Here is a 57,671-nt window from a genome sequence, read left to right on the forward strand (position 1 = left end):
AAATTGGGGACCTTCCACTTTTCAATAAATCAATTTTTTCACTTGAAATATCGAAACAAGTGACTTCATGTCCAATATCAGACAAACAAACACCCGTCACTAGTCCAACATAACCTGTTCCAACGACTAAAATCTTCATTTTTAAATCCCCTCTTTGCCTTTTCTTAATAGTAGAATATCAAAGGCACTTTAGATCTATTTAAAGAAAAGCATAAAAATTTTATTAATATATGGATGGAATAAGGTTCTATATGTTTTACATTTATACAAACCTATAATCCCATAATGAGCATTTCATTGCCTTGGTACATAATGGGTACCCTCTATAAAGGGACATGAACAACAAATCTAGTGTACACCCAAAAACCAATTGTATAACAACTTATAAATTTATGAAACTAATGACTTCATATAATAATGAATTTGTAATTATTTTGTGAAATCTCTGGTGTTCTTTACTGCCATTTTATTAAGTGTGAGCGTGCACCAGATATGTACGTCTTTCCACCTGCGACTTATCTCCTGAATTTACAAATTATTAAATCATTTTACAAAATTCTACTAGATATATGTCAAAGTGTTATATAGAATAAAAAGTGGTTATAAAATACTATTTTAGGGGGATTTTTGCATGATGAAGAAAAGTTTATTCGTCATCTTATCTACTTTGCTTGTGTTAAGTGGGTTTGGCGGGCTATTTTATGGAAGCGCTTCAGCTGAAGAACCGACGACCAAGACCATTACCATCCTTCATACCAATGATTCACATTCAAAGGTGAAAGAAGGCACTTATGAAGGGATGGGATTTGCTAAAATGGCTACTCTCATTAAGCAGTATGAAGCTGAAAATGAGAATACACTGTTATTGGATGCTGGAGATACATTCCACGGTACACCTTTCGCAACACTTTCAAAAGGTGAGAGCATAGCAGAACTATTCAACGCACTCGGTTATGATGCTCTCGCTGCAGGAAACCACGACTTTAACTATGGATATGCCAGACTACTGGAACTGGCTGAAATGGTAAACTTCCCTATTATGTCAGCAAATGTACGTTACAAAGCTGATGATAAACTATTATTAAACCCTTATATCATCAAAGAAGTAGATGGAGTGAAACTTGGAATATTTGGTTTATCTACTCCTGAAACAACATATAAAACAAATCCTAAGAACGTAGAGGGGTTGAAATTCACCGACCCTGTTACAGAAGCTAAATCAATGGTTGATGAACTTCAATCACAAAATGTAGATGCAATCATCGCTCTAACTCATTTAGGAACGGATGCTTCAAGCACTGAAACTTCTATTAAAGTAGCTGAAAATGCTCCGGGAATTGATTTAATTGTTGATGGTCACAGCCACACAACAGATATGCAAGAATACGGTGTAGACACATTGATCGTAAGTGCCGGTGAATACACTGAAAATCTTGGTGTTGTTCAATTAACCTTTGAAGGAAATGAACTTGTAGACAAAGAGGCAGACCTTGTGACAAAAGAGGAAGCTAATGCTCAAGGTATTAAAGAAGATGCTGAAATAGGCGCATTGATTACAAGTATTGAGGACAAGAACAAAGAAGTTCTATCCGAAGTAGTGGGAACTACAGAAGTGAAACTTGATGGAGAACGCGCTCAAGTACGCGCTGGTGAGACGAACCTTGGAAACTTGATTACGGATGCCATGATGTCTGCAACGAATGCCGATGCAGCAATCACAAATGGTGGTGGAATCCGTGCCTCCATAGATCAAGGTGAAATAACAAAGGAAGATGTTGTGAATGTATTACCGTTTGGTAACTATGTTGTGACGAAGAAATTCACTGGAGCTACTATTAAAGCCGCTCTTGAGCACGGGACAAGCGATTATCCGAATGTGAAGGGTGCATTCCCTCATGTCTCGGGTATGACATATGAGTTAGATGTATTTGCCCCAGCCGGTGAACGTATAAAAAACCTTCATATCAATGGTGAACCGGTTGATATGGAAAAAGAATATTTAGTTGCTACAAATGACTTTATGGCTGTAGGCGGCGACGACTATACAATGTTCACAGATGGTCCGCTTGTGAATGAATTCTCTGCTTTAGATGAAATCCTGATTAATCATATTAAAGAAAACACTCCTGTCGATGCCAAGGTAGAAAATCGTTTTAATATCTACACTCCTTTCACTGATCTTGATTGGTCAAAAAAGAATGTAGAGTACCTATATGCAAGAGGAATTATCAAGGGCTTCACGGATACGGAATTTGCTCCATTCAGAAACGTTAATCGTGCGCAATTCGCTTCAATGCTGGTACGCGCATTTGATTTAGAAGCGACGGGTGATACACCATTTACCGATCTTGAAAATGTTAAAGATGAAACAAAACAAGAAATCGCTGCGGCTTATGAAGCCAAACTTGTCAAAGGGACAACCCCTACAACATTCGATCCATATAAAGCCATTACCCGTGCCCAAATGGCCCTTATGATGAAACGTGCATATGAGTGGAAAATGGAAGAAGCATATGAGTCAACAGGTGAAACTCCGTTTAAGGACCTGGGTTCATTAGAAGAAGAAGCTCAAACAGCCATTGAACTTGCTTATCATTTAGGCATTGTCGAAGGATACGGTGATATGTACAAGCCTTATACGTATGCCACACGTTCTCAAAGTGCAAAGGTTATTGCATTATTTTTACAAGAAATGAACTAAAGTCAAAAAGGAGAAGCCCATCGTAGATTTCCTTTTTACGATGGGCTTTTCCCCTGCTTATTCCTGGATTAATAGAAAAGCTTTTTTACAAATTCGAGACATTACGCCACTAACCTATTAATATCTGAATGCCATTATAAACTTGTTTGGAAAAACAAATAGTAGGAGCGATTCCCATGAAGAAACCATTAACCGGTAAGAAAAAAACACTTGCAGGGGCTGCACTCGCATTAGGTTTGATTGTCCCTCAGGCTGCACCTTCCATTACTTACGCCGAAGTCATGGACAAAGACATCGTTAAGCTTCGCATACTCGAAACAACCGACATCCACGTGAACCTTGTAAACTATGATTACTACCAGGATACAGCGACCGATAAATATGGCCTTGCCAAAACGGCTACCCTGATCAAGCAAGCCCGTTCCGAATCCAAGAACAACCTATTGTTCGATAATGGAGACCTGATCCAGGGAAATCCCCTAGGTGATTATGTGGCAAAAGAAGATCCGCTTCAAGATGGTGAAATCCACCCGGTTTATAAAGCAATGAATCTATTAAACTATGATGCCGGAAACATCGGGAATCATGAATTTAACTATGGCCTTGATTTCTTGGGTACTTCTCTTGGAGGCTCCAATTTCCCTTATGTAAATGCCAATGTATATGAGGATGATCAAGATGGAAATCCGGACAATGACAAAAACTACTTCAAACCATATGAAATCCTTGATCGGACTGTGGTCGATGAAGATGGTGAAGAGCACGCCATTAAAGTCGGAGTCATCGGATTCGTCCCTCCACAGATCATGCAGTGGGATAAAGCGAACCTTGAAGGCAATGTCATCGCAAAAGATATCATTGAAACAGCGAACAAATTCGTCCCACAAATGAAGGCGGAAGGTGCTGACGTCATCGTCGCCATCCCTCACTCCGGTATCGGGAATGTGACCCAGGAAGGCATGGAGGAAAACGCAACCTATGACCTTTCCAAAGTAGAAGGAATCAATGCGATTTTATTTGGTCATTCTCATGGGGTGTTCCCTTCTGAATCATATGCGGGAATCGAAGGCGTAGACGTGAAGAAAGGAACCATCAACGGCGTTGGATCGGTTATGCCGGGTTCTTGGGGAGATCATCTTGGACTGGTTGACCTTGAACTGGAATTGAAAGATGGGGAATGGCATGTGACGAATACACAGGCTTCCACTCGCTCCATTCTGAATGCAGACGGCACACCAGCTGTTGAAGCTGATCAGGCGATCCTTGACGCCGTGAAGGAAGAGCATGATGCAACGATTGAATGGGTGCGCAGTGCAGTAGGTGAGACGACATCTCCAATTAATAGTTACTTTGCTTTAGTGAGCGACGATCCATCCGTACAGATCGTAACGAACGCCCAGAAGTGGTATGTTGAAAAGTATATCAAAGGAACCGAATATGATGGCATCCCTGTATTGTCTGCAGGTGCTCCGTTTAAAGCAGGGACACGTTCTAACCCTGACTATTATACAGATATTCCTGCGGGTGAAATCGCGATTAAAAATGTATCTGACCTTTACCTCTATCCAAACACGCTTCAAGCCGTGCTGCTTACAGGTGCTGACGTAAAAGAGTGGCTTGAGATGTCTGCCGGTCAGTTCAATCAAATTGATCCTTCTAAATCAGAGGAACAAAACCTTGTGAACGGTGACTACCGTTCTTATAACTTTGATGTCATTGACGGTGTAACATATGAAATAGATGTTACTCAAGCACCGAAATACGATGCTGAAGGTAAGCTTGTGAACGAAAGCTCAAGCCGTATTAAGAACTTAATGTTTGACGGGAAACCAATCGACCCGGATCAATCATTTATCGTTGCGACCAATAACTACCGAGCCAGCGGTAAATTCCCTGGAGTGAAAAATTCTGAGATTATCATAAAATCTCCAGACGAAAACCGTAACGTAATCATTGATTATATTATGGAGAAAAAGACGATTGATCCTAAGGCTGATGGAAACTGGGCATTCGCTCCGGTGAAAGGGAACACGAATGTAGTTTTCGAAACCTCCTTGAAGGCTCAGGATTACATCAAGGATTCAAGTACGTATAAATTCCTTGGTAAACAAGATAGTGGATTCGGAAAATATTCAATTAAACTTAAACAAAGTGATGCAACAAATCCAGGGCAAGAGAAGAAATTCAATGACGTAGATGAGAATCATTGGGCAAGAGACTATATTTATGACCTGACTCAGAAAAATATCATCAAAGGGAAAACCGACACGATCTTTGCACCTCAAAGTAATGTTACCCGTGCACAATTCGCAGCGCTTATCGCTAGAACATTAGACTTACATGCGAGCAACACCAATCATTTTTCTGATGTCTCTGGTGACCTGACGCCAGAAATCAATGCCATTTTTGAAGCGGGAATTACTACAGGGGTATCAAAAGGGAAATTCGCTCCAAATCAACCCATTACCCGCCAACAAATGGCCGCAATGCTCATTCGTGCATACAATTACAAAACCGGCAAAGAATTTAAAGCTACCACTTCTGAAAACTACAGCGACAGCAAGAATATTGCACCTGTGTTTAAAGAAAATGTGAACGCTGCACATGAATTAGGATTTATGACCGGTCATGATGACGGTCGTTTCGGACCCCTGGAGAAGGCGTCCAGAGCACAAGCAGCTAAGACGATTTATATGTTGTTGAATAAATAAGGCTATTATGAAACTCCTTCCGTTTATGGAAGGAGTTTTCTTATTCTTAAACACTAAGTACGATGACAATGGTTTCTTCTTTATCAAATTATCCTAAACCATTTAACTTTCATGGGTTTTCGTCATATAATGGTTGGGTAGGCTTTATTAATAACAGGAAACTGGATATTTTTCTGAAAATATTTTATAGGACTGATATGAAATGTATAATAAAGAATTGGTATTTGAAAAATTACAGGATGTCATGGATGAGGATAACATTAAGCGTGATGAACTATTGAGAGATCATCTATATACAAAACTTGGCGGGAAAGCGGATTTCTTCCTTACACCCACCACCTATGAAGAGGTACAGAACATCGTTAAGCTCTCCAATGAAGTGGATGTTCCTTTTACTTTATTGGGGAACGGTTCCAACCTGATTGTGAAAGACGGGGGAATTCGAGGGATTGTCCTTCATTTAGTGAACTTCAAGGATATTAAAGCGAATGATCAGCTGATTGTTGCTCAGAGTGGAGCTGCCATCATTGATGTATCCAGAAGGGCTCTAGCAGAAAAACTATCCGGTTTGGAATTTGCCTGTGGTATTCCGGGTACTGTCGGCGGAGCGTTATTCATGAATGCCGGTGCCTACGGCGGTGAAATTAGTGACGTTTTGGATTATTGTCATGTCGTCGATCGTGAAGGGAATTTAGTAAAACGCACAGCTGCTGAGTTAGAGCTCGATTACCGTCACAGCAATATCTCAGAAAACGGCGATATCGTATTAGAAGCAACCTTCAGCTTAAAGCCTGGTAATTATGAAGAAATTAAAGATGTTATGGATGACTTAACATTCAAAAGAGAATCCAAGCAGCCTCTTGAATATCCTTCTTGCGGAAGTGTGTTCAAGAGACCCCCTGGATACTTTGCAGGGAAACTCATTCAGGACAGCGAGCTTCAAGGAACCAATTTCGGTGGTGCTGAAGTATCGACTAAGCACGCCGGGTTCATTGTCAATAAGGACGACGCCACCGCCAAGGATTACATTTCCTTGATCGAACATGTTCAAAAGACAGTGAAAGAGAAATTTGATGTCGAGTTGGAACGTGAAGTGCGGATTATTGGTGAGGATTTGGATTGAATATCAAAAGGAGACTCAACCTTTCACGAGTCTCCTTTTTTCAGTTTATTCTACTTCGAACTCTACTGCCAGCTTTTTCTGTATCCCGATGTGGGAAGCTGAGAATTCCTTAACCACTCTGTATTTGCCTTTTGAAAGACGAAAAGCTTCCAGGTTTATTTCTTGTTTATAATCCTCATTTTCATCTATTTCATAACCAATAGAGGTAAATGCCTGTCCATTATTTATATCTTTCCAGCCTAGAAACGATTTCTTTTGCAATTCATACTCTTCTCCAAATATAAGGGGTGTTGGTCCCCAATTTTCAATCAAGAGTGGCAGTGATTCTGTTGAATCTACTGTATGTTGATTCGTGCTTAGTTTTGCATTGATCTCTCGTTTAGGTGCATACAAAGGATATACAGTCTGACCGATCGTTTCGCCTCTGGGAGTAATCAATTCAATATTCAAGGTATAGAGAACCCCTTCTTTCTTCGGGACCTCAACGGGGTAAAATGAATCGTCAGGTGAATACCTTTCATTACTAACCTCTTTTACCTTTTTCCATCCCTTATCTCTCTCTACTAACTGAACGTTGATTGAATAATCTTTCGGAATGAATTTTTCAAGAATGATGATCGATGCATTTTCCCCTGGGGATACATTCCCCTCTGGTGTTTCCCGAATAATCGTCGCCAAACGATTGTATTTAACCTGATTGTAGACATACTCTGTGTGATCATACATAGCTTCCTTAGAAACATTCAAAAGAACAAAACCATCATTACCTTTTTTCCCTATATGACTGGGGTAATGAACACTTGACGCACCACTAATGTATACCGTGAACATAATGATAGCCAATATGAGAATCAGAATCATTTTCTTCATCCTGCACACCACCAGTGTCTTTTCTCCACTTTACCATAAAAATCCATAATACTATACAGGAGAATGAGTGCCTAACTAATAATTATAATTCCACAGCACCCTCCACTGCCCCTCTTCAAGAGCGACATAGCAGGTTTGACTGATGACCAATTCACCAAATTCACTTTGAAAATACATGTCAATTTTTGCTTTCCTTACATTTTTGAAGGTAAGGCCGTCCTCATTAAACGTGAACTTTTTCAGTTTCTCGACCTTCCCTACCTCTACTTCAAACTCGTCTACTCCCATATGGCCCATAAACACATGATTTTTCGTTTGAATATAGGTGGACTTTGGAAACAAACTTTTCATTTCAGGATGAAACAATTCCCATGCGTTTCCGAAGTCACCATCTTTTTCATAGTCATAGAACTGCTTAATGACTTCTTCAGGTGTTTCAGGTTCCTGGCTTTTCCCTATAACAATGAAAAGAGCCGCCACGATGAGGATAGTGACGATTGCTCCAACGAATAGAGGAACCGGACTTTTCCTTCTCATCCTTTCACCTCTCACTAGCCAGTCTATACTAAACCATATGATAGCCAAGGTTGATGTATGTGAGAAGTTTATTAAAATATGTTCACCACTATAAAGTGTGTTCCTCTGATCGTTGAATTAATTCTTCTTTCCTCTTTTTTATATAACTTATGTAGATATGCTCATCCTGCAGTTCAAAAATTAACACAGCTTTATCAAAATACGGTATTGCTTTATCATATTGCTTCATTAATTCAAAGTTATACCCAACATGGTAATGAATATGACCCAGCCCATACATATTCTCTTCATCGATACTCCAACGGATGGCTTCCATGCAACTTTTATTCGATTCTATATAGTCTCCTGTGCGTGTCTGAAGGCGGGCAAGATTATAAAGTAATCGCGTTTTAACCGCTTTGTCCTGAAGGTGATTACTTCCCGTAAGTCCTTTTTTCACTTTTTCATAATAGTTAAGTGCTCCATCATAATTTTCTTCAGAGAAATCTATATTCCCTATGCTTAACAGGATTTCCATTTCTCTTTCTGATAAGGCTTTCTTGGTATTATAGGTTAATTCAAGTGCCTCATTCAGAAGGGATCTTGCCCTTGTTTTATTATTCAACACTTCCTGGGTATGAATGGCTCTATGCCATAATAATAGCTGAATATTCGATTCACTTTGGATAAAGTTAGGATTCTTTTCTTCCACTTTCACAATCTCCATCATTTCTTGATAGTGATGCTTCACTCTTAATTTCCTGAGCTGCCTTTCTACTTCCTGCACGTAGTCCAGACGGGGAGTCGTCCCGATTTCAAAAAAGTAGTTTACATCCACCCCAAGCTTCTTAGAGATTTGGTAAAGGGAGGTTGCACTGGGATATATGTCTCCTTTTTCGATCCGGCTTATAAGTGCCTGAGTACATATGCCCTCTGCCAATTCTCCTTGAGTGATTCCCACTACCTGCCGTAACTCCTTTATTTTTTTACCGATGATCGAATAATCCACAAAACCAGCCTCCCAATGGTAGAATCCACGTACTCTATTCCTTTCGACTCATCTTTTCATTAAGTTCTTTTATCTTACCTTCAATAAAAGTGGACAATTTCGTATTAAATTGCATGTCAAAAAGCATGGCTGCTTTAACGAAATAAGGTAAAGCCTCCTGATATTTCTCTTCTAATTCCAGGTTATACCCAATGTGATAATTCAATTGAGCAAAGCCATAAAGATTTTCTTCTTCTATAAGCCACCGGATGCCTTCTTCACAACGCTTTGTGGATTCCTGGTACTTTCCAAGCCTAGTCAATACTCTTGCAATATTATAAAGAAGCCTTGTTTTAATAGACTTATCGTTCATTTGATCATTATATATCAAAGCATCATTCACATTCTGGTAAGTCTCTAATGCCTGAGCATAGTGACCACGACTGAATTCCAATATCCCTATACTGATCATAATGTTCATTTCACGTTCTGACATGGCTTTTTTTTGATTATATGTCAACGAGAGAGCCTTTTCTAATAGAATGAGAGCTTCTTCTTTGTTTTGGTCGACTTCATTCACATAAATCCCTTTATGCCAGTAGAGAAGTTGGAGATTTGTTTCATCCTTTAAGAATAGGGGATTCTTCTCTTCCGTTTTCACAATCTCAAGGATTTCGTCATATTTCAATTTCACTCTCAGCTTTTTTAGTTGCCGTTCAACTTCCTTCACATAATCCAGACGGGGCGTCATCCCAATCTCGAAAAAGTAATTCACATCGACACCGAGCTTCTTTGAGATTTGATATAGAGATGTAGCGCTGGGATAGATATCTCCCTTTTCTATACGACTGATCAAGGCTTGAGTACATATTCCGTCTGCCAGTTCACCCTGAGTCAAACCTACGACTTTTCTCAGTTCTTTAATTTTTTTACCTATAACTGAATAGTCCAAAAGCCCACCTCTCATTAATATTAATATATTTATATTCTATCAGAAAAGGAGCAATTTCTTTAGGTAAATCTTAATATCCCGCCTCTCAGGGATTCAGATCACAAATACATAGATAATAAATCTATGTTTAAATAAAATTAACGACAAATTACAATACCTTTTGATGGCACATCTCCTTGTGAGATGTGCTCCTTTTTTATTTTAGGAGGGATAAAGTTCATGAATGATTACATTTCATCCATGAGAAGTTTAATTGGTAACGAAACACTCCTTACTGTCGGGTGTGGGGCGATCATAGAGGACCATCACGGTCGAATCTTGTTGCAACAAAGATCAGGCAGCGACATTTGGGGGATACCAGGGGGTCTTATGGAACTGGGAGAGTATTTTGAACAAACGGTAATAAGAGAGGTCTCTGAAGAAACGAACCTGCATATAAGCAACCTCGAATTATTTGGAATGTACTCCGGTCCAAAAGGCTACGCTCAATATGAGAATGGAGATAAGGTATTCAGTGTGCAACTGATCTTCTATACAAAATCCTATAGTGGAACTCTCAAGATGAACCAGGAAAGTACGGAGCTCTCCTTTTTTACAAAGGACCGTTTACCCGTAAATATCAACCCCCATCAGGCCCCTTTTATTGAAGATTGGGTGAAACAAAAAAAGATTCCAATCATTAAATAAGTCCAGGGATTAACCATCCTTTCAAAATGGAAATATTAATATATTTATATAATGTAAGATTAAACAACTATAAGGACTCTAAATACCCTCTATTCACATCTCAAGAAACGAGAATCAAAATGCAGCGCCCTCACACTTATGCTTTAATATAAGTACGACAAGTTACAATACCTTTAGACGGCCCTCACCTACATTGGTGTGGGCTCTTTTTTTGAGGGACGGACCTCTATCAGATTTCATAGAGTTCCAACGGCAGTCCATCCGGATCTTCAAAAAACGTGAATTTTTTATTGGTATAAGGATCTATTCTTATTTCCTCTGTATTAACACCTTTTTGATTCAACGCCTCTATCGCACCCTCTATATTCTCCACTTCAAAGGCTAAATGGCGCAGTCCTTGTGCTTCGGGATAACTCGGACGGGCTGGGGCTTCAGGGAATGAGAACAGTTCAATGATATATTCACCATTCAAAGCGAGGTCGAGCTTATAAGAATCTCTTTCTTTTCTGTAAATTTCCTGCTTTATATCCAACCCCAGTTTGTTGACGTAAAAGTCTTTCGATTTGGTGTAATCTGAGCAAATGATGGCGATGTGGTGGATTTTTTTGAAGTTCATGTTGGACTTCCTCCTTTGTTGGTATAAAAAAAGAAGCAGCCATAAGACTGCCCCTTCCAATTTTTCCTTATTTCATCGCATCCGTCAACACAGGTACGATTTGCTTCTTACGGGAGACCACGCCTTTTAATAGAGCCGTGTTGTTTTGAAGTGTGACGTTGAACGCCTTTTCCACTTCAGCCGCTTTGCTTCCGAGAGCAAGTGCCGTAGAGTCGTTTTCAAGGATGTCTGTCACGACAAGAAGGAATAGATCCAGTCCTTTTTCCTTGATCATCGTTTCCATGGCCGCTTCGACTTCTGCCTGGCGTCCGAATACGTCATTCACATCGACTACGTTGATTTGAGCCACTTCCACTTTCGCGTTACCCATGGAGAATTCTTTCGCATCAAGTGTCACAAGCTCAGCGACTGATTTCGTGCTCATGTTGGCGCCTGCCTTCAGCATTTCCAGTCCGTATACTTGCGGGTCAACGCCTGCAATTTCAGCCAGTTCGTTTGCAGCTGCGACATCTTCGTCCGTGCATGTTGGTGATTTGAATAATAGGGAATCCGAGATGATCGCTGAAAGCATCAGTCCAGCCATTTCCTTCGTGACCTCTACTCCTTTTTCCTTGTAGATCTTGTTTAAGATCGTTGCCGTACAGCCAACCGGCTCAGCACGGTAGTACAGGGGATCTGCCGTTTCGAAGTTCGCGATGCGGTGGTGATCGATGACTTCAAGAACCCGTACGTCCTCAATGTCCTCGGCACTCTGCTGACGCTCATTGTGGTCAACCAGGATGACCGTCTCCGTCTCAGCCGCAACCTTTTCCACTAAGCGCGGTGCATCGACTTTAAAGTAATCAAGGGCATACTGTGTTTCACCGTTTACTGCACCTAGACGGACCGGCTCCACGTCCATCCCGATTTTTGATTTCAAATCTGCATAAACAAGTGCTGATGTGATCGTATCTGTGTCCGGGTTTTTGTGACCGAAAATTAGTGTTTTACTCATTGATCATTCTCCTAACTCTATGTAATGTGATTCGTTTGTTATCTCTCTTTACATTTTCTTATATTACCATATTTAAAAGCAAAACCGTATGTCCGGATAAGATTTTTTCCAGTGATTGTGGAGGTAATATTCCCAGATTCTGTACTTACCGACGTCTGCCGTTTATTTCACCCATTTTCCCCATCAATTCCTCACCGAAGACATCTTCATATTCATCATACAATTGTTCCAGTTTCTCAACAAAAAAAGAAGTTCCCTATCAACCTGCGGCTCATCAGTGCCGTTGTAGCCTTTCTCCTGATTTATCCAGGCTGGGTGACAGACATCATCGGTTTTGCCGTATTCGTCTTTGTTCTGTTTTGGAACTACCAGGGAAAGGGTAAACCGATGAACATGGAGATCAATATTCCCAATTAAATGAGGTGGATGGAAATGGATTTCGGATTAACAGATAAAGCAGTCATTGTAACCGCATCAAGTAAAGGTTTAGGAAAAGCCACGGCACTGGAATTGGCGAAAGAAGGAGCCCGGGTCCTTCTTTCCAGCAGAAATAAAGAAGAGCTTCAAAAGACCGCAAATGAAATCATTGATTTAACAGGGAATCAGCACATTCATTACACGAAATGTGATATGACGAAGCCTGAAGATATCCGCTCCCTCGTTGAAACAGCGGTATCGAAACTGGGTGGGGTGGATATTCTCGTCAATAATACTGGCGGCCCGCCGGCGGGAGGATTCCAGAAGTTCGAGGATGAGGATTGGCAGTATGCCTTTGAATTGAACCTCCTCAGTTATATCCGAACGATCAGGGAGGTCATCCCTCATATGAAAAGGAATAACGGCGGGCGGATCGTGAATATCGCCTCTTCTTCTACGAAGCAAGCGATCGACGGCCTGATTCTTTCCAACACGTTCAGGACCGGAATGGTTGGGTTATCCAAAAGCTTATCAAGGGAACTCGCCCAGGATCATATTCTCATCAACACGGTCGGTCCCGGAAGGATTGCTACGGACCGGGTGGCGGAGCTGGATCAACTAAACGCTGAGAAACGGAATATGACCGTGGACGAGCTGAGAAGTATGAGTGAGAAAGCGATTCCTATAGGACGGTATGGTGAGCCGGATGAGTTTGCCAAAGTGATCGCCTTCCTCGTTTCAGATGCCAATACCTATTTAACCGGACAATCATTGGTCGTGGATGGTGGAATGGTCACTGCATTATAGTAAGAAGAGGCTGGGACAAAAACACATTTGGCCCAGCCTCTTCTTCATTTATACGATGAGTTTCCCACTATTCTCCCCAGATCCAGCACGGATGATCATCTCGATCGTCTCGTCCGATATTTCCAGGTGTGCGATATCCGTCCCTGCAATCAGCTCTTGAGTATTGTGGTCCTCAAACGTCAATGCCCCTGCCAGGTACACCTTGAACACTTCAATCAAGCTGTTTAACTTCATCTCATCTTCATCCAATTCATATTGATCTGCATTCTCCACTACCGATAAGTTTTCAAATTGGAGGGCTTCTTTTAGCTTCTTGAGCAGTTCATTATTTTCCGGTGGATTGGGATTGGTAATATGATAGATTTTGTCCGGTCGGGCTTTAAGAGGAGCAAGACTTAGAATATCTGCAACGTAATCGACGGGAACCAGATTCGATGTTCCGTTCTTAGCAGCAACCAGTCTGTAGGTACGCTCTCCATTTCGTCTCTCTGTCTTACGCTTAAATACTGCGAGAGCACGCATGAATCCATACAATGTAAACTGTGAATCCGCTTCACCCGTCTTGGAGTCGCCCACAATGATGGCCGGCCGGAAGATGGATACGTCCATTTTGTCACGGTATGAATACACAAGATGTTCAGACTTCACTTTACTTTCTTCATATGGGTTATGAAACTCTCCGTCTGTCGGGTAAAGCTTCTCTACACCTTTCGTCATCTTTCCAACTGTGTAAGCCGTACTCACGTAGTAAAACTTCTTCACCCCAAGGTATTCAGCCAGTTCAAGAATATGCTTTGTGCCATCGTAGTTTGCGGCAAACAGCTCATCTCGCAGATCCAGGTCAAACTTCACAAGGGCTGCAAGATGATAGACAGCATATATTTTACCTGTCAACCACTCCAGGTCTTCCCCACTCAAACCGGCATGTGGGAAAGTGATGTCCCCCTGAAAAATATGAATCCTTCCTTGGTCGGCGGCTTGCAAAGAATCTCGCAACCTCTCAGCTTTTTCTACATTTCTCACTAAAATATAGACTTCATTTTGTTTATCTTTTAAAAGGTTCTTGATCAGTTTCCCACCAAGAAATCCTGTCGATCCTGTTAAAAACACGTTCACATTGATCACCCCTGTTGATTTTCAACCTCGTTGGTCATTCCGTTTATCATAGCACAGATTGAAAGCGTAATCGCAGTGGGATGAAAGATGGAACATGATGACAAAAAAGAGAGGGGCATCCGCCCCTCTCTCACTATTTCCAACTATCATAAAACTTCTTTGCCACTTGAACGGTATGGGTACTTCCCCCGGCATCCTGAACATCTTCAAGGAGCATGGCGAGAACCATGGAAGGGTCATTTTGATCATAGGAAACGAACACTCCATTTTCCTTCCCTTTCGTTCCCTGCTCCGATTTGATTTCTGCCGTACCGGTCTTACCGGCGATCGCTTTACCTTCAACACTCGCTTTTCCGGCGATGCCTTCTGTGACCACTTTTCGAAAATCCGTTTTCATCATGTCTGCCTGTTCTTTTGAAAGCAGGTCTTTCTTCCACACTTTTGGTTCTTCATCCTTCAGGAGTTTTGGTTCCATCATGGTGCCATCGTTGATGATCCCACCGTAGGCACTTACTATGTGAACGATACTCATCAACACTTCCCCTTGACCGAAAGCAGAATCGGCCAGCTGGACCTCTTTGGAGATTTCCCCGTCGTTTGAAACCTGTGATTGATAGATCGGGTAAGACATAGGGATCTCTTCGCCAAAGCCGAAATCCTTCAAGCCCGCAATAAACGTCTCAGCACCCATATCCAGCCCGACCCGTGCAAAATAGATGTTATCCGAGAATTTGAGGGCGCTTTCGAGATCCACTTTGCTCTCATTGTCAAAAACACGGACCACTTTATAATTCCCCCAAGATTTATCCTTTTGCCACTTCTTCCCCGGGATATCATAGATTTTCGAAGGATCCAGCTTACCGGATTTCAGACCGACGGATGCTGTGATGCCCTTCATTGTGGATCCCGGTGAATAGGCAAGCTGGAATCGGTTCCGGAGCGGCTTTTTCGGGTCGTCCGCCAACTTCTTATATTGTTCTGAAGACATCCCTAAAACGAATTCATTCGGATCATAGGCAGGGGTGCTCACAAGGGCGAGCGCTTCTCCCGTTTGTGGATTGATGGCGGCTGCCGTCCCTGCCTCATCCTTCATTTGTGCGTATATCTTCTTTTGCATCTCGGCAACAATGGTTAAGGTGATGTTCTTCCCGTCTTCAACCGGTTGCTCGGCTACGGTGAAGGTGTCTTCTGAATCTGGTTGCTTCAGATAAATACGCTGTCCGTCTTTGCCACGCAGCTGATCCTCATAGACTTCCTCTGCTCCGCTTAAACCCATTAAGGATTGAGCAGTATAGCCTTTGTCCTTCAGCTTCTCCAATTTCTCTGCTGTAAGCTTCCCGATATAACCGGTCAGATGGGCAGTGGCCTCTCCGTACGGGTATTCCCTTGCAGGCACCCGCTTGGAATAAAGGCCGTCCAGTTCAATTACCTCAAGTGCGAGAGGACGCTCTTTTAAGGCAATTTTTTTAATGGGGACAAAATAGTCAGGCTTCACCCAGCTTGCGTCCAACTTACTCTTTATTTGCTCTGGTGTTATATCCAGTAAGGATGACAGCTTGCTCAAGTCATTGTCATTGAACTCTTTCGGGACAATCCCAAGCTCAAAGGCTTCCCCGTTGACAGCAAGGGGCTGCTGATTCCGGTCGAGGATCTCCCCGCGTTTGGCAGAAATACTTTCCACTCCGACCTTATCCCCCTCTTCCATTTCCGGCAGGATGAACGAAGGATCCCAATCTACGTACCAGTTCTCATCGTCATCCTTCTTTTCTTTTGTCAACGTAACATCTTTTTTATACGAGACCTCACCGGCGAGAGTTTTAAACGAGATGGTCATGGGGAATTTGGCTTTTGTTTCTTTATCCCAGTCCACCTCTTTATCAGGCTTTTTGAAGGATACTTTTACATCCTTCACTTCCAGATCTTTATAGATGTCTTTATATCTTGTAACGAAATCTTCTTTTTTGTATGTATCTTTGGTTGAAGTGTTTGCGTAGTCTGAGAACATACTATCAAACTTCCCTTTATTCCAAAGATCCACGTATTCCTGCAGGCGATCATCCGGCTGGGCCTTTTCCTGACACCCTGCAAACATTAGGCTGAGAGCAACGAAGGTACAAAGCAGCATGATTTTTTTGATCATATGTAGTGACAACCCCTTATTTATTCTTATATTCATTGTTTCAAATCGTATCCAGATTTACAAATTTAATGTATTTATATTTTTTGTCTTAAAACCAATTTCCACCACCATTTCCTCACAATCCCCAGTATTTCTCATCCACAGATGATGCAATTTCGTAAAAATTTGTTATAATAGTACATCGTAAGAGTAATAAGGAACTGAATCCTAAGATTATATCTTGCAAATATATATCGATAGGTGGAAATAAACATGAAAGATTATCGAGTACTACTGTATTACAACTATGTTGACATCGAGAACCCGGAGGAAGTCACTGCCCAGCACAAACAAATGTGTGCTGATATCGGCCTTATGGGACGCATCCTGATTTCGTCTGAAGGAATCAACGGAACATGTTCCGGTACGATCGAGCAGACGGATGCTTATATGGAAGCGATGAGACAGGATCCTCACTTCAAGGACACTGTTTTCAAGATCGACGAAGCAGACGAGCATGCGTTCAAGAAATTAAAAGTGAAGCACCGTCCAGAGCTTGTGACACTTCGTCTTGAAGATGATGTGAATCCGAATGAGCTAACAGGTGAATACCTTGAGCCAAAGGATTTCTTTGAACAAATCCAGCAGGAAGATACAATCCTTCTTGATGCACGTAATGACTATGAATATGAACTTGGACACTTCAGAGGAGCCGTGAAGCCGGATATCAAAAACTTCCGAGATCTTCCGAACTGGGTCCGCGACAATAAAGATAAACTTGAAGGCAAGAAAATCATCACGTATTGTACGGGTGGTATCCGCTGTGAAAAATTCTCAGGCTGGTTAGTAAAAGAAGGTTTTGAGAATGTGGCACAACTGCACGGTGGAATCGCAACCTACGGTAAAGACCCAGAAGTAAAAGGTCAACTGTGGGACGGACAGCTTTATGTATTCGACGAGCGCATCGGTGTTCCTGTGAATCAGACCGAGCACGTTGTGGTAGGGAAAGATTTCTACACAGGGGAACCTTGTGAACGCTACGTAAACTGTGCACACCCGCCTTGTAACCGAAAGATCCTTTGCTCTGAGGAAAATGAGCATAAATATATGAGAAGCTGCTCACATGAGTGCCGCACGAGTCCTGAGAACCGCTATGTTATGGAGCATGGTTTGACGGAGGAAGAAGTGGCAGAGCGTTTGGCAGTGATTGAGAGTGAGAAGGAAAAAGCGACGATTTAATATTAACAAAAAGCACTGGCTCGATTGAGTCAGTGCTTTTTCATGTGTATTTAAGGTAAAAGATGTTTCCACTTCAATAGTTTCTCAAGCCAGCCAAATAAGAACTCATACTGACTCAAGTAGTCCCACACTTTATCTTTCCCAGGATGACTTTTCTTGATTTTAAGTTGCGCGAGCACTGGGTCATGATCACTTGCACGTCCATCCTCTTCACTGAAATCTGAATTGATATTAATCGTATCGATTTTGGCTTTTTTAGCTAAGTTGTTTGATACCAGAATATGATCGAGTACCTGGGCGTTCCCCTGGTAATTGTACGTGTAACGCTCTGCTGCAGGTAACTTATTCATCATATCCGTTAAGACGTCACCTTCAAGAGTCTTGATCGGAGCTGAAAACTCGAAGTCGTTCATGTCTCCAAGAACCACTACGTTGGCGCCCTTCATCTTGCTTTCCAACTCGTTCACAAAATCATTGATGATCGTAGCCTGTTTGATGCGCTGTGCTTCACTGCCAAGGACTACAGGATGCTCAGCACCAAATAATGCTCCATCTCCACCCTTGGAATTTAAGTGATTCGCTACAACGACTACTTTTTCTCCATTAAACTTGAATTCAGCCGCTAATGGTTTACGTGAATCTTCAAATGCTTCGTTTGTTGGATCAATCCGACCCGGATTATGAGTAAGGCCGTCTTTAGTGACTCCAACAGATGTAACGGCATCCCCTGCCTGCTTATCCGTTAATTCCACGCGATCGGGATTGTAAAGGAAACCGACGCGAATGTTTCCACCCGGCTGCCCGCCGTCCGTTTTATCTAATGGATCGATATTGGTAAATTTGTATGTCGGGCCACCTTTTTCTTCAATGGCTTTAATGACCGTTTGGAACGACTCACTTGCATCCGTGGTTCCATCATCTGTCGGGCCATTATTGTCCTGCACTTCGATCAGTCCAATAACGTCCGGTTTTTTCATATTTGAAACAATGGAATCCGCGATCTTTGCTACTTTATCGGCATCTGTGCCTGCATAGAAATTTTCAATGTTATAGGAAGCGACCGTCAATTCATTTTTCTTAGGCTTGATGGTTGTCACTTGTCGATCTGTTCCTCCATCGACGACAGATGGCAGCTCACCCGCCGGTCGGATCTTGAAATTACTATAATCATAGCTTACGTTTCCGGTGATGGACCCATCGAGGGTATCCCCCGTTTTCACATTGATGTCTTTTCCATCCACGTCAATCAGCATGCGCTCAGGATTATAATCCTCAGGAGAAATTAAGATTCCCCCTGCTCTTGTGCGAAGTTGATCTTCACTTGTGTTAACGATAACAGGCAACTCATCATATTTGACAGGACCTGTAACCGTAGCATCAGGAATTTCAATCAACATTCCCTCAAGGCTTTCATAGAAATCAAGACCGTCTGTTTCAGGATCGAATGAAGTCATTTCATCGTCTTCGATGATTTCTGTTGGAGGTGTACGGTCTTTTCCAATGACAATAGCCTCTGGCACAGTGTTATCTGAAGATACAACATTTACAGATGAAGCTGTAATCTGGGTTGTCAGAAGGTCTTTCGCATCGGAATACCCATCTTCTCTCCATTCTTTCACTTGCCCGGACACATTTACTTTGTCCCCTACTTTCACACTATTTCCTTTTGCATAGACGTAAATTCCTTCAGAAGTTGCGACATTATCATCAGGGTTTTCTTCTTGCAGGTAAAACGCATTGGAACCTGCTTTTGCTGTTACGATACCTTGTACATTGGAAACATTCATGCTTTCATAAGGAGAAGTGTGTGAATCTCCCTGAATATCATGAATGCTTAAACCGTCAGCTGATTTAAGAAGTTTATAGGTGAAAGATGAAACGTCACTCGTTTCCCCGTCTTTCGTCACGACTGCTTTAATAGTCGTATCCGAAGTCAGTTCAATTGGTGCTGTATATTCAGGGCTTGAAGCTGTAGGAGTGGTCCCATCCGTTGTGAAATGAATGGTTCCATCTGTCGTTGCCGTTTGTAAGGTAACTTTGGTCCCTTCAGTGACAGATCCCGCTCCAGGACTTGCTGTTACGGAAAAAGCTGTTTCAATGACGTCTGATGAATTACGTGGGACCAATTTGTACTCATCAAAATTATAATCTACAACCCCGCGCAGAATTTCGTATGTTTTACCAATTTCCAGAAGGGAGCTGTCGCTTGGTTTGATAACGAACTGTCCAGAGCTATCCGTTGCAGTGAAGTTGCCGTTGCTGTCTTTAGACTCCACAGTTACATCGGTGAATTCGACAAAGGTACCTTCGTGTGATTCCCCATTTTCAGCTGAAAGGTCTGTAGAGACTAAAGGTGCTGGAGCCGGTATTCCCTTGTCTTCCGTTGTGATTTCGACATTTGATGCCGATACTTCGATTTGCTGCATGCCATAATAGTCGGCCAATGTTCCTTCAGCAACCACTTCGTCACCTGGTTGAGCCATTAGGCCGTTTCCGCGGATGATAACACCTGCCGTTCCGTCCTGGATGAACAGATTTGTTTGTCCGCCTGCTTCAAAGGTAGCTGTAGCGGTACCTTGCACTTTTACGGTTGCGCCGGTAGCTGCTGTCCGTGCTTCAGCTATACTGGTAAGTTCGACTGGCGTTGGATCTGGAGTAGGAGTCTCCCCTGACAGATGGGCTCCAAGGTAATCGAACGTGTCTTTAGAATAAGAATTCCATTCTCCTGCAGAGTCAAAAACGTCCGTGACATCAGCATCACCTGCATTCACCGTGTCTTTACGAACAAGTGTGACATCCGCTGCGAAGTTAGCAGAAGATCCAACTTGTCCGATAGAATCGATTACATTGCCATCTTTCTTTAATGTAATGGGGTCATTTCCGTTAAAGTTTATTACAAAGTTATTCAGAATGTCTGCTTGTGCAAGAATGGCTGGGTCTGCGCCTTCATTTGCCAGTACCAAAACTTCCCCTGCACCTAATGTTCCAGACAAAGATAATGATTTTCCTGCTGTTTCCGCACCATTTGTATGTAATTCCAAGGAGTAGTTTGAAAGATCGATATTTGCACCTGTTCCGTTGTACAATTCGAGTGCTTTGTTGTAACTTGAACCTTCAATATATTCAGAAATGATCAGATCCTGAAAAACCTCGTCTGCAGCAGATACATGCTGAGAAACGGAAGGTGCAACAAGGCTCAAAGCCATGGTTGAGACAATGAACATGTTTAATGTCTTTCTGGTTACTTTCTTTTTATTCATAAATCTTCCTCCTGTTCATGAATAGTTTACCGGCCAGATGGCCAACACTTTCCATTTTACAACAAGAATTGTCAGAATAAGTGTAAATATTGAGTAAATTTCCTGTTTTTGAAAAGTTAATACTTTCCTCTCAGGACTATTTACCTTTATACTATTCTAGTAGTTATACGAAAGGGTTATTTTCAAAAAATTCTAACTTATATTCCGCTTTCTATGATACTATTGTAAATAATTATATAAACTACCATAATAAGTGTATAACTGACATTAGTATCCACCACTCTATGACAAAAAAGGAGAAGTATCGTGAAAAAAACGATTATTACTTTTACTGCTACTGCCATTCTGTCAACATCTTTTGTAGCTAATGCTTCTGCCAATACCCACAAGGTGGCCCCAGGAGACTCTCTATGGTCTATATCCAAAAAATATAATACTTCTGTTACCGACTTAAAGAAATTGAATAATTTAAACAAAGAGGTCATTTTCCCCAACCAGGTATTAAAGGTACAAAATTCGACTAGCAGTCCCTCTGCAAGCAAACAAGAATCTAGCCCACCGGTTAAAACCATTACTAATCAAACCTATACTGTGAAATCTGGAGACACTCTTGGCAAAATCGCATATGATCACTCAATAACCCTGACAGACCTCATGTCTTGGAATGGAATTGAATCTCATTTAATTTATCCAGGTCAAAAATTGATAATTTCAAAGACCACAAATCCACCAGTAGTAGTTGAGGCAAAACCAGAATCAACCTCTCCAAGTCATAGTACAGACTCAGCCTACACGGTAAAATCGGGGGATACGTTATCCGGTATAAGCTTGGCATATGGAACCTCCGTACAATCACTTAAAAATCTAAATGGACTCATGAGCGATATGATATATGTGGGGCAAAAATTAAAGGTTGTTGGAAGCCCCGCCAGTCCTCCTGCAAATCCTGTATCACCAAACGAACAAATAACATCTTCGTCAGGCGATGTAGTTAAGCTGGCAAAGTCATTCATAGGAACTCCTTATGTATGGGGAGGATCCACAGCGGATGGATTTGATTGCAGTGGATATATTTATTATGTATATAAACAGGTCGGGCAAGGGATTCAACGTTACTCAAGCGAGGGATACTATAATAGGTCATATTATGTGAATAAGCCTCAACCTGGTGATCTGGTTTTCTTCGAAAATACATATAAAAAAGGGATCTCTCACTTAGGTATTTATCTGGGGGATAATCAATTTATCCATGCCGGGGATAATGGTGTGGAAATCACAAGCTTAAGTAATTCGTACTGGAAGTCTAAATTTGATGGATTTAAACGTTTCTACTAATTAAAAAAGTTCATGGGAATTTCTCATGAACTTTTTTTAATTTCAATCAATGTTTTTATAATGATTCATCATTTCACATAAGAAAATGAACTTCATGTATCAGTTAGATAACACGAATTACATTAGCCTATAACGGGATGAGGACTCCCCAAAAGCCGTTATAGTAATACAATAAAAGCAGATTCCAATCGAGTCGTACAACACGTCTAGTAAGCATCCCGTTCTCATAAAAAAGACCTGAGCTATCTCTGTCACCAAGGCATATACTATGGCCATAAATAGAACCTTGTAGACTTTTTTCGTCGTCTTGTTAAGCAAAAAAGAAAATATAAAAAAGAAAATACCATGTCCTATTTTCTGCAACACATAAAGAGAAGAATGAAATGGATAACCTGTGAAATCGAAAAACTTACTAAAATCGGGGTGATCATTCCATTGAAAATATACTTGCCGATACAAAACCAAGTCCTGAACATTCTTTGTACACGTCAGAATAAAAATTAAAACCCCAAAAAGAAAAACCGCTAACACTCGCATAACTCCCTCACCTCATTTCTAAGCCTTACCATAATGATGAAGATATATAATAAGGGACGGACCTCTCAGTATTTCAATGAAAGCCCGTATCTATCAGGTTTTCCTGTTCTGAAGTTAACATAACTGAGGTCCGTCCCTCTTCCCTTTTCCCCTTCCACCCATTACACTGAAGGAAATAAGATGATAAAGGATGGTTGGATGAGTCGTTTTGTTGAGAGAGTAGAGCCTTATTTTTTGAGTGAGGATCCGTTTGTGCAGAGGTATGCAATTGAAATGTTGGAAGGTTCTTATTTGGTTGATGGTGATACATTTTTAACCGGGTTAAAGGCCCATGACCGTGGACAGGTTTCAGAATACTCTTCCCCTATACTTCCTTATTTAATGTACATGCCATTGAATGAAGAAGGGATGACGGAGGTAGTCAATCGGTTGAATAGCCTGGGTAAAAAAGATGCCGACGTACTCTTCTACATCCAATTAATAGCGAATGCCGATACCGATTTACTGATTTCATACAGAGATGAGGTAAAACCTTTTCTAGATGAAGGGCAACTGAATAAAATTGCCAAGCTTCCTGCTTTAAAAGATGAAGAATTATTCATGGAGCTTGCTGGCGTTATGCATTACCTGGATACGAATGAGTATGACCAGGTGTATTTTGACCACGGGAAAAGGATTGTTCAAGAGCTGGTCAAGAAAGGCGAAATTAGAAGCTGGGAGGTACAGATTGAGGAAGAAGGGCTGGTCGGCTTCAATGAGGTATACACAGTATATATGGCTGGGGAAATCCGCGAAGAGAGCGTGATCCCGCAATTGGTGGACCTTTTCAAAAACGAGGAAGCAGAAGATTTGCTGTTGGAGGAAGTGGCCAATGCCCTGGTGAAGATAGGGACAGATCAGGTTGTCGCTGAGGTTGAAAAAGTAGCTCTCTATGGGAACACCTATTTCTATACACTGGATGTATTAGGCAGAATAAAGAGTGCGGGGGCGGAACAGGCACTGTTACGATTATTTGATCAAACGGATGACCTTACGGCTAAAACACTTATAGCAGATTATTTATGTCAGCAGTTATCAGCTGAAGAGATTTCCAAAATCGAAGCACTCATCGAAGAAGGCTATGATGAAAACATGCTTTGTCTGGAAGAATCCCTTTACGTGAACTGCGTCATGAACGGAATCGATCACCCGAAGCTTTCACAGTGGAAGAGTCTTATCGAAGAAGTGGAAAAGCATTCATTGGATGAACAACCACTCCTCGTTACTCAACCCGTCCAAACAGGAGATAAAGTCGGACGCAACGACCCCTGTCCGTGCGGAAGCGGTAAGAAATATAAGAAGTGCTGTCTATAAGCGAGGGACGGACCTCCGCATTTTCATGCGGAAGCCCGTCCCTATCACGTTCTTCTATTCGATTTCGGTGAAATTGGAGGTCCGTCCCTCTACTCCATCCACTCCGGTTTGCCGAAGCCTTTGAATTCTTGGTCGATGGTTTTTTCGAATTGGTCTGCTTCGACGACGGCTTTGATGTCTTTGGCGAGTTGTGAGTCAACGTCTTTTGTGTTCATGACTACCCGGTTGCGGTATTGGTCTGGCATGTCCTCCAGCTGCAGGGCATCGAGAAGGTCCATGTCCGCTGCCAATGCATAGTTCCCAGGTACTGCTGATAGATCGACACTGTCGACAGCCCTTGGAAGCTGGGCCGCTTCGATCGGTTTGAACTGCAGGTTTTTCACGTTTTCATCAATGTCTTTTTCGGATACGGTCAATGGATCCGTGTCAGGTTTCAACGTGATCAGCTTGGCATCTTCCAGGATTTGAAATGCACGTGCCGCGTTGGTCGGATCATTCGGGATAGCGATGGCACTGCCTTCTTTAATATCTTTGATGGAATCAAACTTCTGTGAGTAGATCCCCATCGGCGCCGTCGGTACGACAATCACTTCAGATAGGTCCATGTTATGCTGTTTCGCGAATGTTTCCATGTAGATTTTGTGCTGGAACAGGTTCGCATCCAGGTCACCTTCTGAGAGTGCGTTGTTCGGCTGTATGTAATCACTGAATTCCTTCACTTCAACCGTATAGCCTTTTTCTTCAAGACCGGGCTTGATCGCTTTGGTCACCATGTCACTGTATGGACCGGATGTCGCTCCGATCGTTACTTCTTTTTTATCTTCCGAGCTTGCCTCTTCTCCGCCGCAGGCAGCAAGTAAGCTCACTGTTACCGCTAATGCTACACATAATATCCACTTTTTCACTTGTTGTTCCCCCTATTGTTGTTATCGTTTATCGACTAATCGTGCAAATATATCACCCGTATATTGGATGAGCTGTACCAGACAAATCAGGATGACAACGGTGGTGATCATCACCGTGTTATCGTATCTGTAATATCCGAATCGGATCGCCAGGTCACCGACTCCCCCGCCGCCGACGATGCCGGCCATGGCGGAATAGGCGACTAAACTGATGGTTGTAATCGTGATCGCCTGAATGACGGCAGGCCGTGCTTCCGGTAACAGCACGTCCTTGATGATCATCCATGGACTCGCTCCGACTGAAACCGAGGCTTCGATGACCCCTTTATCAATCTCCCTGAGAGACGTTTCTACCATTCTCGCAAAAAACGGAATGCCCGCTACCGAGAGTGATACCGATGCCGCCGTCGGTCCGATCGTCGTACCGGTCAATAGTTTAGTTAAGGGTAAGAGTGCGACTAATAGAATAATGAATGGAACCGAGCGGACCATGTTCACAATGAATCCAACCACTTTTTTAATCACACTATTTTGTAAAAATAAGCCCTTGTCTGTCACAAAGAGCAGAATCCCAAGGGGCAATCCCACCACAATCGCTACGGCCAGTGAAATCCCCACCATATACACCGTTTCAAAAAAGGCTTTATTCAATTCTGGCAATATAGAAGTCAATGAATCAGGCAGCATCCTCCAGCACCTCCAGGCTTTGCGTCTTGGCCGTGATATAACGGATTGCCGCTTCGATTTCGTCAGCTGATCCGATCAGCTCCATGATGAAGATCCCGAGTGGGACATCCTGAATATATTCGATCTTCCCGTGGAGGATATTCCCCTGCACCTTGTAGCGCTGAAACACCTCTGATACAACGCTCTCCTCGGCAATGGACCCCTTGAATTGAATCTTGATGAGCTTCCCTTTTCTCGATTCCACCAGATGCTGAGGCAGTTCGAATTGGAGAATCGTTTCGATGAACTGCTTCGTCAAAGGCTGTTTCGGTTCGGCAAACAGGTCATACACGGGACCTTCCTCCACGATCTTCCCGTCCTGCATCACGGCCATCCTGTCACAGATTTCCTTCACCACTTCCATTTCGTGGGTGATGAGGACGATGGTCAATCCCAGTTCCTTATTGATTTTTTTTAAAAGCCTCAGGATAGATTTCGTCGTATTTGGATCCAATGCCGACGTCGCTTCGTCGCAAAGTAATACCGATGGGTTGTTGGCAAGTGCCCTCGCAATCCCGACTCTCTGCTTCTGTCCCCCGCTGAGCTGGGCCGGATACGCATCCGCTTTGTCTGAAAGGCCGACCATTTCCAGGAGCTCGACGACCCTTGGTTTGATTTTCACTTTCGGTACATGTGCCGCTTTCAAAGCAAAGGCGAGATTATCAAACACCGTCTTCGATTTGATGAGGTGAAAATGCTGGAAGATCATGCTCGTTTTTTGCCGTGCAAGTCTTAATTGCTTGGATGTGAGCTTCGTGAAATCCTGTCCATCGATGATGATTTCCCCTGATGTCGGTGTTTCTAATAGATTCAGGCAGCGAATGAGTGAGCTCTTCCCCGCTCCGCTGTACCCGACGATCCCGAAGATCTCCCCTTTTTTGATGGTGACAGAGACGTTGTCGACACCGACCACCGTTTGCTTTTTTGTTTTGTACGTTTTTACCAGATTCCGAATCTCGATCAATGTGCACACCCCTTTTTCTCCAATAAAAAATGCCTCTTTCAACTGAAAGAAGCATCGCCTGTTTATCTCGACTTATCTCTCAGAATGAAATCATTCTGCAGGAATTAGCACCGTTCCATTACTGGAGGTTGCCGGACGTCATAGGGCCTGATCCCTCGGTCACTCTGGATAATTGAATGTATGTAATTTTCAAATATTTATCTTATAGAGGATAATACTGGGTATCGAAGGGGAAGTCAAGAGGTGATTTTAGTGGTATTTTTATGTAAGCGTTATCTTTGTTGTCCTGGCAACGAAAGATTTTTGTGTATATAAAAAAAACCGACCCCTCCCATACAGGAAAGGTCAGGCTCTTCCACTCATCTACCGTTTTTTCACCGAATCTCTCTCTATCAGCTCCGTTGTGAGCTTGTAATACGAATCGACCTCTTCCTTCAAGAGCATCTGAAAGATCAGGTGAACGGCAAGCGCACCCGCTTCATATTTCGGCTGCCTCATGGTCGTCAGGGGCGGGGACACGTATTCTGACAGCTGGATATCGTCAAAGCCAATGATGGAAATATCCCCTGGAACGGAAATGTTTTTTTCGTTCAGTGCCTGGAGGCCGCCGATGGCCATTTCATCGTTTGCATAGAAAATGGCCTGTGGGACATCCCGTTGGGCGATCAGCATTTTCGTCGCCTGATAGCCTCCTTCACGGGTGAAGCCCCCGGAGACTTTCCATTTGGATTTATAGTCGATGCCGTGTTTGTCCAGTGCCTCCCGGAAGCCCTGGAATCGAAGTTCGTTGTCATGGGAGTTGTAAGGTCCGCTGATAAACGCGATGTCACGGCTTCCCCTTTCAATCAAATGTTCTGTTGCCACGAACGCTCCGTGCACATTATCGACTTCGATCTGGGTGACGTAATCGCTTTTGATGCTCCTGTCGAGGACCACGATCGGAAAGCCTTCCCTTGCCGACTCCAGGATGGTCTCATCATTGATATTATGGGCAAGGATGATGACGCCATCAACCCTTTTTTCTTTTAAAAACTTCACGGCGGTGGACTGTGCCCCACCGATGGAACTGCAGGCAATCAAATCATATCCGTTCGTGGAGGTCACATCCTGTACGCCCTTGATCAGTTCGGAGTAATAAGGTCCTGATAGATCGCTCAGGATCAAGGCGATGGTATTCGTGCTTGTCCGCTTCAAATCGGAAGCAAGCCCGTTTTTTTGGTAATTCAATTGTTTGGCTGCCGCTAAAACTTTCTGTCGTGTTTCTTCACTGACTTTCTTACTGTTGTTTAATGCATAAGAAGCGGTCGAAACGGCGACTCCAGACAGTTTAGCCACATCTTTGATGGTTGCCATAAGTTCACATCCTATTGCTTCTATAAATGAAGGCATCCTTCTTGACTGATTTCTTCTGTTCATCATACATGAAAGCGCTTCAAGTATTGGGCTATTTTTCTAACAAATATACGATCGCCTCATAGGGACGAAGGGAGTTGATGTCTGACGGTCGTTCACTTGAATCCGAATAGTTGCTGATGAGGATTTCGGTATGAGAATCATCTGCTGCTTCAGGCAAATGGAATTCAGGATTCCCTCCGTAGAAGTTCGCCACTACCAACAAGGTTTGATCGTCCCATTTCCTCGAGTATGCCATGATTTCAGGATGATCCCCCAATAAAAGCTCATACTCTCCATAAACGAGAATATCCAGTCGTTTTCTGAGTGCAATGAGTTTTTTATAATGATAAAAGATGGAGTCCTGATCCTTCAATGCCTGTTCCGCGTTAATTTCGCTAAAGTTCGAGTTCACTTCAATCCAAGGATTTCCCTCGGTAAAACCTCCATGAATATCGTCATTCCATTGAAATGGTGTCCTGGCATTATCCCTGCCCTTCGTCCGGATCGATTTCATGATCTCATGCTCGGGCACGCCTTCCGTTTTCTTTTCTTGAAAATAGTTAATCGTTTCAATGTCACGGTATTGGGTGATATCGTCCCAGTTACTATTCGTCATCCCGATTTCTTCTCCTTGATAGACGAAAGGCGTCCCCTGCATCATGTGAAGAACGGTTGCAAGCATCTTGGCGGATTCTATGCGATATTTCTGGTCGTTCCCCCATCTGGAGACGATACGGGGCTGGTCGTGATTATTCCAGTATAAACTGTTCCACCCCTTCTGAAACAGGGATGTCTGCCACTTGCTCAATACTCTTTTCAATTCCGGGAAATCCAGCTCCTTAAGTGCCCACTTCCCTTCCCCTGCCCGCTCGTCCAGGGACATATGCTGGAAGGTGAACACCATATCAAGTTCATTCCTGCCTTTCCCCGTATATAACTGAGCCGTTTCCGGGGTTGCCGATGGCGTCTCACCGACCGTCACAGTCGGATATTGAGAAAGGACCTTTTCATGCATTTCCTGTAAATACTCATGGAGCTTCGGCCCGTCGGTCAGTACGTTCTCATCGACTTCTTTCCCGATCAGATCGATTACATCCATACGGAAACCGCTGACCCCTTTATCGAGCCAGTAGTTCATCATCTTGTACAATTGTTCCCGCACTTCAGGGTTATGAAGATTGAGATCAGGCTGTTTCTTACTGAATAGATGAAAGTAATACTCGCCAGTCTGTTCATCCCATTCCCATGCGGATCCGCTGAAGACGGATTGAATACCACTTGGAGGTCCGTCCTGACCCTCCCGCCAAATATAGTAATCCCGATAAGGGTTATCCTTTGATTTCCTGGACTCCCTGAACCACGGGTGCTCATCAGATGTATGGTTGATGACGAGGTCCATCATGATATGGATGTCCCGTTTCTTTGCTTCCTCGATTAATGTCTCCATGTCTTCCATGGTACCGAAATCAGGCATGATTTCATAATAATTGCTGATGTCGTAGCCGTTATCGTCATTCGGGGATTGATAGACCGGGCTCAGCCAAATGATGTCGATGCCGAGAAGTTCGAGATAATCGAGCTTTTCGATGATACCGGGAATGTCCCCGATCCCGTCCCCGTTGGTATCATTGAAGCTTCGGGGGTATATTTGATAAATTGTGGACTTATGCCACCATGCTTTTTCCATCGTATTTCACCTCTTTTTTAACGTATAACTAAAGAAATGTACCAGGTACAATCATTCCGCTTTGTACCTGGTACACGTCAATCATTTGATGCCTGACATCGTAAATCCTTCCACGATGTATTTCTGGAAGAAGGAGAAGATAATGATGATCGGCACAACCATGAAGGCGGCGCCGGCCATCTGCAGGCCGAAGTTGTTGGCATATTGACCCTGCAGTAGTGAAAGCCCGACCGATAAGGTGTAGAGGCTTTCATCATTGGCGATGATCAACGGCCATAGGAAGCTGTTCCACGCACCGATAAACGTAAGGATCCCCTGCACGGCGAAGATCGGCTTCGCAATGGGCACGATCAATCGGAAGAAAATATAGAATTCGCCTGCTCCGTCAAGTCTTGCTGCTTCGATTAGGTCAGTCGGGATCGTCGTCATGAACTGCCTGAATAGGAAGATACTGAAGGCAGCGGCCAGTCCCGGCAGTACAATCCCCGTCATCGTATTCGTCAGTCCCATTTCATTCAGGATCAAATAGACAGGGATCATCGTAACCTGTGCAGGAATCATCATCGTGGCAAGCACGATATAAAAGATTTTCTCCCTGCCTTTAAATTGATATTTCGCAAATCCATAGCCGGCCATGGCATTGAAAAATAGACCGACAAAGGAAAATAGCACAATGATGAGCGTGTTCCGTAAATAAACTCCGAAATTCATGCTTTCAAATAAATTCACGTAGTTTTCAAGCGTCGGATTTTCCGGTATCAAGCTTGGCGGTATTTGAAGCACTTCACTTTCAGGCTTGAACGAGCTTGAGATCATCCAAATGAATGGGACGGAAACAATGATTCCGCCGAGTGCCAGCAAGAGGATGATAACCAGCTTTTCTGCTTTACTTTTCGTCGTTTTGGTTTTCATATATTCAGCCCCGATACTGTATAGTTTCGTTCTTAATATTCTGTATCAGATTTTCTTAACTTAAATTGAAGAAGCGTGATGATAATGATGATGACAAACAGGATGAATGAGCCTGCGGCAGCATATCCAAATTCACTGAACTGGAATCCTCGTTGATAGATGAATAAGGCCATTGAAATCGTTCCATCAAGTGGTCCACCATTCGTCATGACGAATGGCTCCTCGAAGAATTGCAGCCATCCGATCAGCGTTGTGACCGTGACGAAGAAAGTGGCGTAGCGCAGTAACGGGATCGTCACATTCTTCAATACCTGCCATCTGTTCGCTCCATCCATTTCCGCTGCTTCGTAATAAGACTTTGGAATTCCCTGCAGAGCTGCAAGGAAAATGATCATATTAATCCCGATCCCTTTCCATACGGCTAACACAATCAACGATAGCTTGGCGATCGTTGGCTCTCCTAACCAAGGAATCTTCTCGACATCCAGTAAAGACAGTAAGTAGTTAAACAATCCGTATTCGGTATTGTATAAGAATCCCCAAATCACGGCAACGGCAATGATGTTCGTGATCGAAGGCATGTAGTATACCCCGCGGAATACGGTAAACAGCTTGCTTGTCCCATAATTCAGCAGCAGGGCGATCCCTAATGAGAAAACAATGACAAGAGGAACGCCAATGACCACATAAAACAATGTGTTGAAAATCGACTTATGGAACAATTCATCCGAAAGTAACGCAGAGTAGTTGTCCATGCCGATGAAGCTGACATTCGACCAGTCGGCAAGCCCTTTTAAATCAAGGTCTGTGAAACTGATCAAAAAAGCTACTATAATAGGAACAATACTGAAAACAGTTAAAATGATCACTGCAGGAGCAATAAACACATAAGGATGTTTATTTTTGCTCATGCTGCTTTTCCATCCATTGCTCATGATATCCCACCTATCTAAACCTGACGCAACATGATAAGAAATCATTCTAAAAATGGAGCTAAAGGCCGTTTGACCTGTAACTCCATTTTATTCTTATACAAGCATCCGTTTTGTATTAGTCTTGCTTATTTTTCTACGATCTCATTGGCTTTTTTGTTGAATTTCTCAAGCTCTTTGTCCACATCTGCTCCACCGACCGTGACTTTTTCAATGGTAGATAGGAACTCCTGTGCAATCACTTCGAATTCCTTGATTTGCGGAGATGCTTTAGTATCTTCCAGTTGTTTACCGAAGACAGACAGCATTGGATCTTCTTTTAACTTAGGCTCTTCCCATGCATCGACGCGTGAAGGAAGGGTATTAGATACATCCAACCATTCCATTTGCGTATCCACTTTATTCATATAAGAGATGAATTTCAGTGATTCATCCACATTCTCAGAATTATGGAAAACAGATAGATTGGATCCACCCATGCTTGATGTGTTCGTTTCTTTCTTAGGCATAACGGCTACAGCCCATTTGTCCTTCAAGTCAGGTGCCTGGTCGTTGATGATGTTGATCATCCAAGGGCCACTGAAGAACATTGGCTTCGCGCCCTCTTTGAATGCCTGTACGATATCGATTCCTTCTGTTGTAGGACTGATGCCTTCTTTAAAGAAGTCTGTGTAATACTCCATTGCTTCCTTGAATTCAGGAGAATCAAAGTTCATCTTATCTTTGCCTTCAAATTCGTACCCATTCTGCCATGCAAAGATGAATGGTGTAATCTGGTCATTGCGGTCGATATCCAATCCATACACATCGTCGCCCCGGTCGTTCAGCTTACCGGCCGCATCCTTCAGTTCATCCCAAGTAGCAGGAGCTTTGTCGTATCCGACTTCTTTCAATAGATCTGTGCGGTAGTACAGTACGCGTGTATCGATATACCAAGGAACACCGATGACTTTGTCGTCATACTTCATAGAAGTAACGGACCCTTCGAAGTAATTTTCAGGTTTGAATTCAGGATAGTCATCCAAGTATGGAGTCAGGTCAAGCAGTGCACCTGCATCTGCGAATTCCGGTACCCAAGTTGTCCCTAATTGAAGGACGTCCGGGCCATTTCCTGAAGCGACTGCCGTAAGCAGCTTATCATGAGCATTCCCCCAAGGGATCGCTTGGATCTTGACAGAAATATCTTTGTTTTCCTCTTCAAACTTCGAAGCCATTTCCTTCAGCTTCTTACCTTCTTCACCCATCGCCCACACGGTGATTTCTTTCTTACCATCCTTCGACTCACCATTGCCTCCGCAGGCTGTAAGAATCGTGGATAAAGCCAGAATACCGATTAGTAGTAAGGACCACATCTTCTTTTTCATTTCCCCATCTCCATTTCCATTTGTTTTGACACCTTTAAAAATGGTAAAGCGCATTGAATGAATTCTTCTGTTATGAAAAATCATCCAAGTTATTGAAACGTTTCGATGACTATATTATAATCAAACGTGAATACGCTTTCAACACTTTTTTAGAAATTACTTGTTTCAACCAAATTCCAGCTATATAAAGACCCTTATAACTAAAGTTAAATACTGATGTGTAGCATTAAAAGATAGTTTATGGATAAATATCGACGGGTTGACTATCCACTGAAACCCGCTTATAATTCAACTCAATTGTTAATCGAAACGTTTCACTAAAGGTAAAAAAATAAACGAATGAATCGTCATACGGAGGGTCTATCAATGAGGGAAAACAAGCTGCTTTCACTATTGAAGCAAATGACATTGGATGAAAAAATCGCCCAGCTTATGCAGTTGGCCACACCTTTTTTCAAAGGAGCGAAAGAACAGGGCCAAATCACCGGACCTATGGCTGAAATGGGAGTGACCGGGGAAGTTGTTCAAAACAGCGGTTCCGTCCTCGGAGCATCGGGAGCGAAAGAAATCATCAATATCCAGCGCACGCACATGGAAGAAAACCGGCTGGGAATCCCGTTATTATTCATGTCCGATATCGTCCATGGATTTAAGACGATTTTTCCTGTCCCACTCGCCATCGGGTGTTCCTGGGATCTGAAGTTAACCGAAAAGAGCGCGGAGATTGCAGCAAAGGAAGCTTCCGTTTCAGGTGTTCATGTCACGTTTGCTCCGATGGTCGATCTTGTCCGGGACCCTCGATGGGGAAGAGTGATGGAATCGACGGGGGAAGATCCATTCCTCAATAGTCAATTCGCACGTGCCTTCGTCCGTGGTTTCCAAGGGGAGGAATTGACGACGGAAGTCGAACGGGTGGCGGCGTGTGTGAAGCACTTTGCTGCTTACGGCGCACCTGAAGGCGGACGTGATTATAATACTGTCGATATGTCTGAAAGAGAGCTTCGTGAGAATTATCTGCCTGCCTACCAGGCTGCCCTTGAAGAAGGCAGTGAAATGGTGATGACCGCCTTTAACACCGTCTTCGGTATCCCGGCAACCGGAAACAAACGGTTGATGCGGGATCTTCTCCGGAAAGAGATGGGATTTGACGGCGTGCTTATTTCCGATTGGGGAGCCGTGAAGGAAATGATCCCCCACGGTGTCGCAGAGAACGAAAAGGAAGCAGCATTAAAGGCGATTACGGCCGGTCTGGATATTGAAATGATGACCACCGCTTATGTGAGCCACTTAAAAGAGCTTGTAGAGGAAAAAATGGTGGAAGAATCACTTATTGATGAAGCCGTTCTCCGAATCTTACAACTGAAACAAAAACTGGGACTGTTTGAAAATCCGTATCGCGGAGCAAACGTGGAGCGTGAAGCGGAAGTCGTCATGAGCGCAGAACATCGAAACGCCGCTCGGGAGCTCGCGGCCAAATCCTCCGTCCTATTGAAAAATGAACAAATCCTCCCTCTTCATAAGGAACAAAAAGTGGCCCTCATCGGCCCGTTTGCAGAGAGCGGGGACATATTGGGACCATGGTCGTGGCTTGGATCCAGAGATGAAGCCGTCACTGTGAAGGAAGGATTCCTTTCGAAAACGAGCTCCTTGACGGTCTCCAAAGGCTGTGACATCGAAAGCATCACTGACCTGCAAGTGGAAGAAGCGATGAAAGCCGCCAGTGACGCGGATGTGATCGTATTGGCATTAGGAGAAGATTCGGAAATGAGCGGTGAAGCCGGATGCAGAGCGAACATCCAGCTCCCTTCTGCTCAGTTACAACTTATCGGGCTTCTGAAATCATTGGATAAGCCGATGGTCGCTGTCCTGTTTAACGGACGCCCCCTTGACTTACACGGCGTTTTGGATGAAACCGACGCAGTGTTGGAAGCCTGGTATCCAGGTACGGAAGGAGGAAATGCCATAGCCGATTTGTTATATGGAGACGTGAATCCTTCAGGACGTTTAACCATGTCCTTCCCTTATCATGTGGGACAGGTGCCTGTTTATTATAACCATTTCAATACAGGCAGACCTCAAGGGGCACCCGATGCACAGGAACGGTATGTCTCGCAATACCTCGACATCCCGAACGACCCGATGCTGCCATTCGGGTTCGGCTTAAGCTACACCACTTTCACCTATTCCGGCATGACGTTATCCCGTGAAACGATGAGTGATACACAGTCCGTGGATGTTTCCATTCAGGTCACAAATGATGGGTCCGTTGCAGGGGAAGAAGTCGTACAGCTCTATATCCGCGATCACAGCGGAGAAGTGATTCGCCCAGTAAAGGAATTGAAAGCTTTCAAAAAAATCAGCCTGAAGCCGGGAGAAACGACAATCGTCACGTTTACGATTTCGGAAGAGCAATTAAGATATCATCATTCTGACCTTCAATATACGAGCGACCCAGGTAAGTTTACCGCTTTTATCGGAAGAAACAGCAAAGACGTCACGGAGAAAACATTCACACTGACAAAATAGAAGAATCGAGGCGAAAACGATGCATTCACATGTTCAAGTAACATCAGGGGATCTTCAATTTGAATTTTTAAAAACCGGTGACCTTTTCACCGTCACACATAAACAAAATATGATCAATCAGTTAATGACAAACCCGATCGACGGCTCACTCAATAATCTCTATCTGCGTATTCATGAGGCTGCAGGAATCCACTCCATCCCTCTGATCGGGGTGAAGTCATCAAGCAACGTTCAGTTCGCTGAATCACAGGTCAAATGGACGGGATCATATGAAACGATTTCCTATGAAGTCACATTCACCTTAACAGGTAAAGGCATATGGTTCTGGGATGTGAGGCTGGATGGGACGGATTCTGACGTGGACGTCATTTACGGACAGGACCTCGGTCTTGCAGACATTGGGGCCGTTCGTTCCAACGAAGCCTATATGTCACAGTACATCGACCATAAAGTGTTCCAGGATGAAAAGAAAGGCTACGTCCTTTGCTCCCGGCAAAACCAGCCCCAATCAAACGGATTCCCATATGTTCAACAGGGATCCCTAGGAAGGACAATCGGCTACTCCACTGACGGATTTCAATTTTATGGACTGACATATAAAGAGACGAACGAACCTGAAGCGTTAAAAAGTGCAACCCTTGCAAATGAAGTCTATCAATATGAGTTTGCTTATTCAGCGCTACAATCAGAAAAAATACCACTGAACGGGTCGACGCACATTGTTTTCTACGGCGCCTTCAAAGAAAATCATGAAACCGCCATTTCTTCACTGGAGTTTCAGGAAGAAATAGAAGCCGCTTGGCAAGAAGCGGAACAGGTTCATTCTGAATTCGCTCCATTAAAAGAGCAAGTACGTTTGAACCCGGAATTCGGTGATCCACTTCCTTCTCTATCCATGACCGAGGAAGAAGTCGGAGCCTATTTCCCTGCCAGACATAATGAAGAGCGCGAAGGAGATTCACTCCTCTCCTTCTTCACAGAAACCCATGAACATGTCGTATTGAAAGAAAAAGAATTGATGACGGAAAGACCCCATGGGCATATTCTGATGTCAGGCCAGAACCATCAACTGAAAGAAGATACCATCACCACCACTTCATTCATGTATGGATTATTCAATTCACAGCTCGTTGTCGGCAACACGTCCTTCAACAAGATGATGACGAATCAACGAAATCATCTGAACGTGATGAAAACGTCCGGTCAGCGAATTTACATCGAGTCGGGCGGATCGTATCGATTACTTGCCATGCCGTCCATGTTTGAACTTGGATTCAACTATGCCCGCTGGTACTATAAAACGGCTGATGATACGATCATCGTCACTAACTACACCGTCGTCGATTCACCGGAAATCACGCTTCATGTGGAATCAAAAAACAACCGTCACTACCGCTACCTTGTCACGAACCAGGTAACGATGAACAACCACGAATATGAAGTCGGGTTTCATGTGGAAGAAGAGGAAAATGGGTTGAAAATAACGGCAGACCGTCAATCTGAGAGCAGCGGGACTTTCCCGGGATTAAGCTATCGAATGAAAGTCGATGGTGCCTCCATCGAGGTCGGAAATGAAGAAAGAATCGCACAGAATGTCGAACAAAATTCCGCATCACTGATCGTGATGGATGTAAGTGAAACAGCCGTGTGGAAGATGACGATCCAAGGGTTGATCCACGGGGAAGAACGATCGTTTACAAAACGGGATATGCAAGGCGAAATCGAAACGTATCGCGCCTATTATCATCAGGTCATGAACGGATTCAAACTCTCATTAGGGGAGCAAGTACCCGCGGAATTGGAAAAAGTGAATGCACTCGCATGGTGGTACACCCATAATATGCTCGTGCATTATTCCGTCCCCCACGGACTGGAACAATACGGCGGAGCAGCTTGGGGAACCCGCGACGTATGCCAGGGGCCGACGGAATACTTCATGGCGACTCAAAATTATCAATCGGTCAAAGAAATCATTCAAACCGTCTACTCCCATCAGTATGAAGATGACGGAAACTGGCCGCAGTGGTTCATGTTTGACCGGTACTACAAATTCCAGCAGGACGACAGCCACGGGGATATCATCGTCTGGCCGCTGAAAGTCGTCGGCGACTACATTGCAGCTACGAACGATTACAGCATTCTGAACGAAAGAATCCCATATACAGAACGGAACGGATTTGGTTTTACTGAGGAAAAAGAAACACTGCTTCACCATATTCAAAAAGAAATCTCCTACATCAAGGAGAATTTCCTCCACGACACCTTCTTATCTTCCTATGGTGATGGAGATTGGGACGATACCTTGCAGCCTGCCAACGCTCAATTGAAGAAATACATGGCAAGCAGCTGGACCGTGGCCCTTACGTATCAGGTACTTGTGAAATTGGAAACGGTCCTTGAAGGTACATTCGAGGAGGAAGCACAGGAAATCGGTGCATTGGCACGTGGGATACAGAAGGATTTCAACACCTACATTCTAAAGGATGAGGTCATCCCTGGGTTTGTTTATATGGAAGAGCCGGGTAGCCCAGAGTTCATGGTCCACCCAACAGATACAAAGACCGGTATTCATTACCGCCTGCTGCCCATGAACCGGAGCATCATTTCAGAATTATTCACACCTGAGCAGGCAGACTCTCATTATCAGTTGGTCAAAGAGCATCTGTACTGTCCCGACGGCGTGCGCTTGATGAATCGTCCCGCCAAGTATGAAGGTGGAGTAAGTACACACTTTAAACGTGCCGAACAGGCTTCCAATTTCGGCCGTGAAATCGGACTTCAATACGTCCACGCTCATATCAGGTATGTAGAAGCCATGGCGAAGCTCGGGAAAACCGATGAAGTGTGGCAAGGATTACAAATCATCAACCCGATCGGTCTGAAAGACATCGTCCCGAACGCGGAAAGAAGACAAAGCAATGCATACTTCAGCAGCTCGGACGGTAAATTCGATACCCGTTATGAAGCACAGGAACGTTTCAACGAACTCCGTGACGGAAGCGTACCCGTGAAAGGCGGATGGAGAATCTACTCCAGCGGACCGGGAATCTATATGAACCAGCTGATTTCAAATTGTTTGGGTGTTCGTCAGGAAGGGGAAGATTTGATCATCGATCCCGTGCTGCCAGACCATCTAGTTGGATTGAGAATGGACTTCGAGATTATGAACAACCCTGTTACGTTTGTTTATCACCTTGGGAAATCTGATACAAAACGGATTGTGGTAAACGGAGAGGAAGTTCCTTTTGAACCAGTGACCAACCGTTATCGTCAAGGCGGGGTTAAATTGGAAAAGCAGGAGCTTAAAAAATGGCTTCATAAGGAATCCAATATCATTGAGCTATTCATCTAGTCACTAATAGAGCGAGGGGATTCTCCCCTCGCTCTTCTTATTTGTTATAACAAATCGTCACTCGTCAACACATCCAACTCCCTCAACCGCTGCTCACAATAAGAGGAATTCTCTTTCAAAAATGAATCAACATATGCCGGATGACACATAATCTCAAGCGTCTCCCCCTCACTCCGGCTGCCTAAAATCCGCTTCAATCCTTCCACAGACACCCCTTCGCCATAAAAATCCATGGAAAACCGATCGGTCAACCGATTCATTCCTTCAATATCATTTCCAAATGCATTCCTTACCGGCACTCCATACCTCTCTGACAATCTCTTCACTACGGGGATCAAAGGAGGAAAGCTATGGACATGATGATGACTATCCATATGGGAAAGGGGCAGGCCGAATGATAAAAATCGATCGATCTGGGTCTCCCATTCCAGTTCAACCTGATCCACATCGATTTCTTTTTCTTCGAAAATCCTGCTCGTATACCGAAAAAATCCACTTTCATCTATCAGCGAAGAAACACCACCGGATGCCGGTCTCCCACAGGTCAGCGTCAAATGAATGCCCACCTGTAACTCCGGATAAAGCCGGGCTAATTCCACGGCATGCTCCGTTCCTGGCATGTTCACAAGCATCGTCGCAGAGTTGACGATTCCAAAACGGTGACTATCCATTATCCCGTAATTCACCCCTCGACATAACCCAAAATCATCGGCATTGATGATGACGTTTCTCACAATCCCCCATCCCCTTTTCTCTTTTTCTCTAATAGGTTCTTTCGACAAGAAAACTCGCTTTATCTCCTCTAAATACGGCTTTGGAAAATTCAATGACGGAGCCGTCTTCAACATAAGCAGTGGTTTCGATCATAAAGCATGGTGTCCCCTCTGGTACCTCAAGCTTCTCGGCCACTCGTTCATCCGCTAAAAACAACTCGATCGTTTCGACGGTTTTTTTAATGGTCAACTCAAACTGTGTTTCCAGTAATTTATAAAGGGATTTCTCACACTCTTCTTTATCAAGTCCCGGTGTCTTGTACCAAGGAAGGTACGCCACCTCATATTGCAGGGGAAGACCGTCGGAATAACGGATCCTTTCCAATCGATTGACCGGGTCTCCATTTTTCAGCTCCAGTGCCTTTTCCACTGTGGATTCGGCTGGAATCACATTCAGGCTGATCACTTTGATCTTCGGCCTTTTCCCCTGTAATCGCAATTGTTCTGTATAGTTGTCGATCGTGGAGGAAAGGATTTGACTGACTTTTTGTTCAGCGACAAAGGTTCCCCTTCCCTGTTCCCGATACACGTAGCCTTCAAGGGTCAGCTGCTGGAGAGCCGTCCGGATTGTCGTCCGGCTGACATTGAACTTGTCACAAAATTCTGCCTCTGTCGGCAATTTTGTATTCGGCTCGTATTCTTTATTTTTAATCATTTCAATGATTTCTTCCTTCACATGTGAATGCAGGGCTTTCGGTTCTTGTGTCTCTTTCATTCTGTTTCTCCCTTCCACTTTCTTCCTACATTTGTTATAACACATTCACGTTCATTTCTCTATTCCTATTCATTTTATCATAATAACCAATTTGTTATTACAAATAAATAGATAATAGTCATAATCTTTAAATTTGTTACTACAATATATAGACGAGTATAAATTTGTATGATACATTATAAAAAATAGAAATCGCTTTCATGATGAAAGGAGCTCGACAGAATGTCACTAAAGGTTGTCATAATCGGAGGCGGTTCAAGCTATACCCCCGAAATCATCGAAGGATTCATCAAGAGACATCGTCATTTCCCAGTCTCTGCGATCACCCTGGTGGATATTGAAGCCGGAAAAGAAAAGCTTGAAATCGTTGGGCAATTTGCTCGTCGAATGATCAGGAAGTCAGGTGTATCCATTGAGTTGGAGTGGACTCTTGACCGTCAGGGAGCCCTTATCGATGCTGACTTTGTGACGACACAGATCAGGGTGGGAGGCCTCTCTGCCAGGGAAAAGGATGAACGGATTCCGTTAAGCCACGGAGTCATCGGTCAGGAAACCAATGGAGCAGGCGGGATTTTCAAAGTCCTCCGTACCATACCGGTCCTGATGGAAATTTGTCATGACATCCAGAAGGTTTGTCCCAACGCATGGCTCATTAATTTTACCAATCCAGCAGGCATCGTCACGGAAGCATTACTGAAATACAGCCCTCATAAAAAGGTCATCGGGGTATGCAATATCCCCTTCAACATGAAAAACAGCGTGGCTGAAATGATGAATTGCCCGGCTAATGACATACAAATCGAATTCGTCGGGATGAATCATTTTGTGTTTGGAAAAAGGGTTTGGATGAGTGGCAAGGAGGTCACCGGTCAGGTTTTACAAAAACTGATCCATCAAGAAGGAGATTATTCTCCCGCCAACATCGTCTCACTCGGGTGGTCAAAGGAATTTCTGCAAGCCCTCGGGATGCTTCCCAATCCTTATCACCAATACTACTTCCAAGGGGCAAAGGTATTGGAGAAGGATCTTCAAGCCTATCGCGAAAATGGTACACGGGCAGAGGTTGTTCGAAAAGTTGAAAAAGAACTTTTCATACAATATAGGAAAGAAGAGTTGAACGAAAAGCCAAAAGAACTGGAAAATCGGGGAGGTGCCTATTACAGTGATGCTGCCTGCAGCCTGATGGAGAGCATCCACAACAACACCGGCGACATCCAAACCGTTAACACGATGAACAACGGATCTATCCCGGACCTTCCAAACGACGCCGTGATCGAAGTGAACGCCGTCATTACGAGGGACGGACCTCAACCGCTGACGGTCGGACCGCTTCCTCCATCTATCAAAGGAATCATCCTGCAGATGAAAGCGTTCGAAGAGCTCGTCATCCGGGCTGCAAGATCCGGAGAGTACACCCATGTCTATCAGGCCATGGTGATGAATCCATTAGTACAGAACGAAGGGGTAGCAAGACAGCTGGTCGATGAATTATTGGAAGCTCACAAAGAGTTTCTGCCGCAATTCAATTAATCTAGCAAATGGGGGAAAGAAAAATGAGTAAAGTAATGGGGTTTATGGAAAGTAAATTTATGCCTGTTGCAGGCCGGATCGGGTCACAAAGGCACCTGGTCGCCATCCGGGATGGATTCGTTTCGATCATGCCATTAATTATCGTCGGATCCCTTGCCGTGTTATTGAATAACCTGCCTATCGACGCCTTTCAGAACTTCATGGTGTCTGTATTCGGGGAAAGCTGGAAATCCGTCGGCGGGAATATGTGGAATGGGTCCTTCGCGATCCTCGGACTGCTCGTCGCCGCCTCCATCAGCTATCACTTAGCGAAATCCTATGATATTGACGGGCTGGCCGCGGCATTGGTGTCGATTGCGTCACTCATCATCCTCACACCGGTCACAGAGGATTGGGGAATATCCTATGCATGGACCGGCGCCCAAGGAATCTTCGTCGCCGTCATCACGTCTATCCTTGTCACAGAATTATTCAAAGTGTTGATTCGTTCGAAGTTTACGATCAGTATGCCGGACGGGGTCCCTGAAGGGGTCATGAAATCATTCAAAGCCCTGATTCCGGCCACGATCATCCTGATTCTTATTGGTCTCATTCAAGCTCTCTTAACTTCTTTTGCAGAAAAAAGTTTATTTGAAATCGTTTTTACGTTGATCCAAGAGCCGTTACAAGCTGTTTCGAACTCACTGCCATCAGCCATCGTCGTCGCATTCCTAAATCATTTCTTATGGTTCTTCGGCTTACACGGCACAAATATTTTAGGTCCGATCATCGAACCGATCTACCTGCCTTTAATTGAAAAAAATCAGCAGCTTTTCGCAGCCGGCACCAGTGCCTTCGACGTTCCGTACATCGTCACCAAGCCATTCTTTGACGCGTATGTGTACATGGGTGGTTCAGGAACGACCATCGCCCTGATCATCGCCATCTTCCTTGTGGTGAAAACGAAACATTACCGTACTGTCGGAAAACTTTCTGCCGCACCCGGGATCTTCAATATCAACGAACCGGTCATCTTTGGGTTACCAATCGTATTGAACCCACTTATGTTCATTCCATTTTTACTGGCTCCTGTTGTCCTGACGGTTACGTCTTATCTGGCTTTAAGCCTGGGGATCGTACCAAAAACCGTGGCGATCGTTCCGTGGACGACACCGCCAATTATTAGTGGATACCTGGTGACAGGGGGATCCTGGACGGGAATTGCACTTCAACTGGTGAATCTGACCATCGCTACACTTATGTACATCCCATTCCTTCTCGCATCTGAACGTGCTCAATTAAAGAAAACCAATGAAACGAGTGATAAAATCGCATGACGTTAACGTTGGAAGAAATCTCATTTCATATCATCTTGCATGCCGGCAACGCCCGCTCTTCCGCCATGGAAGCGATGCAGTCTGCCAAGAAAAAACAATTTGACATAGCAGAGAATAAAATGGCCGAAGCTGCGAATGAAGTTCACAAGGCCCATCACTATCAAACTCAATTACTACAAAAAGAAGCTAGCGGTGAAGGAGAGAATCCTACGATTCTATTGATTCACGCTCAGGATCATCTCATGAACGCCATCACCGTCAAAGAGCTGGCCCAGGAAATCATTGAAATCCATCAGAACAGGTAAGGAGTGCTTCATATGAATATCATGCTGGTCTGTTCAGCAGGAATGTCGACAAGTATGCTCGTACAAAAAATGCGGAAAGCCGCTGAAGAAAAGGAACTTAAGATCACGATCAATGCCACATCCGAAGCGGACTTAAGCAATCATCTAGATAAACTGGACGTGATCCTGATCGGCCCTCAAGTACGCTATCTATCTTCTAAAATCATTGAAAAAGCTGAGCCCTATGGGATTAAAGTCGATGTCATCGATGGGATGCATTATGGAATGATGAATGGGGCGAAGGTGTTGGAGCAGGCAGAGGGATTGTTAGGGGAATAACCCATTCATAGTGAGAGCGACCCAACATGGGTCGCTCTTTTTCCACGAAAAAAGTGTCCCCCAATAAAAGAGGACACTTCCACTCACTACATCACATCATAATCCGTCACATTACGTTCCACCACCCGGGCACCTTCCACACTCACAAATGCACCCGTCGCACTTGCGAACACATTGGTCGCAATCAGGTTGTCCATCGCGGCTTTCACTGCCACTGTATCGATCGGATCGACCGGGTCATTGATGGATAACTTCGCTGATTTCCCCGTTTCCGTTTTAAATTCCAGTTCCAATACTTTTGCCATCGTTTATACCTCCTCCCCATGTGATATCACTCACTTTCTCTTACTCATTAATGTCAAAACTCTGGAGCTTCTCAATGTTGAAAAGCGCTTTGGATGAAAGACTTGCGATGGATAATGCCGCACTGTTCATCTCATCGGCTGATGCCAGGGCATTGATGTAGCTGTAGGATTTGTACGCAAACTTAGGTTTCCCTTTCTCATCAAGTCCGTCATTGTAAGCGAGACGAATTCTCGTCGACTTCAGATCCGCTGTTGCCATGTGCCTCACCTCCTTTCACCCTTTATATAGGGAATGGGGAGGAGGAAAGACACCCTGCATAAAAAAGTTATTTTGTCATGAAACTGTTCCCATTAGAATAGATTAGGTAAATATGTCCAGTAGAAATGGAGAACGGTATGATGATTGAACCTATAAGCGTTGTCATTCCCACTTACAACAGACCATTATTCTTGTGTGAGCTATTGGAAAGTATCATTCGGCAGACACATCGGCCGCTGGAAGTGATCATAGTGAACGATGGGGGTGAGAATGTGGATTTTGTGAAGCACCTCTATCCGGAATTAGAGATGACTATACTGAATCCATTCCCGAAACCACATCACGTAACGGCCAGAAACCTGGGTATTCAGGCTGCAAGAGGCTCATATATTCTTTTATGTGATGATGACGACATGCTGCTTCCCCAGCATATTGAAGAATCGATGAAATTAATGAGAGAAGAAAATGTGGATTTCGTGCATAGTGACGCTGAAATATTTGATTTCAGCGTAGAAAATGGCGTTAGAGTTCCCATGAGTCAAAAGCTTTTTGCCTATCACTATACGTTAGACGACATGAAGAAATTCTCGACCTACATCCCCTCAGGAACAATTTATCGACGAGATATCCATCAAGTCATTGGGCATTTAGATCCTGAGATGAACAACTACTGGGATTGGGACTTCTTTTTGCGGGTGTACGAGACATTCAATATACGAAGGTTGCCCATGGCAACGGTCCTTTACGCGTACGGCCACACGAGTAAATCTGCGGCCCCCGCTAAAATGCGTCACTACCTGGACAAACTTTGTGCCAAACATAACTTGAACCCACTCCCCACCAAAAACTTCTGGACCCTGCTCCAAGAACCGGAACTACTCGCGCGGAAAGCATCCTCTTATAGAACATGGGACGGCCAACCAATCCGCTCCCGATATAACAGAGGGACGGACCTTCACTCCTAGCACCAGCTCCTAGGAATAAAGGTCCGTCCCTCAAATATTTTATGCTTCTATTTCCCGATAGTGCTTCCTGCGAAGGATGCGAAATCTGAATGTGAGATAAAGGATGGTCCCTCCCATGGCAACGAATAAGAAGATGAGGGTGAACATCACATTATGCCACATGAACGCATAATCCCCTGTGGAGATGATGGCCCTGAACGCATTGATCGTATACGTCATCGGTAAGAAGTTTGAAAAATGTTGCAGGAATTCAGGTACCAATTCGATTGGATAAGTTCCTGCACTGCTCGTCAATTGTAAAATCAGGATAAGAATCCCGATGAATCGCCCTGGATTATCAAGGGATGTCACCAGGAATTGGACGATGGATAAGAACGTCCAACTCGCAAGGATACTCATCATGATAAAGAGCGGGATACTGGTCACTTCAAGGCCGAGTCCCCATAAAAGAATAGAATCTGCGAGTAGTGCCTGGAACACCCCGGCGAATATGAGTACACCGAATTTTCCGATGAACCATCCGAATCCGCTTCTCGGTGTGACAGCCGGTTCCCTCATCGGGAAGATGATCGAAATTACGAGCGCTCCGACAAACAAACTGAGTGACAGGAAGTACGGGGTGAAGCCCGTTCCATAGTTCGGCACATCGTGGATCGGCTTGTCTGTCAAGGTGACTGGTTTTGCGAACATATCATAGATATCGTCATTGGCGTTGACGTCATTCGCATCCTCGGCACCGTCTGCAAGCTTGTTTTTCAGCTCGGATGATCCATCCGTCAGTTTATTGAGGCCGTCTGTCAAATCGGTTGAACCGTTTGAAAGTTCGCCGAGACCGGATGATAAGTCCGTGGATCCGTTCCTCAGTTCTCCCAGTCCGCTCATGAGATCCTTGAATTTGGATGAGAACATCCCCAGTCCTTCCGACAGGTCATTGGATCCTTTTGAGAGCTCTCCAAGTCCGTTATACAGTTTCCCGGATCCGTCATATAAGCCGCCGAGACCGTTGACGAGCTGATCGGAGCCTGTAGATAAGCGACTCGTTCCATCAGCCAGATCAGATGATCCTTTGGCGAGTTTCGCGGATCCTTCTTGAAGGGCATCGGTTCCATCGTCGAGTTTTCCGAGGCCGGTTGTTAAGACGGTGCTTCCGTTTACGAGTTGCTGAACCCCTTTTTGTGCATCTGCCAGCTTCTCTCCAAATGTGGAAAGACCGGCAACGAGTTGATTTTGACCATCAGCCAGTCGTTCTGCCCCATCTGCAAGCTTTTGCTGACCGTCTGTAATTTGATTAAATCCGTTCAAGATTCCTGATTGGCCATCAGACACCTCTTTAGCACCCGATGACAGATCTTCGGATTTAGACTGCAGCACCGTTGCGTTGTCTGACAGCTGCTGCAATCCTCCACTTACCTTTTGGCTGCCTCCCGTCAATTGACTAAGAGATGATTTTAGTTCTTGCAGCCTTTGCTTCTGAGCAGGATCCTGTTCCTGTTCAATCAGGGCGTCGACATTGGCCGTTGCTTCCTGAAGCCCTTGACTGACCTTATCTGATCCTGCTTTTGTCTCGCTGGCACCGTTTTTGAAATCAGTGGCTTTGCCAGATAATAAGTCTGCCCCATCTGCCACCTTTTTTGACCCTTCTGCCAAAGCTGGTAGATTACTATTCATTTCATTTAAACCAGCCAGTGACTGATGAAGGCCACCTGCAAGATCCCCGGCTCCTTTTTGTGAGTCCTTCGCCCCGGTCAGAAGTTCTCGATTCCCTTCTGTCATTTGCGAGAGGGCTGCATCAAAGGATTGTAGGCCATCCGATACTTTTTTAGAGCCGGCGTAAGCTGAATCGACACCTGTTGAAAAAGCAGTCGACTTCCCTGCGAGTTCCTGAAGCTTTTCATTTAACGTTTGAGCTCCGCTATTCACGCTGTTGATCCCGCCGTTCAGGTCTTTGGCGCCGCTTTGTGCTTTACCGATATTTTCTTTCAGTGCACCTGCCCCGCTTTGGGCTGAGTTGACGCCATTTTCAAGTTTATTCGCACCCGACGCAACGGATCCGACCCCGTCATCGAGTTTATTCGCTCCCGATTCGGCATCTCCCAGTCCGTCCGACAGTTTATTGGCGCCTTCATGGGCCGAATCGATCCCGTCATGAAGGTCATCGGAACCCGATGTGGCATCGCCAAGCTTATCATTCATCTCTCCAGCGCCATCACTGGCTTCAGTCAGTCTTTCACCGATCTCCTTAATTTGATCAAACATCTTTTCGGCATAAGTTTTAGTAACCTCACCCGATACCTCTTCTTTAATTTTCTCAATCGCAGAGTCTCCTATTTTAGAAGAAAGATAGTTTGAGCCTTGATTAGCCGTATAGACCAATTCCAATTTCTCTGGGTGAACATCCTCGAGGGTCGTCGCTTTTTCAGAGAAGTCTTCCGGAATTTCGATTTTCAAATAATACTCCCGGTTCTCAAGGCCCTTATCTGCTTTCTCTTCATCTACGAATCTCCAATCGAATTTGTCGTTTTCTTTCAAATCTTCTACAAAATCTTTTCCTATTGTCAGTTCTTCACCGTTAAACTCGGCACCCTTATCATTATTGACGACGGCAACAGGGAGCTGATCCACCTGTCCGTACGGATCCCAGAATGCCCATAAGAATGTCCCGCTGTATAACACAGGAATAAACAATACGGCTAAGACGGCAATCAACAGGGTCTTATTCGTAAAGATGTTACGAAATTCACCCTTCAGTGAATGCAATCCTTTCATTTTACCAACCCTTTCGAATATATGACTATCTTCACCATTTGGTCAAAAGGACTCTAAAAAAGAAAGGACCATTTACGTGGATAATCCTTTCAGTAAATAATCCTCCATGATTGCGGCAATTTTTTCAGACGATAGTGGCGGGTGATTCCGTTCCCAATCGGACACAAGGGAAATGTATACCTTCAACAAAATAAATGAAATGATTTCCGTATCACAAGGTTTGATCTGCCCACTCTCCATAGCCCGATCAATCTTGCTCTTCACATAGGCGATCAATTCATTTTCAATATGATGAAGCATTTCCTCTACAGCACGGGTACCGATCTGTTTCTCTTCCTCGATCAGCTTCAGCATCAACTGATGATCTGTCCGGTACTCAAGAAGCGTAATCAATGCCTCGTGGACATTTTCATAAAAGCTGTTGTCAGGTTGGATGGCAAGATCTGCTGACGATTTCATTTCCCTTACCATGCTATACACGATTTCCTGGAACAGTTCATCCTTATTCTTAAAGAACGTGTAAATCGTCCCTTTCCCGACATTCGCAAGCTTCGCTACCTGATCCATCGTTGTCGCCTTATATCCGAACAGCGAAAAAGACTTCGTCGCCGCTTCCACAATCAACTCTCTTCGATCAATAGACATCCCTTTTCATAACCCCCTGACCAAATCAGTGTTTCGTTCAAACCCATTCTAAAACCCACTATAACATCTTACCGGAATAGATTCAAAGATGAGAGTGACGGACCTCCATTCCTAGCACCAGCTCCTAGGAATAGAGGTCCGTCCCTCAAATGTTAATACAGTTTTCCCTGTCGATATAGGACCGTCGAGAGTTTCATGACGGAGTGGATGTAGCAGTTCTGGCGGAGTGGGAATGGGTCTCCGAAGAAGAGTGGCAGGACGGTGTCCAGGGTAGATTTCATTTTGTCGTAAAGGAGGTTGAAGACTTCTTCCTCTGTGTAGAACTGGGTTTCTCTGCCCTGCAGCCATTCGAAGTAGGAGACGATCACCCCGCCCGCATTGGCGAGGATATCGGGGATGATGATGACCCCTTTATCACTTAAGTACGAATCCGCTTCTGTCGTGATCGGCGCGTTCGCCCCTTCGACGATGATTCCAGCCTTCACTTTCCCTACATTATCCTTATGCACCTGATCTTCAAGGGCAGCAAGCATCAGGACGTCCACATCCAAATAAAGGACCTCATCACGCTCTTGAATTTCCGCCTTCACGCCCATTTCCTTCAACTGCCCATCCTCTGTAGGCAGGTCACCCTTATTCTTCATCGTGAACTCGACCAGAGCCGGAATATCAAGGCCATCTGCATTGTACAATGTCACATTTCTGTCGCTCACCGCTACCACTTTATTTTGCAGATGGGTGGATTGATGGGCTTCAAGGGCAGCAACCGACCCGACGTTCCCGAATCCCTGGACGGCAATCGTCAGGGGTCTGTCCTCGTAATTAAGGGCTGTTTTCGCAAACACATTATCCGTCTTCGTCAGCAGGCTCTTCTGTTCCTTCACGAAATTATGGACGAGATAACGGAATGTAAAGAACACGCCTTTCCCCGTGGCTTCCCGGCGGCCAAGGGACCCGCCATTCACGACGCTTTTCCCGGTAAAGCTTCCTCTATAGGGCATTCCGGGACGAATGCTCTTGTATTCGGCCATCATCCAGTCCATTTCCCGTTCACCGGATCCCATATCAGGAGCCGGGATATCCTTATCAGGTCCGAGGATATCACTGAAGTACTGCACATATTTCCTCGCGATCAAATGAAGCTCCTTCTCGGAATACTCGCGGGGATTCAGGATGATCCCGCCTTTCCCGCCTCCGAACGGTACGTCATGGAGGGCATTCTTCAAAGTCATCAACGACGCCAGGTTCACAACCTCTTCCTCATTCACTGACTCATGAAAACGGATCCCTCCCTTATAAGGTCCGAGGGCATTGTTATGCTGAACCCGGAACGCCGGGATCCGGACGACTTTCTCATCATCCAGCGGAATCCTTAAATACGATTTATGTACGTGATTAGGCGTCGACAGGATCGACGTCAATGACGTAAACGCTTTCTTTCTGTTCTCACCTTTCACTTCCGGCAAAAATGACTGGTCCTCTAGTAACGCATCCAATGATTTTTGAACGATATTTCTCGTTTGGCTGATCAAATTCGGTCCCTCCTATTGGTTTTAAGAAAATATTGGTATTTAGTATAGGGTTACCCTCTTTAGAGTGGTTAAAAACGACTAATTTCTTATGCAGCATGGAAATTTCACTATGATAAAAGCCACACATTGCTATGTGTCGCTTGGAGACTTATGAATGTGAATCATCTCCTTGAGTAGCAAAAAAGAGACATACCCGAAAAAAACAGGATGCCTCTTTTCACCTTACTCTTACCAACTATGATAAACGATTGTTCCATTTTCTACTTTTAATAATTCCCCCGAGTCCCCTTCCTCGACAATATAAGGTTCTCCGCTCTGGATGACAGTATCAACCAACGCAGCGAACTCTTCCCTTGTGTACTGCTTAGACTGAAAGGACATCAAGTCGATAAAAAGGTCTTTATACTCCACATTGGCAGCTGATACGAGGGAAACGGTGGCGATGATTTTCCTTCCGATGATGACATTCGATACATCCGAGTTTGGAGTATAATAAAACCGCGCTCCATATCTTCTCGCAATGTCGTCATATCCTTTTCCGATTTTATAGATACTGAAATCACGACTTAGTTTAAATGTATGGCCGTTAGGATCTGTCATGGTAAATTCCATCGGGTACAGCTCATCTTCCGGATTACTCTCATCTACGCTTTCTTCTTTTTCTTTTGTCGCAGGAACGCTTGAGTTCACTTCTTTCGGTTTTGAAGCTTGTTCTTCTCTGCGCTTTTGGGCCACTTTCTCTTCTTCCTTACGCTTATTCTCTTCAGCTTCTGCCTTTGCTTCTGCATTTGCCACTAGCTGCTGAAACTCAGCTTTTGCCGTGTTGATTTCTTTTTCCATCCCGGCAGCCATTTTTTTGTTTTCCAGACGGTTAACCTGGCTCATGACATCCTCTGACTTTTGTTCAAATTCTTGGGCATCCACCGATTGTTCCACTGCCATTTTTTTAAGGTCTTGAACATCCTTTTGGAGACTCGTATAGTTCTTAAACTCTTTCTCAAGGGAATTCATCTGGGCGGAATATTTAGATATGAATGCTATAAGGGAAGCATTTCCCCTTTGATTAAATTTCTTTGAAATTCCAGTCAGATCACTTTTCAACCGTGATATTTTCTCACCTAGATCTTTTTCAAACACGTTTTGAGAAAGAACTTTGTTCACATCATTGATTTGGTTTTGGAGCTCATTGACCTGAGGTACGGCTTGATGATAGATATCTATTTCCCTCATCATGGAGGACAACTCTTCTTTGTCAGAGGATGCTTCCACCTTTTCCAATGATGATTGAGCCGACTTCATTTTGGACTCTTTTATCGGATTCAACAATTGCCCTTCTTCAGTACTCTGCAGATTCCCTTCCATCTCTTCATAAACCGCTTGGATTTCCTTCTCTGCCAGAACATATTGTTCTTGTTCCCGCTCTTTCTCTGTTTCTGAAATGATATAAACGGTAAGTAATGAAAATACGAAAATACCAAGTGCTGCTGCAACGAGACCACCCCATTTACCCCCTTTCCATATTCCCCTCTTAGAAGGTGATGTAGGCTGATGATTGAGAAGGGTTGTATGAATCCGTTCTTTCGCTGATTCGTTCATTTGTAAGGGTGGAAGCTCTTTTTTTATATTTTCTTCGTTAATTTTCTTCATTTATTTCTCCTCCTGTTATGGATTGCAATTTTTTACACGCCCGGTGAAACGTGATCCGGACTTTATTTTCCGTCCACCCGAGAATCGAAGCTGTCTCCTTTACGTCAAAGCCATTTATTCCTTTTAGAATCAAAACATCACGATAATTGGATTTTAGTTGATTGATAGATGACAAAAGCTCCCGACTACCTTCGTTTAGAAAATATAAAGATTCAGGGGTTTCTAATGAGGCGCCTTCATGGCTAATGGGTGAAAATGAAGTAAAGGACCACTTACACCTGTTCCTTTTTCTAAGTTCATCCAGCGCAAGATTTCTTGCAATGGAGTATAACCACGTTTTCGGATTGGCTTTCCCTTCAAATGCTTCTATTGAGTTAAGTGCCCGAATGAACACTTCCTGAACCAGATCTTCCACATCTCCAGAACCCATGCGATAGACAAGAAACGTATAGATGGAATCACTGTAATGTTGAAACCAATCTGCAACCAACCTATTGTCAGACATCCCATTCCCCCCGTTTTTCCTTTATATACATTAGACGATTCTCACCCTTCAAATATTTCATTTATTTGGATATTTTTTCATTTTATTTACAAATTCATCATTTAGATTGACAAGCCCTTCCTTTTTCTATCCTTTTACCAAAATAAAGGAAACCTTGACAACCTCCCCCAATATACTATAATTGTATTATTTATATTCCGACTAAACTAATAAGAATTATAAGATAAGAGGTGATGAGATGTTCATCAAGATCAACCATTTAAATAAGCAATATCTTGATAAGCCGGGTAAGCCCACTGATGTGTTAAAAGAGATCAATCTCGGGATTGATAAGGGCGAATTCGTATCCATCCTGGGACCATCGGGTTGCGGGAAGTCCACCCTTCTTTCGATTGTGGCGGGATTGACCGATTCTACATCCGGAGAAGTCCTTGTAGACGGAAATCCGATAAAGAAACCCGGAAAAGACCGGGGCATGGTCTTCCAGCAGGCTGCGCTGTTTCCGTGGCTGAATGTCCGGGACAACGTCACTTTCCCTTTAAAAAAAGAAATGTCCAAGAAAGAGGCAAGAGCCCAGGCAGCCAAATACTTACATATGGTCCAGCTCGGAAACTATCAGGATCATTATCCCCATGAGCTTTCTGGAGGAATGCAGCAGCGGGTGGCCATCGCCCGTGCCCTCTCCATGAATCCGGAGATCCTGCTCATGGATGAACCATTCGGCGCCCTGGATGAACAGACACGCTCCCGCCTCCACCATCAGCTTGAAACAATCTGGATGGAAACGAAGAAGACCGTCCTGTTCGTCACTCACAGCATCTCGGAGTCTATCAAGCTATCAGACCGGATCATCGTCATGGGGACCCGGCCCGGAACGATTTTAGCAGATATCAAAGTGGACCTCCCCCGTCCACGAGATGCCCATAAAGAAGAAATGGTAAAAATCGAAGAACATATCATGAGCTATTTAAAGAAGGAAATCGACAAAGTGATAAGTGAGGAATTGGCCTATGAACACAGCTCTTAAACGCACCATCTTCTTTGCCCTCATCATCGGTCTTTGGGAATCCGGGTCACGGTTTGGATTATGGACAGAGGTTGTCCTCCCTTCTCCCACTTCAGTCTTCGATGCCTTATATACAGGAATTGCCGATCAAACCTTGATCATCGACCTGATCGCGAGCTTCAAACGGCTCTTCATCGGTCTTGGAATTTCATTAATCATCGGCACAAGCATCGGCGTACTCCTAGCAAAATCAAAAACCGCCGACGATACGCTTGGATCTTTGCTCCTCGCATTTCAGAGTGTGCCGAGCATCGTCTGGCTGCCCTTAGCCATCATGTGGTTCGGACTAAATGAAAAAGCCGTCATATTCGTGGTCATCCTCGGGGGAACATTCGTCATGGCCCTGAATATCCGGATGGGAATCAAAAACGTCTCCCCGCTCTTTTTGAAAGCCGCACAAACGATGGGCTCAAGAGGATTGGACTTATTCATCCGGGTCATCTTCCCGGCGTCGATCCCCTATGTGGTCACCGGATCGCGCCTTGCCTGGGCATTTGCCTGGCGGGCACTGATGGCAGGCGAACTCCTCAGTACCGGTCCGGGGCTTGGATACACGCTCCGCTACGCCTCAGATTTCGGTGACATGAGCCTTGTGATCGCCGTCATGATCATCATCGGTGTCATCGGGGCCATCGTCGATCAATTGCTTTTCCAGCGCATCGAGAAATCCGTCATCAAACGCTGGGGATTGGAATCATAAACAAATTTGCGGGTTCACCCGCACTTAGGAGGATGAATAATGAAAAAAACATTTTTACTACTCACGATTTTCTTCACATTCCTTGGGGTTCTCGCTGGCTGCGGGACAGAAAAGAGCTCGGGCGACGTCAGCAAAAAAGTCGTCATCGGCTACTTCCCGAATATTAACCACGTACCGGCCATGGTGGCGAAAGACAAAGGATTTTATGAAAAAGAACTGGGTGACGGCACGAAGGTGGAATACAAAACGTTCCCGGATGGTTCTTCGTTCATGACTGCCTTGAAAACCGGTGACATCGATGCGGGTCTTGTGGGACCTGGTCCAGCTATGAATAACTATATGACTGGTGCCGACGTGAAAATCATCGGCGGCGGATCGACGGGAGGGACCGTGGTCCTTGCGAGTAAAGAAAGCGGCGTGAAATCCGCAGAGGATTTTGCAGGCAAATCGTTCATCACTCCGGCTGTCGGCTGTACCCATGATGTTCAAGTGGAAACGTTCCTTGGCGAACACGGGATCGAGTCCCAACGCATCGGGGGCACGATGAAGCACGTAACGGGGAACCCTGCCCAGTATGCAAATATGCTGAAATCAGGTAAAGTCGACATTGCCGTCGCCCCTGAACCTTGGGCAGCCGTGATCCAGCAAGAAACCGGGGCAAACATCATCATCGATCATGATGAAATTTCCTTCGGGGAAACACTTCCTGCTTCCGTACTCGTGGCATCAGGAAAATCGGTTAAAGAACATCCGGACACGATTCAAAAAATCGTCGATGCCCATAAAGAAGCGACTTCATTTATCGAAGAAAATCCTGAAGAAGCAAAAGAAATTACGATTAAAGATGTAAAAAAAGTCACAGGCCAGGAACTGAGTAAAGAAGTCGTCGACCAGGCATGGGAACGAATCGGATTCACCTACAAAGTGGATTCAGACGCCGTCCAGGCATTCGCCGACTCATCCTACGAACTCAAATTCCTGAAAGAAAAACCGGAATTCACCGATCTAATCGACAAACAATTCATCGACTAACGAGCAAGGTCCGTCCCTCCAAATTGAGGGACGGACCTCTATTATAGAAGGAGGTAGTGCAGTGGGTGTAAAATCTATGGTTTCGATTGTCGCCTTGGGTTTTCTGCTGTTAGGCGGATGTCAGGGTCAGGATGTGGAGGAGTCGTTTCCAATGAAGGTGGAGGTCGGAGATTTGGCCGCGGTGAATCAGGATGGGGAGAAGACGTCATTGGCCGCTCTTAATAAAGAGAAGATCCTTGTTGCCGATTTTATTTTCACGAATTGTGATACGGTCTGTCTGCCGATGACGGCGAATATGTCGAAGCTTCAGAAGAAAGTAGCAGAGGCCAGGCTGGAGGATGAGGTTCAATTGGTTTCAATCAGCGTCGATCCCGAGCATGACACGCCGGAAGTGCTGAAGGAATACAGCAGCCGGTATGAATTTGATGACGGGAACTGGGTTTTCCTGACGGGATACTCCCGGGATGAGATTGAACACTTCGCTAATGTGTCGTTTAAAACTCCCGCTGCGGAGGTAGAAGGTTCAAATCAGTTTGTGCACGGGACCTCTTTTTATCTGGTGAGTGAAAACGGCGTATTGTTGAAGCAGTATGAAGGCGTGTCGAATCCTCCTTATGAGGAAATGATTGGAGATATTGAGCGATTGAAGTGACCTTTCCGGATGGTACGGGGAGGTTTTTTTATTGAAGCCACCCCTCACCACCCAATGAACCCCAAAACCTATGCCATCCCTCTCATTTATCTTTCATCCCCCTACCCTAAGCAGGAAAATCCAGCATCCTCACCAAATACTACTCTTCAGGAACATCACACAGGAGGGATCGCTCATGCACATGGGGGAAATCATTCGTTTTTACAGGGAGAAAGCAGGTCTGACCCAGTCGCAGCTCGGGGAGGGCATATGTACCACGACACATGTGAGTAAGATCGAACGGGGGAAAACGGCTTATTCGGATGAGATCATCTCCCTTTTTTCTGAACGGTTGGGGATTGATATTCATCATGAAATCGAGACCTTCCAGCACCTTGAAAAGCAGCTCGACCTCTGGCATAACAGTATCATTATGAGAAGGATGAATGTTGTGGAGCGTATCAAATCAGAACTGGAGAAGTCAGCATTTCTTGAATCCTCCAAGTATAGTGCCCATTATCATTTACTTAGGGCGAGGTACTATATCTTGCATCAAAAACCGGAGGCCGCTTCTGCCATCCTCGATTCCATCAAACCTGGGAATCTGCCCCCTTTTGAAACCAATCTCTTTCATCATGTCCAGGGGATCATCTATATCAATCGAAACTCCGATGAGAACCAGCAGAAAGCCATCCAAGTGTTACAAAAAATCGATATGAATGACTACCAGAATCTTGAATGCTATTATCATTTATCCGTTGCCTATCACTGCGTCGGGAATAAAGTCATGGCGTATTTTTATGGGGAGAAAGCACTCAGTTATTTTAAAGAGACGAATAATTATCTTGGTTCCATCAAAGCAGAGTCCCTCATGCTGCTGCAATTAAGTGGTGAAAACCATTTGACTGAAAGGTACCAGAATCTGATCGAGAATTGTGATTCCCTTGGATTCCTTGAGCAAAAAGGGATGCTGTTGAACAACTTAGGCTATGAATATTACAATCGAGGCGATTTCCTTCAGGCAAGCCGTTGCTTCAAAGAGGCACTTTCCCTTGCGGAAAAAGGCTCCGCCACCTACTTGAGAAGACTGTGCAATTATACGGATGCCTGCATAGAAGGTGAGCTGTGCACTGATAAAGAGTTGGAGAAACACATCCACCTTGGGCTCCAATTGAGCAAACGTTTGAAAAGCTCTTTATTTCTTAAGCTGTTCGAACTGTTTTTCCTCAAAAAAAACCAGTGCCGGGATGAATATGTCTCCTATTTGGAACATGAAGCATTGCCCTATTTTATCGAAACAAATAACCTGCTGCTGATCGAACGGTATGGAAAGGAGCTTTATGAATACTATGTGGAAAGAGAGCAGCTGAACAACGCCATCCTGTTGACCAGGCAGCTGGAAACAAGTCGTTGAAGAACTCTGGTCGATAAAATGAAAAAATAAGAAAATTCCGTCGAAATACATGATATACTGTTAGAAATAGGTATTTTGACGGAGGTACAAATGGCTGATACTCTAATGACTTTTATCAATATAGCTTTAAGTGTTTTATTATC

The 57,671-nt window shown here is 44.2% G+C and carries 50 protein-coding genes and 1 riboswitch (2 of these 51 running past the window's edge); of the genes, 22 read left to right on the forward strand and 28 right to left on the reverse strand.

The window, feature by feature from the left end:
* A protein-coding gene (locus M1J35_RS00500) for a UDP-glucose dehydrogenase family protein (RefSeq protein ID WP_254652437.1) crosses the window boundary here: on the reverse strand, nucleotides 1–139 show its beginning. Its footprint begins 1,154 nt before the window's first position; the window shows 139 of its 1,293 coding nt (coding positions 1–139); the start codon lies at nucleotides 137–139; its stop codon lies off the left edge, out of view.
* A gap of 492 nt (nucleotides 140–631) precedes the next feature.
* Here M1J35_RS00500 and M1J35_RS00505 point away from each other — a divergent pair, with 492 nt between their 5' ends.
* The 3 genes from M1J35_RS00505 (at nucleotide 632) to murB (ending at nucleotide 6,535) form a co-directional block, all read left to right on the forward strand.
* A complete protein-coding gene (locus M1J35_RS00505) occupies nucleotides 632–2,701 on the forward strand; it encodes a 5'-nucleotidase C-terminal domain-containing protein (protein WP_254652438.1) in 2,070 nt (689 codons plus the stop codon).
* A gap of 176 nt (nucleotides 2,702–2,877) precedes the next feature.
* On the forward strand, nucleotides 2,878–5,412 hold the full coding sequence (locus M1J35_RS00510) for a bifunctional 2',3'-cyclic-nucleotide 2'-phosphodiesterase/3'-nucleotidase (RefSeq protein WP_254652439.1): 2,535 nt from the start codon (nucleotides 2,878–2,880) through the stop codon (nucleotides 5,410–5,412).
* 202 nt (nucleotides 5,413–5,614) lie between these two features.
* The gene (gene murB / locus M1J35_RS00515; RefSeq protein ID WP_254652440.1) at nucleotides 5,615–6,535 is read left to right on the forward strand and encodes a UDP-N-acetylmuramate dehydrogenase; all 921 of its coding nucleotides are present in this window, start codon (nucleotides 5,615–5,617) and stop codon (nucleotides 6,533–6,535) included.
* A gap of 45 nt (nucleotides 6,536–6,580) precedes the next feature.
* Here the strand turns inward: murB and M1J35_RS00520 are convergent, their stop codons facing one another.
* The 4 genes from M1J35_RS00520 to M1J35_RS00535 form a co-directional block, all read right to left on the reverse strand.
* Complete coding sequence (locus M1J35_RS00520; RefSeq protein ID WP_254652441.1) at nucleotides 6,581–7,405, reverse strand: immunoglobulin-like domain-containing protein; 825 nt, start codon at nucleotides 7,403–7,405, stop codon at nucleotides 6,581–6,583.
* Between the two features lie 75 nt (nucleotides 7,406–7,480).
* Entirely contained in the window at nucleotides 7,481–7,942 is a 462-nt protein-coding gene (locus M1J35_RS00525; RefSeq protein ID WP_254652442.1) for a hypothetical protein, read from the reverse strand.
* Nucleotides 7,943–8,030: 88 nt separating this feature from the next.
* Complete coding sequence (locus tag M1J35_RS00530) at nucleotides 8,031–8,930, reverse strand: helix-turn-helix domain-containing protein (RefSeq protein WP_254652443.1); 900 nt, start codon at nucleotides 8,928–8,930, stop codon at nucleotides 8,031–8,033.
* A gap of 34 nt (nucleotides 8,931–8,964) precedes the next feature.
* Complete coding sequence (locus tag M1J35_RS00535; RefSeq protein ID WP_254652444.1) at nucleotides 8,965–9,861, reverse strand: helix-turn-helix domain-containing protein; 897 nt, start codon at nucleotides 9,859–9,861, stop codon at nucleotides 8,965–8,967.
* A 219-nt stretch (nucleotides 9,862–10,080) separates the two neighbouring features.
* On the opposite strand from M1J35_RS00535, the gene M1J35_RS00540 reads away from it, so the two are divergent.
* Nucleotides 10,081–10,548 carry an NUDIX hydrolase gene (locus tag M1J35_RS00540; protein ID WP_254652445.1) on the forward strand — a complete coding sequence of 156 codons (468 nt, stop codon included), beginning with the start codon at nucleotides 10,081–10,083 and terminating at the stop codon, nucleotides 10,546–10,548.
* A gap of 229 nt (nucleotides 10,549–10,777) precedes the next feature.
* Here M1J35_RS00540 and M1J35_RS00545 read toward each other — a convergent pair whose 3' ends face one another.
* Complete coding sequence (locus M1J35_RS00545; RefSeq protein WP_254652446.1) at nucleotides 10,778–11,164, reverse strand: SMU1112c/YaeR family gloxylase I-like metalloprotein; 387 nt, start codon at nucleotides 11,162–11,164, stop codon at nucleotides 10,778–10,780.
* Between the two features lie 67 nt (nucleotides 11,165–11,231).
* Entirely contained in the window at nucleotides 11,232–12,158 is a 927-nt protein-coding gene (locus M1J35_RS00550) for a manganese-dependent inorganic pyrophosphatase (protein WP_254652447.1), read from the reverse strand.
* A 111-nt stretch (nucleotides 12,159–12,269) separates the two neighbouring features.
* Between M1J35_RS00550 and M1J35_RS00555 the strand changes: the two genes are divergently transcribed.
* Nucleotides 12,270–12,575 carry a hypothetical protein gene (locus tag M1J35_RS00555; RefSeq protein ID WP_254652448.1) on the forward strand — a complete coding sequence of 102 codons (306 nt, stop codon included), beginning with the start codon at nucleotides 12,270–12,272 and terminating at the stop codon, nucleotides 12,573–12,575.
* Nucleotides 12,576–12,590: 15 nt separating this feature from the next.
* Nucleotides 12,591–13,382, forward strand: coding sequence for an SDR family oxidoreductase (locus M1J35_RS00560; protein ID WP_254652449.1), 792 nt, complete (start codon nucleotides 12,591–12,593; stop codon nucleotides 13,380–13,382).
* Nucleotides 13,383–13,430: 48 nt separating this feature from the next.
* On the opposite strand, the gene M1J35_RS00565 is transcribed toward M1J35_RS00560, so the two are convergent.
* Both M1J35_RS00565 and M1J35_RS00570 read right to left on the reverse strand, forming a co-directional pair.
* Entirely contained in the window at nucleotides 13,431–14,498 is a 1,068-nt protein-coding gene (locus tag M1J35_RS00565) for an SDR family oxidoreductase (protein ID WP_254652450.1), read from the reverse strand.
* Nucleotides 14,499–14,631: 133 nt separating this feature from the next.
* A complete protein-coding gene (locus M1J35_RS00570) occupies nucleotides 14,632–16,638 on the reverse strand; it encodes a penicillin-binding transpeptidase domain-containing protein (RefSeq protein WP_254652451.1) in 2,007 nt (668 codons plus the stop codon).
* 252 nt (nucleotides 16,639–16,890) lie between these two features.
* Between M1J35_RS00570 and M1J35_RS00575 the strand changes: the two genes are divergently transcribed.
* Nucleotides 16,891–17,856: an oxygen-dependent tRNA uridine(34) hydroxylase TrhO gene (locus M1J35_RS00575; protein WP_254652452.1), complete on the forward strand. Its 966-nt coding sequence runs from the start codon at nucleotides 16,891–16,893 to the stop codon at nucleotides 17,854–17,856.
* A gap of 50 nt (nucleotides 17,857–17,906) precedes the next feature.
* Here M1J35_RS00575 and M1J35_RS00580 read toward each other — a convergent pair whose 3' ends face one another.
* Complete coding sequence (locus M1J35_RS00580) at nucleotides 17,907–21,116, reverse strand: chitobiase/beta-hexosaminidase C-terminal domain-containing protein (protein ID WP_254652453.1); 3,210 nt, start codon at nucleotides 21,114–21,116, stop codon at nucleotides 17,907–17,909.
* Between the two features lie 306 nt (nucleotides 21,117–21,422).
* Here M1J35_RS00580 and M1J35_RS00585 point away from each other — a divergent pair, with 306 nt between their 5' ends.
* On the forward strand, nucleotides 21,423–22,451 hold the full coding sequence (locus M1J35_RS00585; protein ID WP_254652454.1) for a C40 family peptidase: 1,029 nt from the start codon (nucleotides 21,423–21,425) through the stop codon (nucleotides 22,449–22,451).
* Nucleotides 22,452–22,568: 117 nt separating this feature from the next.
* On the opposite strand, the gene M1J35_RS22785 is transcribed toward M1J35_RS00585, so the two are convergent.
* On the reverse strand, nucleotides 22,569–22,988 hold the full coding sequence (locus M1J35_RS22785; protein ID WP_371928703.1) for a VanZ family protein: 420 nt from the start codon (nucleotides 22,986–22,988) through the stop codon (nucleotides 22,569–22,571).
* A gap of 198 nt (nucleotides 22,989–23,186) precedes the next feature.
* On the opposite strand from M1J35_RS22785, the gene M1J35_RS00590 reads away from it, so the two are divergent.
* Nucleotides 23,187–24,341, forward strand: coding sequence for an SEC-C metal-binding domain-containing protein (locus M1J35_RS00590; RefSeq protein WP_254652455.1), 1,155 nt, complete (start codon nucleotides 23,187–23,189; stop codon nucleotides 24,339–24,341).
* Between the two features lie 89 nt (nucleotides 24,342–24,430).
* Here M1J35_RS00590 and M1J35_RS00595 read toward each other — a convergent pair whose 3' ends face one another.
* From M1J35_RS00595 to M1J35_RS00630, 8 genes are all read right to left on the reverse strand, one after another.
* Nucleotides 24,431–25,246 (reverse strand): MetQ/NlpA family ABC transporter substrate-binding protein, encoded by an 816-nt coding sequence (locus M1J35_RS00595; RefSeq protein ID WP_254652456.1) that lies wholly within the window; start codon nucleotides 25,244–25,246, stop codon nucleotides 24,431–24,433.
* Nucleotides 25,247–25,267: 21 nt separating this feature from the next.
* Nucleotides 25,268–25,933 carry a methionine ABC transporter permease gene (locus tag M1J35_RS00600; RefSeq protein WP_254652457.1) on the reverse strand — a complete coding sequence of 222 codons (666 nt, stop codon included), beginning with the start codon at nucleotides 25,931–25,933 and terminating at the stop codon, nucleotides 25,268–25,270.
* Nucleotides 25,923–26,936, reverse strand: a complete 1,014-nt coding sequence (locus tag M1J35_RS00605; RefSeq protein WP_254653663.1) for a methionine ABC transporter ATP-binding protein — start codon at nucleotides 26,934–26,936, stop codon at nucleotides 25,923–25,925. Before M1J35_RS00605 ends, M1J35_RS00600 begins: the two co-directional genes overlap by 11 nt.
* A gap of 69 nt (nucleotides 26,937–27,005) precedes the next feature.
* Nucleotides 27,006–27,111, reverse strand: a riboswitch (SAM riboswitch).
* Between the two features lie 188 nt (nucleotides 27,112–27,299).
* Nucleotides 27,300–28,289: a LacI family DNA-binding transcriptional regulator gene (locus M1J35_RS00610; RefSeq protein WP_254652458.1), complete on the reverse strand. Its 990-nt coding sequence runs from the start codon at nucleotides 28,287–28,289 to the stop codon at nucleotides 27,300–27,302.
* Between the two features lie 91 nt (nucleotides 28,290–28,380).
* Nucleotides 28,381–30,018, reverse strand: a complete 1,638-nt coding sequence (locus tag M1J35_RS00615) for an alpha,alpha-phosphotrehalase (protein WP_254652459.1) — start codon at nucleotides 30,016–30,018, stop codon at nucleotides 28,381–28,383.
* A gap of 81 nt (nucleotides 30,019–30,099) precedes the next feature.
* Nucleotides 30,100–30,930: a carbohydrate ABC transporter permease gene (locus tag M1J35_RS00620; protein WP_254652460.1), complete on the reverse strand. Its 831-nt coding sequence runs from the start codon at nucleotides 30,928–30,930 to the stop codon at nucleotides 30,100–30,102.
* 32 nt (nucleotides 30,931–30,962) lie between these two features.
* Complete coding sequence (locus M1J35_RS00625; protein WP_254652461.1) at nucleotides 30,963–31,865, reverse strand: carbohydrate ABC transporter permease; 903 nt, start codon at nucleotides 31,863–31,865, stop codon at nucleotides 30,963–30,965.
* A gap of 125 nt (nucleotides 31,866–31,990) precedes the next feature.
* A complete protein-coding gene (locus tag M1J35_RS00630; protein ID WP_254652462.1) occupies nucleotides 31,991–33,226 on the reverse strand; it encodes a sugar ABC transporter substrate-binding protein in 1,236 nt (411 codons plus the stop codon).
* A gap of 366 nt (nucleotides 33,227–33,592) precedes the next feature.
* Here M1J35_RS00630 and M1J35_RS00635 point away from each other — a divergent pair, with 366 nt between their 5' ends.
* Nucleotides 33,593–35,752 (forward strand): glycoside hydrolase family 3 N-terminal domain-containing protein, encoded by a 2,160-nt coding sequence (locus M1J35_RS00635; RefSeq protein ID WP_254652463.1) that lies wholly within the window; start codon nucleotides 33,593–33,595, stop codon nucleotides 35,750–35,752.
* Between the two features lie 19 nt (nucleotides 35,753–35,771).
* Nucleotides 35,772–39,104: a GH36-type glycosyl hydrolase domain-containing protein gene (locus M1J35_RS00640; protein ID WP_254652464.1), complete on the forward strand. Its 3,333-nt coding sequence runs from the start codon at nucleotides 35,772–35,774 to the stop codon at nucleotides 39,102–39,104.
* Nucleotides 39,105–39,148: 44 nt separating this feature from the next.
* On the opposite strand, the gene chbG is transcribed toward M1J35_RS00640, so the two are convergent.
* Entirely contained in the window at nucleotides 39,149–39,838 is a 690-nt protein-coding gene (gene chbG / locus M1J35_RS00645) for a chitin disaccharide deacetylase (RefSeq protein WP_254652465.1), read from the reverse strand.
* Between the two features lie 28 nt (nucleotides 39,839–39,866).
* On the reverse strand, nucleotides 39,867–40,592 hold the full coding sequence (locus M1J35_RS00650) for a GntR family transcriptional regulator (RefSeq protein WP_159362917.1): 726 nt from the start codon (nucleotides 40,590–40,592) through the stop codon (nucleotides 39,867–39,869).
* 222 nt (nucleotides 40,593–40,814) lie between these two features.
* Between M1J35_RS00650 and M1J35_RS00655 the strand changes: the two genes are divergently transcribed.
* The 4 genes from M1J35_RS00655 to M1J35_RS00670 are packed head-to-tail and all read left to right on the forward strand — an operon-like array spanning nucleotide 40,815 to nucleotide 44,061.
* Nucleotides 40,815–42,122 carry a 6-phospho-beta-glucosidase gene (locus M1J35_RS00655; protein WP_254652466.1) on the forward strand — a complete coding sequence of 436 codons (1,308 nt, stop codon included), beginning with the start codon at nucleotides 40,815–40,817 and terminating at the stop codon, nucleotides 42,120–42,122.
* A 23-nt stretch (nucleotides 42,123–42,145) separates the two neighbouring features.
* Nucleotides 42,146–43,438: a PTS cellobiose transporter subunit IIC gene (gene celB / locus M1J35_RS00660; RefSeq protein WP_254652467.1), complete on the forward strand. Its 1,293-nt coding sequence runs from the start codon at nucleotides 42,146–42,148 to the stop codon at nucleotides 43,436–43,438.
* Nucleotides 43,435–43,743 carry a PTS sugar transporter subunit IIA gene (locus M1J35_RS00665; protein ID WP_254652468.1) on the forward strand — a complete coding sequence of 103 codons (309 nt, stop codon included), beginning with the start codon at nucleotides 43,435–43,437 and terminating at the stop codon, nucleotides 43,741–43,743. Before celB ends, M1J35_RS00665 begins: the two co-directional genes overlap by 4 nt.
* 12 nt (nucleotides 43,744–43,755) lie before the next feature.
* Nucleotides 43,756–44,061, forward strand: coding sequence for a PTS sugar transporter subunit IIB (locus M1J35_RS00670; protein ID WP_254652469.1), 306 nt, complete (start codon nucleotides 43,756–43,758; stop codon nucleotides 44,059–44,061).
* 86 nt (nucleotides 44,062–44,147) lie between these two features.
* Here the strand turns inward: M1J35_RS00670 and M1J35_RS00675 are convergent, their stop codons facing one another.
* Both M1J35_RS00675 and M1J35_RS00680 read right to left on the reverse strand, forming a co-directional pair.
* A complete protein-coding gene (locus M1J35_RS00675) occupies nucleotides 44,148–44,366 on the reverse strand; it encodes a DUF2922 domain-containing protein (protein WP_224521840.1) in 219 nt (72 codons plus the stop codon).
* 40 nt (nucleotides 44,367–44,406) lie between these two features.
* On the reverse strand, nucleotides 44,407–44,625 hold the full coding sequence (locus M1J35_RS00680) for a DUF1659 domain-containing protein (protein WP_224521839.1): 219 nt from the start codon (nucleotides 44,623–44,625) through the stop codon (nucleotides 44,407–44,409).
* Between the two features lie 137 nt (nucleotides 44,626–44,762).
* On the opposite strand from M1J35_RS00680, the gene M1J35_RS00685 reads away from it, so the two are divergent.
* Nucleotides 44,763–45,590: a glycosyltransferase family 2 protein gene (locus tag M1J35_RS00685; RefSeq protein WP_371928704.1), complete on the forward strand. Its 828-nt coding sequence runs from the start codon at nucleotides 44,763–44,765 to the stop codon at nucleotides 45,588–45,590.
* Nucleotides 45,591–45,629: 39 nt separating this feature from the next.
* Here M1J35_RS00685 and M1J35_RS00690 read toward each other — a convergent pair whose 3' ends face one another.
* The 5 genes from M1J35_RS00690 to M1J35_RS00710 form a co-directional block, all read right to left on the reverse strand.
* On the reverse strand, nucleotides 45,630–48,356 hold the full coding sequence (locus M1J35_RS00690; RefSeq protein ID WP_254652470.1) for a YhgE/Pip domain-containing protein: 2,727 nt from the start codon (nucleotides 48,354–48,356) through the stop codon (nucleotides 45,630–45,632).
* Between the two features lie 72 nt (nucleotides 48,357–48,428).
* Complete coding sequence (locus M1J35_RS00695; protein WP_159362924.1) at nucleotides 48,429–49,001, reverse strand: TetR/AcrR family transcriptional regulator; 573 nt, start codon at nucleotides 48,999–49,001, stop codon at nucleotides 48,429–48,431.
* 152 nt (nucleotides 49,002–49,153) lie between these two features.
* Nucleotides 49,154–50,533, reverse strand: coding sequence for a Glu/Leu/Phe/Val family dehydrogenase (locus M1J35_RS00700; RefSeq protein ID WP_254652471.1), 1,380 nt, complete (start codon nucleotides 50,531–50,533; stop codon nucleotides 49,154–49,156).
* A 228-nt stretch (nucleotides 50,534–50,761) separates the two neighbouring features.
* Nucleotides 50,762–52,180: a coiled-coil domain-containing protein gene (locus tag M1J35_RS00705; protein ID WP_254652472.1), complete on the reverse strand. Its 1,419-nt coding sequence runs from the start codon at nucleotides 52,178–52,180 to the stop codon at nucleotides 50,762–50,764.
* Nucleotides 52,167–52,685 (reverse strand): RNA polymerase sigma factor, encoded by a 519-nt coding sequence (locus M1J35_RS00710; RefSeq protein ID WP_061810397.1) that lies wholly within the window; start codon nucleotides 52,683–52,685, stop codon nucleotides 52,167–52,169. The genes M1J35_RS00705 and M1J35_RS00710 overlap by 14 nt, the downstream gene beginning before the upstream one ends.
* 238 nt (nucleotides 52,686–52,923) lie before the next feature.
* Here M1J35_RS00710 and M1J35_RS00715 point away from each other — a divergent pair, with 238 nt between their 5' ends.
* From M1J35_RS00715 to M1J35_RS00740, 6 genes are all read left to right on the forward strand, one after another.
* Entirely contained in the window at nucleotides 52,924–53,712 is a 789-nt protein-coding gene (locus M1J35_RS00715) for an ABC transporter ATP-binding protein (protein WP_254652473.1), read from the forward strand.
* A complete protein-coding gene (locus M1J35_RS00720) occupies nucleotides 53,696–54,451 on the forward strand; it encodes an ABC transporter permease (protein WP_254652474.1) in 756 nt (251 codons plus the stop codon). The genes M1J35_RS00715 and M1J35_RS00720 overlap by 17 nt, the downstream gene beginning before the upstream one ends.
* Before the next feature lie 39 nt (nucleotides 54,452–54,490).
* Nucleotides 54,491–55,483 (forward strand): aliphatic sulfonate ABC transporter substrate-binding protein, encoded by a 993-nt coding sequence (locus M1J35_RS00725; RefSeq protein ID WP_254652475.1) that lies wholly within the window; start codon nucleotides 54,491–54,493, stop codon nucleotides 55,481–55,483.
* A gap of 61 nt (nucleotides 55,484–55,544) precedes the next feature.
* Nucleotides 55,545–56,135 (forward strand): SCO family protein, encoded by a 591-nt coding sequence (locus M1J35_RS00730; protein WP_254652476.1) that lies wholly within the window; start codon nucleotides 55,545–55,547, stop codon nucleotides 56,133–56,135.
* Between the two features lie 175 nt (nucleotides 56,136–56,310).
* Complete coding sequence (locus tag M1J35_RS00735) at nucleotides 56,311–57,528, forward strand: helix-turn-helix domain-containing protein (protein WP_254652477.1); 1,218 nt, start codon at nucleotides 56,311–56,313, stop codon at nucleotides 57,526–57,528.
* 90 nt (nucleotides 57,529–57,618) lie between these two features.
* A protein-coding gene (locus M1J35_RS00740; protein ID WP_254652478.1) for a sensor domain-containing protein crosses the window boundary here: on the forward strand, nucleotides 57,619–57,671 show its 5' end (the start). Its footprint extends 2,359 nt past the window's final position; the window shows 53 of its 2,412 coding nt (coding positions 1–53); the start codon lies at nucleotides 57,619–57,621; its stop codon lies beyond the right edge, outside the window.

The sequence above is a fragment of the Rossellomorea sp. KS-H15a genome (assembly GCF_024195245.1).
Taxonomy (GTDB): Bacteria; Bacillota; Bacilli; order Bacillales; family Bacillaceae_B; genus Rossellomorea; species Rossellomorea vietnamensis.

What these genes read in the sequence shown, in the direction of transcription:
- M1J35_RS22785 (WP_371928703.1), bottom strand. Translation starts at nt 22,988, where the DNA reads ATGCGAGTGTTAGCGGTTTTTCTTTTTGGGGTTTTAATTTTTATTCTG.
- M1J35_RS00545 (WP_254652446.1), bottom strand. Translation starts at nt 11,164, where the DNA reads ATGAACTTCAAAAAAATCCACCACATCGCCATCATTTGCTCAGATTAC.
- M1J35_RS00550 (WP_254652447.1), bottom strand. Translation starts at nt 12,158, where the DNA reads ATGAGTAAAACACTAATTTTCGGTCACAAAAACCCGGACACAGATACG.
- M1J35_RS00560 (WP_254652449.1), top strand. Translation starts at nt 12,591, where the DNA reads ATGGATTTCGGATTAACAGATAAAGCAGTCATTGTAACCGCATCAAGT.
- M1J35_RS00705 (WP_254652472.1), bottom strand. Translation starts at nt 52,180, where the DNA reads ATGAAGAAAATTAACGAAGAAAATATAAAAAAAGAGCTTCCACCCTTA.
- M1J35_RS00690 (WP_254652470.1), bottom strand. Translation starts at nt 48,356, where the DNA reads ATGAAAGGATTGCATTCACTGAAGGGTGAATTTCGTAACATCTTTACG.
- M1J35_RS00630 (WP_254652462.1), bottom strand. Translation starts at nt 33,226, where the DNA reads ATGAAAAAGAAGATGTGGTCCTTACTACTAATCGGTATTCTGGCTTTA.
- M1J35_RS00680 (WP_224521839.1), bottom strand. Translation starts at nt 44,625, where the DNA reads ATGGCAACAGCGGATCTGAAGTCGACGAGAATTCGTCTCGCTTACAAT.
- M1J35_RS00590 (WP_254652455.1), top strand. Translation starts at nt 23,187, where the DNA reads ATGAGTCGTTTTGTTGAGAGAGTAGAGCCTTATTTTTTGAGTGAGGAT.
- murB (WP_254652440.1), top strand. Translation starts at nt 5,615, where the DNA reads ATGTATAATAAAGAATTGGTATTTGAAAAATTACAGGATGTCATGGAT.
- M1J35_RS00670 (WP_254652469.1), top strand. Translation starts at nt 43,756, where the DNA reads ATGAATATCATGCTGGTCTGTTCAGCAGGAATGTCGACAAGTATGCTC.
- M1J35_RS00625 (WP_254652461.1), bottom strand. Translation starts at nt 31,865, where the DNA reads ATGAGCAATGGATGGAAAAGCAGCATGAGCAAAAATAAACATCCTTAT.
- M1J35_RS00635 (WP_254652463.1), top strand. Translation starts at nt 33,593, where the DNA reads ATGAGGGAAAACAAGCTGCTTTCACTATTGAAGCAAATGACATTGGAT.
- M1J35_RS00575 (WP_254652452.1), top strand. Translation starts at nt 16,891, where the DNA reads ATGAAAGATTATCGAGTACTACTGTATTACAACTATGTTGACATCGAG.
- M1J35_RS00615 (WP_254652459.1), bottom strand. Translation starts at nt 30,018, where the DNA reads ATGGAAAAAGCATGGTGGCATAAGTCCACAATTTATCAAATATACCCC.
- M1J35_RS00600 (WP_254652457.1), bottom strand. Translation starts at nt 25,933, where the DNA reads ATGCTGCCTGATTCATTGACTTCTATATTGCCAGAATTGAATAAAGCC.
- M1J35_RS00665 (WP_254652468.1), top strand. Translation starts at nt 43,435, where the DNA reads ATGACGTTAACGTTGGAAGAAATCTCATTTCATATCATCTTGCATGCC.
- M1J35_RS00725 (WP_254652475.1), top strand. Translation starts at nt 54,491, where the DNA reads ATGAAAAAAACATTTTTACTACTCACGATTTTCTTCACATTCCTTGGG.
- M1J35_RS00710 (WP_061810397.1), bottom strand. Translation starts at nt 52,685, where the DNA reads ATGTCTGACAATAGGTTGGTTGCAGATTGGTTTCAACATTACAGTGAT.
- M1J35_RS00640 (WP_254652464.1), top strand. Translation starts at nt 35,772, where the DNA reads ATGCATTCACATGTTCAAGTAACATCAGGGGATCTTCAATTTGAATTT.
- M1J35_RS00735 (WP_254652477.1), top strand. Translation starts at nt 56,311, where the DNA reads ATGCACATGGGGGAAATCATTCGTTTTTACAGGGAGAAAGCAGGTCTG.
- M1J35_RS00570 (WP_254652451.1), bottom strand. Translation starts at nt 16,638, where the DNA reads ATGATCAAAAAAATCATGCTGCTTTGTACCTTCGTTGCTCTCAGCCTA.
- M1J35_RS00695 (WP_159362924.1), bottom strand. Translation starts at nt 49,001, where the DNA reads ATGTCTATTGATCGAAGAGAGTTGATTGTGGAAGCGGCGACGAAGTCT.
- M1J35_RS00525 (WP_254652442.1), bottom strand. Translation starts at nt 7,942, where the DNA reads ATGAGAAGGAAAAGTCCGGTTCCTCTATTCGTTGGAGCAATCGTCACT.
- M1J35_RS00505 (WP_254652438.1), top strand. Translation starts at nt 632, where the DNA reads ATGATGAAGAAAAGTTTATTCGTCATCTTATCTACTTTGCTTGTGTTA.
- M1J35_RS00720 (WP_254652474.1), top strand. Translation starts at nt 53,696, where the DNA reads ATGAACACAGCTCTTAAACGCACCATCTTCTTTGCCCTCATCATCGGT.
- M1J35_RS00685 (WP_371928704.1), top strand. Translation starts at nt 44,763, where the DNA reads ATGATGATTGAACCTATAAGCGTTGTCATTCCCACTTACAACAGACCA.
- M1J35_RS00715 (WP_254652473.1), top strand. Translation starts at nt 52,924, where the DNA reads ATGTTCATCAAGATCAACCATTTAAATAAGCAATATCTTGATAAGCCG.
- M1J35_RS00650 (WP_159362917.1), bottom strand. Translation starts at nt 40,592, where the DNA reads ATGAAAGAGACACAAGAACCGAAAGCCCTGCATTCACATGTGAAGGAA.
- M1J35_RS00580 (WP_254652453.1), bottom strand. Translation starts at nt 21,116, where the DNA reads ATGAATAAAAAGAAAGTAACCAGAAAGACATTAAACATGTTCATTGTC.
- M1J35_RS00655 (WP_254652466.1), top strand. Translation starts at nt 40,815, where the DNA reads ATGTCACTAAAGGTTGTCATAATCGGAGGCGGTTCAAGCTATACCCCC.
- M1J35_RS00675 (WP_224521840.1), bottom strand. Translation starts at nt 44,366, where the DNA reads ATGGCAAAAGTATTGGAACTGGAATTTAAAACGGAAACGGGGAAATCA.
- M1J35_RS00520 (WP_254652441.1), bottom strand. Translation starts at nt 7,405, where the DNA reads ATGAAGAAAATGATTCTGATTCTCATATTGGCTATCATTATGTTCACG.
- M1J35_RS00610 (WP_254652458.1), bottom strand. Translation starts at nt 28,289, where the DNA reads ATGGCAACCATCAAAGATGTGGCTAAACTGTCTGGAGTCGCCGTTTCG.
- celB (WP_254652467.1), top strand. Translation starts at nt 42,146, where the DNA reads ATGAGTAAAGTAATGGGGTTTATGGAAAGTAAATTTATGCCTGTTGCA.
- M1J35_RS00620 (WP_254652460.1), bottom strand. Translation starts at nt 30,930, where the DNA reads ATGAAAACCAAAACGACGAAAAGTAAAGCAGAAAAGCTGGTTATCATC.
- M1J35_RS00540 (WP_254652445.1), top strand. Translation starts at nt 10,081, where the DNA reads ATGAATGATTACATTTCATCCATGAGAAGTTTAATTGGTAACGAAACA.
- M1J35_RS00510 (WP_254652439.1), top strand. Translation starts at nt 2,878, where the DNA reads ATGAAGAAACCATTAACCGGTAAGAAAAAAACACTTGCAGGGGCTGCA.